Annotated in this window: 46 protein-coding genes and 2 pseudogenes; 24 read left to right on the forward strand and 24 right to left on the reverse strand. The window is 58.5% G+C overall.

The genetic code is table 11. The features are described 5' to 3' along the window. The first annotated feature begins 200 nt into the window (after nucleotides 1–200). Complete coding sequence (locus tag IEX91_RS15375; protein WP_188880132.1) at nucleotides 201–971, forward strand: ParA family protein; 771 nt, start codon at nucleotides 201–203, stop codon at nucleotides 969–971. Then, on the forward strand, nucleotides 964–1,350 hold the full coding sequence (locus IEX91_RS15380; protein ID WP_188880080.1) for a hypothetical protein: 387 nt from the start codon (nucleotides 964–966) through the stop codon (nucleotides 1,348–1,350). Before IEX91_RS15375 ends, IEX91_RS15380 begins: the two co-directional genes overlap by 8 nt. A gap of 417 nt (nucleotides 1,351–1,767) precedes the next feature. Here the strand turns inward: IEX91_RS15380 and IEX91_RS15385 are convergent, their stop codons facing one another. After that, a complete protein-coding gene (locus IEX91_RS15385) occupies nucleotides 1,768–2,964 on the reverse strand; it encodes an outer membrane protein assembly factor BamB family protein (protein WP_326838248.1) in 1,197 nt (398 codons plus the stop codon). A 450-nt stretch (nucleotides 2,965–3,414) separates the two neighbouring features. Between IEX91_RS15385 and IEX91_RS15390 the strand changes: the two genes are divergently transcribed. Further along, on the forward strand, nucleotides 3,415–3,684 hold the full coding sequence (locus tag IEX91_RS15390; protein WP_188880084.1) for a hypothetical protein: 270 nt from the start codon (nucleotides 3,415–3,417) through the stop codon (nucleotides 3,682–3,684). A gap of 69 nt (nucleotides 3,685–3,753) precedes the next feature. Here IEX91_RS15390 and IEX91_RS15395 read toward each other — a convergent pair whose 3' ends face one another. After that, nucleotides 3,754–4,338, reverse strand: coding sequence for a hypothetical protein (locus IEX91_RS15395; RefSeq protein ID WP_188880086.1), 585 nt, complete (start codon nucleotides 4,336–4,338; stop codon nucleotides 3,754–3,756). A 109-nt stretch (nucleotides 4,339–4,447) separates the two neighbouring features. Between IEX91_RS15395 and IEX91_RS15400 the strand changes: the two genes are divergently transcribed. Beyond that, nucleotides 4,448–4,675 carry a hypothetical protein gene (locus tag IEX91_RS15400; RefSeq protein ID WP_188880088.1) on the forward strand — a complete coding sequence of 76 codons (228 nt, stop codon included), beginning with the start codon at nucleotides 4,448–4,450 and terminating at the stop codon, nucleotides 4,673–4,675. A 164-nt stretch (nucleotides 4,676–4,839) separates the two neighbouring features. On the opposite strand, the gene IEX91_RS15405 is transcribed toward IEX91_RS15400, so the two are convergent. Together IEX91_RS15405 and IEX91_RS15410 are read right to left on the reverse strand one after the other, a co-directional pair. After that, nucleotides 4,840–5,445 carry a site-specific integrase gene (locus IEX91_RS15405; RefSeq protein ID WP_188880089.1) on the reverse strand — a complete coding sequence of 202 codons (606 nt, stop codon included), beginning with the start codon at nucleotides 5,443–5,445 and terminating at the stop codon, nucleotides 4,840–4,842. Between the two features lie 134 nt (nucleotides 5,446–5,579). Next, the gene (locus IEX91_RS15410; protein ID WP_188880090.1) at nucleotides 5,580–5,786 is read right to left on the reverse strand and encodes a hypothetical protein; all 207 of its coding nucleotides are present in this window, start codon (nucleotides 5,784–5,786) and stop codon (nucleotides 5,580–5,582) included. Between the two features lie 428 nt (nucleotides 5,787–6,214). On the opposite strand from IEX91_RS15410, the gene IEX91_RS15415 reads away from it, so the two are divergent. Next, the gene (locus IEX91_RS15415; protein ID WP_188880091.1) at nucleotides 6,215–6,952 is read left to right on the forward strand and encodes a hypothetical protein; all 738 of its coding nucleotides are present in this window, start codon (nucleotides 6,215–6,217) and stop codon (nucleotides 6,950–6,952) included. Between the two features lie 730 nt (nucleotides 6,953–7,682). On the opposite strand, the gene IEX91_RS15420 is transcribed toward IEX91_RS15415, so the two are convergent. The 3 genes from IEX91_RS15420 to IEX91_RS15430 form a co-directional block, all read right to left on the reverse strand. Further along, a complete protein-coding gene (locus IEX91_RS15420) occupies nucleotides 7,683–8,039 on the reverse strand; it encodes a Fic family protein (protein WP_229772956.1) in 357 nt (118 codons plus the stop codon). A 35-nt stretch (nucleotides 8,040–8,074) separates the two neighbouring features. Continuing rightward, nucleotides 8,075–8,479 carry a hypothetical protein gene (locus tag IEX91_RS15425; protein ID WP_188880093.1) on the reverse strand — a complete coding sequence of 135 codons (405 nt, stop codon included), beginning with the start codon at nucleotides 8,477–8,479 and terminating at the stop codon, nucleotides 8,075–8,077. A gap of 350 nt (nucleotides 8,480–8,829) precedes the next feature. Next, the gene (locus tag IEX91_RS15430; RefSeq protein WP_188880094.1) at nucleotides 8,830–9,186 is read right to left on the reverse strand and encodes a hypothetical protein; all 357 of its coding nucleotides are present in this window, start codon (nucleotides 9,184–9,186) and stop codon (nucleotides 8,830–8,832) included. Nucleotides 9,187–9,476: 290 nt separating this feature from the next. Between IEX91_RS15430 and IEX91_RS15435 the strand changes: the two genes are divergently transcribed. After that, the gene (locus IEX91_RS15435) at nucleotides 9,477–9,797 is read left to right on the forward strand and encodes a MarR family transcriptional regulator (protein ID WP_188880095.1); all 321 of its coding nucleotides are present in this window, start codon (nucleotides 9,477–9,479) and stop codon (nucleotides 9,795–9,797) included. Next, nucleotides 9,794–10,130: pseudogene (locus IEX91_RS16800) on the forward strand (hypothetical protein). Before IEX91_RS15435 ends, IEX91_RS16800 begins: the two are co-directional and overlap by 4 nt. Before the next feature lie 537 nt (nucleotides 10,131–10,667). On the opposite strand, the gene IEX91_RS15440 reads toward IEX91_RS16800, so the two are convergent. Then, complete coding sequence (locus IEX91_RS15440) at nucleotides 10,668–10,844, reverse strand: hypothetical protein (protein WP_188880096.1); 177 nt, start codon at nucleotides 10,842–10,844, stop codon at nucleotides 10,668–10,670. Between the two features lie 93 nt (nucleotides 10,845–10,937). Here IEX91_RS15440 and IEX91_RS15445 point away from each other — a divergent pair, with 93 nt between their 5' ends. Both IEX91_RS15445 and IEX91_RS15450 read left to right on the forward strand, forming a co-directional pair. Then, nucleotides 10,938–11,132 (forward strand): hypothetical protein, encoded by a 195-nt coding sequence (locus IEX91_RS15445; RefSeq protein WP_188880098.1) that lies wholly within the window; start codon nucleotides 10,938–10,940, stop codon nucleotides 11,130–11,132. Then, nucleotides 11,125–11,418, forward strand: coding sequence for a type II toxin-antitoxin system RelE family toxin (locus tag IEX91_RS15450; protein ID WP_188880099.1), 294 nt, complete (start codon nucleotides 11,125–11,127; stop codon nucleotides 11,416–11,418). Before IEX91_RS15445 ends, IEX91_RS15450 begins: the two co-directional genes overlap by 8 nt. Before the next feature lie 58 nt (nucleotides 11,419–11,476). Here IEX91_RS15450 and IEX91_RS15455 read toward each other — a convergent pair whose 3' ends face one another. Next, nucleotides 11,477–11,809, reverse strand: a complete 333-nt coding sequence (locus tag IEX91_RS15455) for a hypothetical protein (RefSeq protein ID WP_188880100.1) — start codon at nucleotides 11,807–11,809, stop codon at nucleotides 11,477–11,479. A 462-nt stretch (nucleotides 11,810–12,271) separates the two neighbouring features. Here IEX91_RS15455 and IEX91_RS15460 point away from each other — a divergent pair, with 462 nt between their 5' ends. The 5 genes and pseudogenes from IEX91_RS15460 (at nucleotide 12,272) to IEX91_RS15475 (ending at nucleotide 14,750) form a co-directional block, all read left to right on the forward strand. Further along, on the forward strand, nucleotides 12,272–12,661 hold the full coding sequence (locus IEX91_RS15460) for a hypothetical protein (RefSeq protein WP_188880102.1): 390 nt from the start codon (nucleotides 12,272–12,274) through the stop codon (nucleotides 12,659–12,661). Next, the gene (locus IEX91_RS15465; protein WP_188880104.1) at nucleotides 12,661–13,311 is read left to right on the forward strand and encodes a hypothetical protein; all 651 of its coding nucleotides are present in this window, start codon (nucleotides 12,661–12,663) and stop codon (nucleotides 13,309–13,311) included. Before IEX91_RS15460 ends, IEX91_RS15465 begins: the two co-directional genes overlap by 1 nt. Nucleotides 13,312–13,603: 292 nt before the next feature. Further along, nucleotides 13,604–13,825: pseudogene (locus IEX91_RS16805) on the forward strand (hypothetical protein); the annotation flags it as partial. Between the two features lie 210 nt (nucleotides 13,826–14,035). Next, on the forward strand, nucleotides 14,036–14,311 hold the full coding sequence (locus IEX91_RS16420; RefSeq protein ID WP_229772959.1) for a hypothetical protein: 276 nt from the start codon (nucleotides 14,036–14,038) through the stop codon (nucleotides 14,309–14,311). After that, nucleotides 14,304–14,750, forward strand: coding sequence for a GtrA family protein (locus IEX91_RS15475; protein WP_188880107.1), 447 nt, complete (start codon nucleotides 14,304–14,306; stop codon nucleotides 14,748–14,750). Before IEX91_RS16420 ends, IEX91_RS15475 begins: the two co-directional genes overlap by 8 nt. Nucleotides 14,751–14,769: 19 nt before the next feature. Here the strand turns inward: IEX91_RS15475 and IEX91_RS15480 are convergent, their stop codons facing one another. The 3 genes from IEX91_RS15480 to IEX91_RS15490 form a co-directional block, all read right to left on the reverse strand. Beyond that, nucleotides 14,770–17,079, reverse strand: coding sequence for a DUF2298 domain-containing protein (locus IEX91_RS15480; protein ID WP_188880108.1), 2,310 nt, complete (start codon nucleotides 17,077–17,079; stop codon nucleotides 14,770–14,772). A 226-nt stretch (nucleotides 17,080–17,305) separates the two neighbouring features. Continuing rightward, on the reverse strand, nucleotides 17,306–18,604 hold the full coding sequence (locus IEX91_RS15485; protein WP_188880110.1) for an IS4 family transposase: 1,299 nt from the start codon (nucleotides 18,602–18,604) through the stop codon (nucleotides 17,306–17,308). Nucleotides 18,605–19,321: 717 nt separating this feature from the next. After that, nucleotides 19,322–19,933, reverse strand: a complete 612-nt coding sequence (locus IEX91_RS15490) for a hypothetical protein (protein ID WP_188880112.1) — start codon at nucleotides 19,931–19,933, stop codon at nucleotides 19,322–19,324. Nucleotides 19,934–21,196: 1,263 nt separating this feature from the next. Between IEX91_RS15490 and IEX91_RS15495 the strand changes: the two genes are divergently transcribed. After that, nucleotides 21,197–22,267: a transcription initiation factor IIB gene (locus IEX91_RS15495; RefSeq protein ID WP_188880114.1), complete on the forward strand. Its 1,071-nt coding sequence runs from the start codon at nucleotides 21,197–21,199 to the stop codon at nucleotides 22,265–22,267. A gap of 266 nt (nucleotides 22,268–22,533) precedes the next feature. Here IEX91_RS15495 and IEX91_RS15500 read toward each other — a convergent pair whose 3' ends face one another. The 4 genes from IEX91_RS15500 to IEX91_RS15515 form a co-directional block, all read right to left on the reverse strand. After that, nucleotides 22,534–23,370 carry a CPBP family intramembrane glutamic endopeptidase gene (locus tag IEX91_RS15500; protein ID WP_188880115.1) on the reverse strand — a complete coding sequence of 279 codons (837 nt, stop codon included), beginning with the start codon at nucleotides 23,368–23,370 and terminating at the stop codon, nucleotides 22,534–22,536. 132 nt (nucleotides 23,371–23,502) lie between these two features. Beyond that, nucleotides 23,503–24,720 (reverse strand): RNA-guided endonuclease InsQ/TnpB family protein, encoded by a 1,218-nt coding sequence (locus IEX91_RS15505; RefSeq protein WP_188880116.1) that lies wholly within the window; start codon nucleotides 24,718–24,720, stop codon nucleotides 23,503–23,505. Between the two features lie 151 nt (nucleotides 24,721–24,871). Further along, complete coding sequence (locus IEX91_RS15510; RefSeq protein WP_188880117.1) at nucleotides 24,872–26,104, reverse strand: Fic family protein; 1,233 nt, start codon at nucleotides 26,102–26,104, stop codon at nucleotides 24,872–24,874. A gap of 934 nt (nucleotides 26,105–27,038) precedes the next feature. Further along, nucleotides 27,039–28,292 carry an RNA-guided endonuclease InsQ/TnpB family protein gene (locus tag IEX91_RS15515; protein ID WP_188880118.1) on the reverse strand — a complete coding sequence of 418 codons (1,254 nt, stop codon included), beginning with the start codon at nucleotides 28,290–28,292 and terminating at the stop codon, nucleotides 27,039–27,041. Between the two features lie 940 nt (nucleotides 28,293–29,232). On the opposite strand from IEX91_RS15515, the gene IEX91_RS15520 reads away from it, so the two are divergent. Beyond that, the gene (locus tag IEX91_RS15520) at nucleotides 29,233–29,376 is read left to right on the forward strand and encodes a hypothetical protein (RefSeq protein WP_188880119.1); all 144 of its coding nucleotides are present in this window, start codon (nucleotides 29,233–29,235) and stop codon (nucleotides 29,374–29,376) included. 22 nt (nucleotides 29,377–29,398) lie between these two features. Here IEX91_RS15520 and IEX91_RS15525 read toward each other — a convergent pair whose 3' ends face one another. Continuing rightward, nucleotides 29,399–31,123, reverse strand: a complete 1,725-nt coding sequence (locus IEX91_RS15525; RefSeq protein WP_188880120.1) for a type IV secretory system conjugative DNA transfer family protein — start codon at nucleotides 31,121–31,123, stop codon at nucleotides 29,399–29,401. Between the two features lie 102 nt (nucleotides 31,124–31,225). Between IEX91_RS15525 and IEX91_RS15530 the strand changes: the two genes are divergently transcribed. Continuing rightward, on the forward strand, nucleotides 31,226–31,909 hold the full coding sequence (locus IEX91_RS15530; protein ID WP_188880121.1) for a hypothetical protein: 684 nt from the start codon (nucleotides 31,226–31,228) through the stop codon (nucleotides 31,907–31,909). Between the two features lie 620 nt (nucleotides 31,910–32,529). On the opposite strand, the gene IEX91_RS15535 is transcribed toward IEX91_RS15530, so the two are convergent. Continuing rightward, nucleotides 32,530–33,063, reverse strand: a complete 534-nt coding sequence (locus tag IEX91_RS15535; RefSeq protein ID WP_188880122.1) for a hypothetical protein — start codon at nucleotides 33,061–33,063, stop codon at nucleotides 32,530–32,532. A 288-nt stretch (nucleotides 33,064–33,351) separates the two neighbouring features. Between IEX91_RS15535 and IEX91_RS15540 the strand changes: the two genes are divergently transcribed. Then, a complete protein-coding gene (locus IEX91_RS15540) occupies nucleotides 33,352–34,032 on the forward strand; it encodes an IS6 family transposase (RefSeq protein WP_188880133.1) in 681 nt (226 codons plus the stop codon). 623 nt (nucleotides 34,033–34,655) lie between these two features. On the opposite strand, the gene IEX91_RS15545 is transcribed toward IEX91_RS15540, so the two are convergent. Next, a complete protein-coding gene (locus IEX91_RS15545; protein WP_188880123.1) occupies nucleotides 34,656–34,838 on the reverse strand; it encodes a hypothetical protein in 183 nt (60 codons plus the stop codon). Nucleotides 34,839–34,957: 119 nt separating this feature from the next. Here IEX91_RS15545 and IEX91_RS15550 point away from each other — a divergent pair, with 119 nt between their 5' ends. Further along, entirely contained in the window at nucleotides 34,958–35,905 is a 948-nt protein-coding gene (locus tag IEX91_RS15550; protein ID WP_229772963.1) for a site-specific integrase, read from the forward strand. A gap of 168 nt (nucleotides 35,906–36,073) precedes the next feature. Here the strand turns inward: IEX91_RS15550 and IEX91_RS15555 are convergent, their stop codons facing one another. Continuing rightward, nucleotides 36,074–36,583: a hypothetical protein gene (locus tag IEX91_RS15555; RefSeq protein ID WP_229772964.1), complete on the reverse strand. Its 510-nt coding sequence runs from the start codon at nucleotides 36,581–36,583 to the stop codon at nucleotides 36,074–36,076. Between the two features lie 56 nt (nucleotides 36,584–36,639). On the opposite strand from IEX91_RS15555, the gene IEX91_RS15560 reads away from it, so the two are divergent. Both IEX91_RS15560 and IEX91_RS15565 read left to right on the forward strand, forming a co-directional pair. Beyond that, complete coding sequence (locus IEX91_RS15560; RefSeq protein ID WP_188880124.1) at nucleotides 36,640–37,005, forward strand: hypothetical protein; 366 nt, start codon at nucleotides 36,640–36,642, stop codon at nucleotides 37,003–37,005. Between the two features lie 141 nt (nucleotides 37,006–37,146). Next, a complete protein-coding gene (locus IEX91_RS15565) occupies nucleotides 37,147–37,374 on the forward strand; it encodes a hypothetical protein (RefSeq protein WP_188880125.1) in 228 nt (75 codons plus the stop codon). Between the two features lie 310 nt (nucleotides 37,375–37,684). On the opposite strand, the gene IEX91_RS15570 is transcribed toward IEX91_RS15565, so the two are convergent. Then, nucleotides 37,685–38,008, reverse strand: coding sequence for a hypothetical protein (locus IEX91_RS15570; protein ID WP_188880127.1), 324 nt, complete (start codon nucleotides 38,006–38,008; stop codon nucleotides 37,685–37,687). 397 nt (nucleotides 38,009–38,405) lie between these two features. On the opposite strand from IEX91_RS15570, the gene IEX91_RS16560 reads away from it, so the two are divergent. The 3 genes from IEX91_RS16560 to IEX91_RS15580 all read left to right on the forward strand — a co-directional run bounded on the left by IEX91_RS16560 (nucleotide 38,406) and on the right by IEX91_RS15580 (nucleotide 39,531). Then, nucleotides 38,406–38,801 (forward strand): tyrosine-type recombinase/integrase, encoded by a 396-nt coding sequence (locus IEX91_RS16560; protein WP_268238712.1) that lies wholly within the window; start codon nucleotides 38,406–38,408, stop codon nucleotides 38,799–38,801. 7 nt (nucleotides 38,802–38,808) lie between these two features. Continuing rightward, nucleotides 38,809–39,024, forward strand: coding sequence for a tyrosine-type recombinase/integrase (locus tag IEX91_RS16565; RefSeq protein ID WP_268238713.1), 216 nt, complete (start codon nucleotides 38,809–38,811; stop codon nucleotides 39,022–39,024). A 258-nt stretch (nucleotides 39,025–39,282) separates the two neighbouring features. Continuing rightward, on the forward strand, nucleotides 39,283–39,531 hold the full coding sequence (locus tag IEX91_RS15580; protein ID WP_188880128.1) for a hypothetical protein: 249 nt from the start codon (nucleotides 39,283–39,285) through the stop codon (nucleotides 39,529–39,531). Between the two features lie 573 nt (nucleotides 39,532–40,104). Here the strand turns inward: IEX91_RS15580 and IEX91_RS15585 are convergent. The 3 genes from IEX91_RS15585 to IEX91_RS15595 form a co-directional block, all read right to left on the reverse strand. Then, nucleotides 40,105–40,650: a relaxase/mobilization nuclease domain-containing protein gene (locus tag IEX91_RS15585; protein ID WP_188880129.1), complete on the reverse strand. Its 546-nt coding sequence runs from the start codon at nucleotides 40,648–40,650 to the stop codon at nucleotides 40,105–40,107. Next, a complete protein-coding gene (locus IEX91_RS15590; protein WP_188880130.1) occupies nucleotides 40,647–41,138 on the reverse strand; it encodes a hypothetical protein in 492 nt (163 codons plus the stop codon). Before IEX91_RS15590 ends, IEX91_RS15585 begins: the two co-directional genes overlap by 4 nt. Nucleotides 41,139–42,196: 1,058 nt before the next feature. Continuing rightward, on the reverse strand, nucleotides 42,197–43,417 hold the full coding sequence (locus IEX91_RS15595; RefSeq protein WP_188880131.1) for a Cdc6/Cdc18 family protein: 1,221 nt from the start codon (nucleotides 43,415–43,417) through the stop codon (nucleotides 42,197–42,199). Nucleotides 43,418–43,535 lie beyond the last annotated feature (118 nt).

Raw genomic sequence — 43,535 nt, forward strand, 5'->3', positions numbered from 1 at the left:
AAAAAACCTTCGACCACCGTTTCCGCAGGTTCCGTAGGTGGGGGGTGAGTTTCCGTAGGCTACCCGAATATCCACAGCACCGGCGTTTCCGGAGGTTCCGTACCCCACACCATATTTCCGCAGGTTCCGACGATCTTGGAGACGCCGTCTGTCTGACGTAGCTATTTGAAGTCACAGAACGCACAGAACGGATGGAAGCCATGACTCGGAGAATTGGGATCACGAACCAGAAGGGTGGCGTGAGTAAAACCACGAACACAATCAACGTCGCTGGCGCACTCGCTGCTGCTGGCGTAGACGTTCTTGCCGTCGATATGGATCCTCAGGGGTACCTCACGCATCGGCTGGGGTTCGAGGACGAGTACACGTCGGACCCACCGTCACTGTACGATGCGCTTCAGTCGCCCGCTGACCACGACGTCGACGATCTCGTTGTCGCTCACGAGGAGTTTGACCTCCTCCCGGCCAACATCGATATGTTCCATCTTGAGCAGGATCTTATCGCGAGCGGGATGCGCCCCCGGCTGCGGTTGAAGAAGGTTCTGGAGAGTGCGACCGCGTGGGACGTCGTCCTTATCGATGCGCCGCCGTCGCTAGGTCCACTGAATGATAACGTCGTTCTCGCCACCGAGGAACTGCTCGTCCCAGTCGAAGCCGACGAAAGTTCCCAGCTCGCGCTTAACCATCTACTCCGCCAGCTGGACACGCTCGAGGACAACTATGACACGCACATCGATATCCTCGGTCTCATCGTCTCGAACGTGGCCTATCCGCTGGATAATGAACAGCGGGCGGCCATTGACTGGTTCAACGAGCGCTTCAAAGGACGTGTCGCAGTGTGGACCGTGCGCAGTCGGGCCGCAATCAAGCGGGCAGTGAAAGACCAGGGCTCGGTGTTCGCAGAAGACGCTGAAGAGACCGATATGACCGACGTGTATGCGCAGATCGCTGCGGAGATCATCGATGAGTGACGAGATCGATGACCGGCTGAGCCGCCGGTTTGACGACGACCAGGACGACCAAGACGACGCGGCTACTTCCAAGAAGTCACAGAACGACATGACGTCTGGTCAATCCGGGAAACAGAGGAAGTCACAGACTTCACAGAAGGCACAGAACATCAAGAAGGAATGGAACGTGCGGAGTTTCTACCTCGACGACGACCTCGATAGCGATCTCACGACGGCGTTCAAACGACTGGATCTCTCACTATCAGAAGCTGATGCCGAGGTAAACCTCAAGAAAACGCGCCACTTCTACCCGCTAATCGTCGAACTCGGTTTGGAACGCTTGGGGAAAATGGACATCACAGAAGTCACAGAACGGTTGGAAAGCACAGATTCGGAATGATCGTCGAGGGCGGATACCAGCGTTATTCACTCACACCACGACCGTCTACCATGCGTATGTTGTCCTGACTGGGCAACACAACTGCCCCGATGTCGGTGTTGAATAGCGGTATGACGGGAGGATGAGCGAGCTACGAGGAGGAGCTTCACTTATCCCTCGCATCTTTTTCGAAGGTCAGATCCGTTCGCGCCTCGGTGCCGCAGTTACAGCTGCCGTGGCTCTGTTGAAACCCTATTAGTTAGACACTACTTTCGGTGAAGCATCTGCTAGGTAGGTATGCGAATCTAAAATGCTCACCAGAGCACTTGCTGAGCAGGTCTTCGAGCATCTGAACTAATCAACTTAACGACCTGTCCAATCCTCAAACTGGCCTAACTCGACAGTGGCACATAAGTTAGTAGCTAGGTCCCAATACAGTTATTGAATAGCATAAATGTCCCCAGCGTTGGTGCCGGCGTACACGACGCCGTCTCGGACGACAGGAGAACACTCGATGCCAGTCACCATCGTATCTCCGGACTGTCTACTTTGCACGCCGAATGTCCATCGAGTCTCCCCCGTTGCAGCGTCGAGGCAGACAATATTCTGGTCGGTGTAGACGATGGAATTCTTCGTGGCGCTTAGAGCAGACGCAGATTGGGTCGTCTTAACGGACCACTGAACCGTCCCATCCGTCGAGAGAGCATAAATCGTCCCGCCCCCACAAACATAGATGCGACCGTTCTCTCCGGAAATCGGTTCAGTGATGTCCGAGCCAATGTCCTTCTGCCAGCGTTCGCTTCCGTCCGCCGGCTCAAGTGCATAGATCGAGCCCGCCTGTGTACCGACGTATACGGTTCCTTCTATGACAGAGGGCGTGGCCCGAACAGCACCATCCACTTCGTACCGCCACTGTTCGCTTCCATCGGTTGCGTCCAAGGCGTGGACAACATTCGTTTTCCCGCCGACATAGACAGTTCCGTTCGCGACGGTCGGCGTTGAGAGATATTGGCCCTCATCGGAGCGCCAGTCGGACTCTCCACGTGTCGCATTCAGTGCGATGATCTCTGAGTTGCTTAGACTGGTAACGTACACTCGACCGTTCGAGAGCGTCGGTGCAGACGAAATATCAGTACTGGAAAGCGCCCGCCATCGGAGACTTCCGTCGGATAAGTCAATCGCAGAAACACCCGTACTCTCCTCACGACTACCGAGCATAGAGACGTATGCTGTGTCTCGCGTCACAGCTGGTGCCGTGATACTGTTAACATTTGAAGGCGCACTCCAGAGTCTGGACCCGTCGGTCGTACTCAATGCGTATAGCGAGTCGGTAGTAGCGACAAGAACGCGGCCATCTATGACCGCTAGTCCTCCGTCAACCTCCTCGTGCCGTGATCGCCATTTCCTAGTGATATCCGTAGGCACTGACGTATTAACCGAACCCGTATGCGCAGCAGTATATTGATATTGTGTGCGAGCAGCTGTGTATTCTGGATCCTCACCCGTCGGTGTTATCGTGGACTCTCGTGACGGTGATGTAACGCATCCTCCGATAATGGACATAGTGAGGAGGCCTCCATTCCGAAGTACATGACGTCGAGACCAAGGCATGGTAAATTCACATCTACCAGACATTAAGTTCTTTATCCCATACTCTTCGCGGTCGTTCGAGTTGTCGTATTAAATAGTGGTGGCTTCGTTAATGGCCTCTTGTGGCCGGTGAATGGGTGATAACAGCAGACCCAGATTAAGCGTTTTTCGCTTGGAGAGCGCTATTCAACGACGAACCGAACAGTCATTTCAGCTCACGTAAGGCCGCCCCAGTTGTTTTTCCCTCTCGGAGACATGTCCAATACAGATACCTGAGGATTCCGACGACACTGACGGGGAACGGGTTATCTTGGCAATACTGGTTGGGGTGACGTTCGGAGCGGCACTCGGAACGACAGTTCTCCAAGATCTCACACGGGGTATTGTTGTTGGTGTCGTCGTTGGAACCCACCTGCTCTCGTCTTCCCAGAGCGGACAGACCGGCTCTTCGAGACGGTAACAGACAAACTCGGAGAATAGCTCTGCTGTACAAATATGTTGCAAACGGCGCTAGTCTATCTTGGATTCGTCCTGACGCCGCTCCTGGGGCTCCTCGCGCTCCGCCTGTTGTTGCGCTCTGGTCTCGTCACTGACGGTACTGAGGACCGTGACGTGTGGTTCACCGACGAGCCGCAAACGCTTCACTCCTGCCGGTTACGGTGCCACAAGGGACTGACTTGGGCCACGTTCTTCGGCGTCTGGTTCCTGACACTGATACTCTACGTCTTCTTCGTTGATACAGTGTTCACCGACCCACCCGTCTGAGCACCGGTAAATAGTTTGCCTGTATCTAACGAACAAGAGGCGTTACGTATTCTGAAAGTGGCAGTTTATCTAGGCTCTAGACTGGTTTGATGACAAAACGAATAGTCCGAGCAGAGTCACAAGACGGCTGAGTAGATACGCTCCAGCGTACAGCAGACTTGCTGCAGGTTGGTAGACAATCAAGAGGACGTAGGTTCCGAACGTGAACGAGAACCCGACTAGTCTGACAGGAAGTGATTCACTCAACTGCTGGCCGTACTCACCTAACCGGTGCATAAGGTATGGAACCCCACCGCCAAGCAAGACCCCCATTAGGAGACCAATATAGGAGAGTGGCGTGGCTGGAAGGCTACCTGTACGGACTACCTGGCTGACGCTTTCAATCTCGCTAAGCGAGTAGGTGAGAAGAGCGAACACGAAGAGTACCCCGCCTAGCTGAACGAGGCTCATCACGAACACAGGGAATGCCGTCAGGTCCAACCCCGCATCCAACGCTTGTCTGATCACCCAGAAGAACGCTATTCCGAGAAGGGCGGTAGTCAGACCGAGTACGGTCGCGACGAAATCACTCGTGAAGACGCCAAGTACCAGTAGGAGGAGTCCAAGCGGGACCAGTACCGCTGAGAGAAGACGGAGAAGCCGCATTCTATCCATACCTCCACAAATATGACATAATATAAAATAGGTTCGGTGATGGGTGGGATCGGAATACCTGTCTGTTAGGTTCTTTCTCTGTACGCAACACTCGCCGTCGGCATTCCAAGTGAGCGAGATCCGGGAGACACACCGTGCATCGAGTGAACTATCGGCTTTGTTCAGCGGAAACGGTGGTGTGGAAGAGGCATTAAGCAGGTTGTTCTACCTGGCGACGACCGCGAGGGCGACGCTGAGGACGGAGATCGTCCTGGGATTCCTGAAGGCGTTCTTCGCGGTATTGAGACCATCATTGAAGGGAATACCGCAAGCAAAGAGGACCTCGAGTCTCTACTGAAGTACTAACGACTTTTCTTGAGGCAGATGTGTGTCACGTCTCTTCCGAACAACACCGAAGACAAGTCGGAAATCCCAACAGATGGCTCTCTCAGCGTTTAGTCCTGAAACCGAGTCAGGCGACGCCCCCCTTGTAGGAAGCCCCACCTTTAGACGGGGAAAATGTTACGCGAGTCCGGCCTCCTCGAAGGCATCGTTGACGACGTCTGCCGTCGGTGCGTTGAGGTAGGGTTCGATGGCCTGGAAGCTATCCCAGCCACCGACGGCCATCACGACGCGGGGATTCATTTGCCGGTCGACGAGGAGGCGTTGCGCGAAGCGCCGGCGGAGGTCGTGGGAGCTCACGTACTGGTAGTCGTCGTCGCCGGTTTCGGCGGCCGCACGCTCGGCCGTGCGCTTCACGACGTCGCGGACGCCGCGTTCGGTGAGATCAATCAATAAATCGTGTGGCGCTATATCTTCGGCAGTTTGGTAGCGGTGAATGTCGCCCTCGACGTCTGCGGGGAGGTAGGCATCACGTGGCTTTCCGCCGTTCCCCGTTGTGTCTTTTCCCTCTGGAACTCGGAGTCGGTAGTGATCACCATCCGGCGTGCGTTTCACATGCTCCGGGCGGATTTGCGGGATTTCGAAGGCTCGGAGGCCAACGTAGCTACCAAGCTGGATGATGAGATCGTCGCGATGGTTCGCCGCGGCCCGCCGCAACTCCTCGAGCTCGGCGTCGGTCATCCAGACCTTGTATTCGTCCTGCTTTGCGGTCGCTTCCAGTCGCATAGGAACTTCTAGAACAAGCTCACACTAAATATCTATCGAGCATCAGAAACAGCGGTGTGTCATCCCCGATTAGGCCGTTTGAGCGGAGAATAGCAGTGGTCCAGTGACGACTTCTAAAATAAGTCGGCAGAGACCTACCGACCGCCGAATGCCGAGGACACGAACGCCATAAGAGCGGCTACATCTACGATACCGAGCATCGCTCCGATTGCCCACCACGTAGAGAGGAAGGACGAGGCCGTCTGCGTGAACATCGCGGACGGCGAGTGAAGCGATAGGCTGTCGACGACGTTGAGGAGGACGATCGTTCCCACCACCCAGCCGATATTCCCGACGACCATACCCAATACGACTGCCGCTCCATCTGGTTGCCCTCGACTCATTGTGGCTTCTGTCGGGGGCGAACTCCATAAACACCAGATCAACCGCTCGCGAACGCGGACATCCTACCCTCCGAAGCCGAGATGATCGCGGATGCCGTGTCAACGAGGAACGTCTCGGTCGATTTCGAGGTGCGTCCGTCTCAATTACCCCCGACGAGTAGAACACGCCGAATTTCTGGGGTTCACCCCTCGTTGTGCAGTTTGTTCTCCGCTTAAATCTGCGTGCTGGGGGTTCTCCGTGCTTCTGTGGCCGTGAAAGATGGTTGCATATCGCCGAAATCGTCCAAAGGAACAGGCGGTATGCAGTGTACAGATACTGGCCGTTCCAGCCTGCGGAGTCGACTTTCTCCAACTGGGTTATATTTTGCCGTCGCGTTCGAGCGGCTATGTCCTCCACCACGGATCCCGTCGTGTACAATGACGTCGAGCTGACGAAGAAGGCACAACAGACGCTCCGCGCGCTCCAGGATATCGGGGGCGAGGGGACGACCGGCGAGATACAGGCACACACGCCGTTCCCGAATCGACAGTCGGTTCATCACCAGATGGACGCTCGACTCACCGTCGCGGGTCTCGTCGAGCGCGCGGGGAAGCGCGAGAACCCGGGCGCGACCTTCGACGCGAACGTCTGGCGGATCACCAAGGACGGCTGGGCGTTCCTCCGGGAGAATCGCGAGCGGCTCGCGACGAACCTGAACCTCGAGCTCCTCACCGGGCGTTTCGAGCGACTCGCGAAGCGGCTCCAGACAATCTTCGGCCGCGTGCACGACGTTGAGCGCGGCCACCGCGACCTCGAGGCACAGTACGAGGAGCACGCGCGCCGGACGGACACGCAGTATCGCCACCTCCAGCGTACGAAACTCGACGTCGACGACGACAGCTATCGCCGTCTCCAGCAGACGGTTCGACACCTCACCAACCGTGTAGAGGAGCTGGAAGAGGAACTCGCACGCGTCGACGGCGAGATCGAGGACGTCGAGGGTGGGGTGAACGGCGTCCACCTGGAGGTCCTCGAGAAGGCCGACGAGTCACGCACGGCGAGAGCCGACCTCGGTGAGCGAGTGCATCGGGTTGAGGACGCACTCGAGGAACGCGGTGGATGGTTCGCCCGCTTCCGCTCGTAGCCCCCGCCCCTGTCAACCCCCTTCTTCTCGAACCTGCGAGAGACGCTGTGCCGCGCCAATGCGCGGGCCCGCCACGGTGTCGTCCCTAGGTACTAGGATATACCACTCGCGCCCCTCGGTATGGAGGATGGAGAGAGCTTTAGAGAGTCTCTGGACGTGCTCCGCATCGTGTGGAGGCCCACTACGGGTAAATCAGGCCCCGGGTGAGTGAACGAAAGTCGGAGGATGGCCGAGAGCGCATATCGTTCGTGCGGACGCCGCGCGCATTTCTCGCAATAGTTGCCGCGCAAAGCGCGCGCCCTAGCGAGCCCTGTCCAAATCCCGTAGGCTGGGGGCGCGTCCGGCCTCCCGATCGCCGTCGACGACACTCGCGGGGCGTGTGCTCGGTACAGACGCCAGGGAGAACCGCGCACTCTTCCATAGTCGGGTTCGGACGGAACGCGACGTCGAGACTCGGCGAGAGACCGGCTACGCACTGCTCCGGCGTTTCATAATCGGGGGAGACCCCCGGCAGTAGAGTGAGAAAGGTGATTTTGGTTCTGGGGTCGACGCGTGGCGGTGGAGTGTCTGTGAGGAGAGGGGGCTACGCGAGTTCGTCGAGAATCTCGCGGTCCTCATCGATAATCTCTCGCACGCGCTCGCGGTGCTCCTCAAGGTCGTCTTTCTCGGCGTGTTCCTGGCTCATTGTGTGTAGTATAGGGGATCGTTTGATTTGAAGCTTCTCACGGGACTACGGCTCGAGGCGGTCCTCATCGATTTCGCCGGTTTCCAACCACTCAGCGATTTCGTCGACGTCGTACCGGCGAATCTTCCGCAAGACGCGGGGGACGTTCGGGCCGCGGTCAGGTGGTTCCTCGCCGTGGTCTAGGAGGAACTCGCGTGTCGTCACCCAGGCCGTCCGTTTGTTACCGTCCTCGAAGACGTGCGCGGTGACGAGTTTTCGAAGGAGGAAGGCCGCTCGCGGGTAGAGCCCTTCGACGTCCTCGCCTTCCCGGAGTAGACGCCGGATTTCGAGACGTGGCGACGCCACCCGTGCGCCGGTGTACTTCAGGTCGTAGTCAGCTTCAATCTCCTCGTGCGTCGCCACGATTTCCTTTGCTCGGGGATACGGTGGTGACGTCGTCACGGCTCCATCGCGTCGAGTGCGTCTTGAAGCGTCTCGGCGTCGGCACCGTTCGCGCGATCGACGAGTTCGCGACGAAGCTGTGCCTCCTCTTCCTGTTCGTCGAGGCGGTCCGGCCACGGTCGTCCCTGCACCTCGGTCCAGAGACCGTACATCGCGGCCTCCGGGAAGTGAATGCCGACGTGGTCGCCGCCGTCTGTGGTGACGTCGAGTACCCAACCGTCCTCGAGCTTCGAGCTCGGGCCGTAGTTGCACGCGGTCTGGTCGTCCTTGGCGACGTACTCGCGGTGTTCATTCGCGAGGAGGCGGTTGATGACGTCGTTAAACGAGTCTCCCGGGTATTTCTGCCCGCTCAGGTCTTGCCACGTCTGCCGCGTCACCTCTATCGAAGTCTTCTCTGTCATGGTTGCTATAGTGAATCCAGCCACCATAGTTTTTGGTGTTGTACGATAGTCGTGTGAGTAAGCACGTGGCGATGTCGTCGAGAAGACGACCGGCGCTGGAACGCCGGCCGCGTGCGCCCACCAACTTGAGGCTGGGGGAGAGGAAGTAGCGTGGTAGGGGCCGTCTTCTCTGACCGGTATCGGATTCTCTATTTCCGGTTGCCCTAATCGCGGAAGTTTGGTAAAAAGGTTTTTCCCCGTCCCCGAGAAAGAGGAAGGTGAGGACGCGGACCAGGCCCGCTGGGTTGAACCCTCGGGACTGATCCGGTTAGGAACGTGGGGTAATGGCCTACGTTCTGTTGACGTCCGCTCTACGGTCCTAATCCTTTGAGGAGGTACTCCTGTAGCGTCTGCGACTCGAGCATCCGGACCGTGTTCTGCCACTGTGAGGCGACGTCGTGCGACTCATCACCAGTATATCGACCTTTGATCCACGCAGCGACACGAGTCTGCTCGATCCCGCCATACGACCCGGTGAGTCCCTTGATCTGATAGAACGGGAAGGGTGAAGACGTCGCGTCCCGCCAGTCGCGGTTGAACCACACTACAGAGTCGTAGCGCTCGGTGGGATGTTCTCCCGCGTCCATCTGGGATCGAACGTAGCCCGCGATGTAGTCGGCGGCTGCAGCCTCGGGATACGTGAGGTCTGCGGACGGAAATCCTGACACGTACACGCTCCCGAAGGCTGACTGGAATGAGGGGCCGATAATTTGGGCAGCCTGTGTTCGGAGATGCTCCTGCGATCGGCCATACATGCTGGCAGCACCATCTGGAAGCAGCACCGCGTCACCGCGATAGGACTCGGCTTTTGCGAGAGCTGCTTCGCCAGCATGCAGACAGCTGCAGCCTTATCGTGGATAGTCTCTTGCTCGTATCCAACGGCGACTCGCCACGGGACAGGTAGAGTCCGTCACCGCTTGACCACAGAGTTATTACGGTCTATTGTGTTCTATTACACATGCCCATCAGTATCGATCGGTTCGACGACGAACCCGCGGATGTCCTCAACCTCCAGGAAGGGACACACCCGTATCGGCTTCTTCAGTTCCTCGCGGACCACAGCGACCAGGCGTTCACGCAGACGGAACTCCACGAATCGACGGGCATCAAGCGCGGGAGCATTGGCGCTGCGCTCTCCCGCTTGGAGGACCGCGGCCTCGTTCGACACCGCGGGCGGTACTGGGCCATTGCAGAGGACGACCGACTTGCCTCGTACGCGGCGCAGGTGAACGCCAGCTCCGCCTCGACGACGGACGACTACTACGGCGACGGGGAATGACGGACGTCTTCGAGCGCGGCGCGGTTGTGAAAGGCCCGGATCTCCTCGCAGATCACGACCTCTAGGCCGTACGTCTGTCTGAGCGACCGCACTCATCCGTTCCACGACGAGGAAGCGCTCTACGCGGCCGCGACGACGACGCGGCGAGCGGTCGCCATCCCGCTCACCGACGACGACTTCGTTTCGGGCGGCCTGCCGCGGGAGAGCTATGTGAATCCGTGGACAGTCGTCACGATTCGGCATGCGGACATGGCGCGTGAAGAGGGGCGTCTCGTCGAGGCGACGACGGAGAAAATCGCTACCGAGGCTGCTGGCTATCTCGGTATCCGCTGAAAGCGCCGTCTCGCGTCCTTAACCAACAGTCAGCTGCGGGCAGCCGAGTCTGTTGGTTAAACCACTCTGGTGACGTCGAGATGCGTCGAGGGACCGGCTACGCACCGCTCCGGCGTTTCATAATCGGGTTGAATCCCCGGTAGTAGAGGTGAAAAAGTGGTTTTGGTTCTGGGGTCGACGCGTGGCGGCGGAGTGTCTGTGAGGAGAGGGGCTACGCGAGTTCGTCGAGAATCTCGCGGTCCTCGTCGATAATCTCTCGCACGCGCTCGCGGTGCTCCTCAAGGTCGTCTTTCTCGGCGTGTTCCTGGCTCATTGTGTGTAATAGGGGGGCCAGAGAGGGGGCGAGTATATGCGCGGTCGTACTCTCACGGGTCTGCCATCTACATGCATCTCCTCGTGGGAGGGGTTTGGTGGTGTCGAATACCTATGCGAGGAGCGTTGAGTGCTTCGCTGGAGGGTGTGCATCTTCCGGGAGGAACAGGCGTCCGCGCCTCGTAGCTATTGATTGTCACGAGAATCACTTAAACGCCGAATGAGTTAGTGGTGGCTGGCCCACTTGGGAGCGTAGAAGACGACGCACGGCCGGGAGAAGGCGTGATAGTGCGAAACGGGCATCACGGCGAACTCGAGCTCCCATGCCGTGGCGAACTCCACGACGTCGAACCAGCCATTCCGTATCTGCTTACCGTCCTCGCCGACGCCAGTCTTCGACACCGAATAGACGGAGATTCTTCTCTAGATTTAATACACGTAAAGGGAGCTACCAAAAACTGTTAAGGCTGACAGTCCTATATGTCTGTATAGGCCATGTCCGCTGACAAACGCCTTCCGGTAACCGAGGAGACGCGGAAGGAACTCCACGATCTCAAGGAGCCCGGCCAGACCTACGACGATCTTCTCAAGGAACTGGCTCAGCAGCGCCGCCGACAGGAGTTGGAGCAGCGCTTCCAGGAGTTGGAGGAGGCGGACCGCGACGAGTTGACGTCTCTCTCGGATGTCTGAGTACGACGTCCTGCTCGCCGACCAACCGTGTGAGTTCCTCGACGCTGCCGACGAGAAGACCAAACGGATCTGTACGGAGAATCTCGGCTACCTCGCAGACAACCCGTACCCCGGACGCGGCCGTGGAGACAAGGAGAAGCTTCCTATCGACGGCGAGCGAGACCGTTACCGGCTGCATATTTCTCGAACCTACACGGCCATCTACACCGTCTTGGAGGACGAGAAAGAGGCGCGCGTGCTGGAGATCGTCTCTATCGACGAGGCACACAAGCGATACGGTTTCTGAATCCCTGTTTCAAACACCTCGGTCGGCCCTGTAGATCTGCGCCGGGTGCGGAAGTTGGTCAGAGTTCCTCGATGAGATTCTCTAGGAGCTCGTCGTTCGTGATGTCGAAGGTCCAGGAGTGGCTACCGGAAGCCTGCTTGATCACGTCAGCGACGGTCTCTTTCGGGACATCGAAGTGCATCTGGTGGTCCCATCCCCAGCAGGTGAGGACGTACGCGACCCCGTGAGAGGTGCGATAGCGCGCAATCCAGACAGTCACCTCTGGGTTGTCCCCGTGCTGGAGGACGACGTCGGGATTCGCATCCTCTCCGGCCCAGGTGGGCTCGGTCAGGTAGTCTCCGAGAGCTTGGCTGAGCGGTCTCGATTCCTTTAGTTCGAACGGAGCGTACATCCGGATCGTCTATAGTAGGGTTCAGAAGTCTTTGTCGTGGCAGCCGCTGAAGACAGGTGCATTCGCTGGCTCTCGAAGATCCAACGAGAGAAGTAAGTAGTATTTCTGGTGATCACTATCAGTGGTTGATGGCACGGTTTTCTTATTCAGACCTGTCTCCGTAACTTACCGGTGTACGAGTTTCTTTCAGTGTGTTTTCTGAATAAAGTCACTATACTACCGATGACTGCTATAGTTACGAATACTGAGCTCCAATGACGCGATTTTCAGACTCGTCCGACTCACCGACTCTTTCTCTCAGACTGGGTGCAGGAGGCCTACGAGATCTTTGTGGACGTGGCAGATGGCTCGCACAACGACATCTCCTACGAGGACGCGTAGTCTCTCAACGGGGGGTGACCCGTCCTTGATAGTTGAAGCATGAATTAATTTTATAATGGATGAATTTAATTATGAGGTACTATGTGTGATACGGATCACACGAGCAAAAGAACAGTACTCAAAAGCATCGGTTCTGTCATGGCAATCAGTGGAAGCCTATCAGTGATCCCGGAAGAAACGGCGGCAGTCAAGGAGAATAAAGATCCCACTATCCCCGAAAAGCTAATCTCTGACTTTCATACACTAGATAAAAGAGCTAAGCGGTACTTCAATAAATCCGTCTCAAATGGGAGTCATAAGTCACTAGTGAGGGACTGTCCTGTTGGCCTCCGAGAGACACCATTTATTCAGAAGGGAAGTAAATTATACTGTCTCAGGTCTTTCACTCAGGGAGATGGGTATCAAACGGAGGATAAAACACATATAGATGAAAAGAAATCTATTAAAATTCGACCAGAGGTGATCAACTGATGTCTATTGAAATAAACATCTTCGCTTCGCAGGAGCTATATTCTAATTCCCAATTACAAGCGCCTGAAGTTGCCAAGAACTACCTAACGCAGGCTCTGAATGATACCGAATTCGGGTTTGATATTTCAACTCCCAATGTTCAATACGACGCCAATGATAGTGATCCAAACTTAGATGATTTCGCTGCCACGATTCAGACTGAGCATCCAGACCTGTGGGCGAAAGATTCAAACCATCTTCTAGTATCTGGGAAAGCCGACCCAATTGGTGCAGCAGGAAGGCGGGCGTCATATAGTGATGATGGTGGGGTTATCGCGGGTATGTCTAGTACTACTACCCAGACAGAAATGTATAATACTCCAGAAGGAGCCGCAATCCATGGTACACTACATGAGGTCGGCCATGAACTGCTATACGATAGTGATGTAAATGATCATAAACGTGGTGATAACTGGGTGGAATATGATCCGGAATATCCCACAATCGGACAATACTATGTGACTCCCATGCTTGCGGATCATGCAAGTAAATGGTCAGAAAATGGCTGCCAGCATGATCTAGTAAACCCTTCCGACTACTCTTCGTTCTATCGAAGTATGCTCTGGGCTGATTGCATGACAAAAAAGATATCCCCAAAAGATCCTGTCTAGTTCTGCACCCCCAACCGTCGCCTTTATATTGATGAGTTGATACGTTCTCCGGCGGTTATAGTAGTACATGAATTATTCAAGCTATTTGCGTGCGGTCGACGCGCATTTTGAGGGTATGCAACTACTTTTCTATCTGTCCCGAGTTGAACATATTACATCAAAAGGCCCATGCCCCCAATCCACGTAACTTCAAATACACTCGCAGCTCTCAATGCCTACTCCTAGCCCCTCTATTGGTCTCGCTGTGCCAGCGTACGAACCGGATCTCAAGCGCCTCCACCCATATCTCGATATGCTCGCGACGACGGTCGCCGACGAGGTTCTCGTCGCGCTGGATGACCCCGATCCCGGTGTCGTGGACACCCTTCGCGAGCACGCCCAAGTGTCGGTGTCGCCCGCGCGTCGTGGGAAAGGTGCGGCTGTGACGGACGCTTTTGACGCGCTCGCGGATGATGTCGATCGGTTGGTGCTCGCGGACGCCGACGCTAGCACACCCCCTGAGTCGATCGCCGAAATCGTTGCCGCGCTCGACGGCGGCGACGCGGAAGGACACACGGCTCCCACGGTCGCCGTCGGCAGTCGTCGCCACCCCGACGCAGATGTTCGCTCCCATCAGTCCCTCGTCCGACGAGGGCTCGGTGCGGGGTTCGTCTCCCTCGCACGCACACTTTTAGGCGTCCAACTGAGTGACTATCAGTGTGGGGCGAAGGCGGTCACGACCGACGTGTGGCGCGACGTTCGGCCGTATCTCCACGAACCGGGGTTCGCGTGGGACGTGGAGTTCGTCGCCGTCGCCGACGCGCTGGGCGAACGGATCGTCGAGGTTCCCGTCACTTGGGAGGACCAACCGAACAAGACGGTGTCACCGATCAGTGATACACTCTCGATGGCCCGGGGCTTGCTCGCCGCGCGCGAACGCGCGGCGACCGTGCGGGGCGCGTCGTCCCCACTCGCCCGCATCGTCTGTCGACCGACGCCGCTCGTCGAGACCCATGAATAGGCTTCAATCGCTCGCTCGCGGGGGGCTACTCGGACGCTATCTCTCGGTCGGCGTGACCGGCGCGTCGGTCGAGTCGATCGTAGTCCTCGCGTTGACGGCGACCGCGCTTACCGGGTCGCTCGTCGCGAAGGCCGTCGGTGCGGAGATTTCTATCTCGTTGATGTTCGTCCTCAATGACCGCTGGACGTTCGCGGACGCCGGCGCAGCCGGCATCCGCTCGTTCGTCGATCGCTTCCTCCGATCACACGCCGTGCGCGCCGTCGGGCTCGCCGTCGGGTTTGTCGTCCTCATCGCACTCACGGACTTCGTCACCGTCTCCGTTCGCCTCGCGGGTCTCGAGCTGTGGCCCACGCTCGCTAACCTCATTGGCATCGGGACTGGCTTCGCGGTGAACTATATCGGTGAAGGCCTATTCACGTGGAACCCGGCAGAAACGTGAATCGCGAACCGCTCGCCCCTTAAGACGAGGCGTTGTCGGCTCGAACGCTGTAGATCGTCACGGTCCCCTTTTCGAAGACGGGCGTGATACGCTCGTGGGAGCCGAACTCCCGGAGGTCGTAGCGCTCGCGCTCGTTCGGGCCGACGTAGATGTACTCGACGTCGTATTTCTCGGCGATCGCGAGCGTCGTGCTCGCATTGGATTCATAGAGCCGTTCCACGTCTTCCCGCCGGTCCTCGTAGGCTTTTGAGCCCCGATACCCCTTCTCGTGAACCCACCCAAGGACCGTCGGGATCCCGGTCAGGCTGGAAGGGGCGTTCATCCATTGATAGATCGCGATCCCCGGTGCGGACGTGATCGTCGGGGTTCCCTCACGGCTGTCTAACCACGCGATAGCCGCGCCCGCATCGGGGTGCGAGTCGTTGACGTATCCGAGCCCGTCGAGGGTCGCTTCTCCTTCGATAGCGGCGTTCGCCCGTTCGCCGCCCGCAAACGCCGGGAACACGGCCATCGCGGAGATGACAGCAACGACGAGCAGGACGGCGGCGACCGGCCGAACGCGTTCGCCGGTGCTCCGTGCCGACAGCCCACGGAGCGCCTTCGAGAGGATCGCTGCGACAGCGACGCCGCCACCGATCCCCCACAGTATCCACACCGAGTGATAGATCTTGTAGACCGTGTTCCAGCGGAGCGCGTTCGGATTGTACGGCCACACCTTCGCGTACGCCAGTTCGGCGAAGATGAGGAGGCCGACGCCGGCGAGCACTAACAGGACGGTGAAGCCACCGCTGCGCTGCGACACATCGCCGTCGTGCTCCGCGCGTTGGCGTCGAACGACGACCCACGCCGCGAGGCCAAACACGGCGAGGAGCGCGACGGGTGCGAAGCCCGCGACGGCGAGTGCCACGACACCGATCGCGAGACCCAGTAGGAGCGCACGCGTCCCGCCGACGTTACGGAGGGTATGGCGTGTCGGCGTCCAGAGCAGAAGTGCGAACAGGACGAGGAATCCGCCGTGGACGAGCAGGAACGGAACGAGGGGGCTTCCGGGTGGGAGGAAGCCCACGCCATCGCTCGTCGCGGTATGGTAGAGGAAGTACGGCGCGACCCACGCGACTGCGATGGCACCGACGACGAGTGCGGCGACACCGCCACCGAGCAGACGGCCTACATCGCGTCGAATGATCGAGTGGAGACCTTCGAAACGGGGGAACCGAGAGCCGGCAGGGCCGAAGAGGCTCCGTGGATCGGCGTCCGCGAAAGTGACCGCGAGGAACGTGAGACCGACGACGACGGGGAGTTCCCACGTGTTCACGACGCCGAGCAGCCCACCGAGCGCCGGAAGGACGAAGAGGAGGAGGGCGCGCCGACGCCAGACATCCTCCTCGGGCGTTCGATAGTACGCGAACACCAGCGCCGCCGCGAGGACGAGGAACGGCGCGCTCGTCATATGCGGACGTAAATCCCCGTTCACGAACGTCCACGAGGGGAACACGTCCACCGTTCTGGGGATGACGTACCGGCCCAGCCAGTAGGACCACTCTCCGGGGGTCGTCGCTTGGGCGAAGGCCTCCCCGTAGGGTGCCCGAATGCCGCTCACGATGGCGCGCCCGTATTCGCGCGCCAGCTGCTCGGGGAAGAGCCCCAACAGGAGGCGCGCCGGCGTGGCGAGCGTCCCCGACGCCGTCGACAGAAACGCCGCGGCGAGGCCCGCCACGACAGGGGGGGAGCCGCTTCGGTCAGCGATAGCTGCCGCGAGCCCGTACGCACCGGTCGCGAGCGCGGCGTAAAACGTCGGGACGAGGAGATTGTACGCGTAGCGGGCCTCCAACCCGCTGAGCGTCGTGAGGAACCCCGAGATGAGATAGCCGCCGTAGTAGTATCTGACCGTCCGCCCGGCGAACCACGGATCCTCCGGCGGGAAGGTTTCGGCCCGAAGCACGGCCTTGAGCAGGGAGAAGTCGAGGAACTTCTCCCCGCCGGCGGGGACGATCCAAGGATAGCCGAGACGGACGACCAGAAGCGCGCCGAAGGCGACGGCGAACACGGCCAGCGGGATACGGAGCGTTTTCGGGTCGGGCCAGATACCCGTGCGGAGGGTGAGCAAAGAGAGCGTAAGGAGTGTGAGTCCGCCGACGACGAAGCCAGCGGTCGCATCGAGTTTCCCGACCCAGTACGCGGGGAGCGAAACGACGAACAAGGCGACGGGAAGTCCGAAGGCGGCACCCGCAGTCGGGGACCGTGGGAAGAGCCGTTTCGTGAGCGGAAGCGCCGCCGCCCAGAGCACGGCGAGCATGAGAGACCAGCGAAGGAGGGCGAGGAATTCCACATCGGGCCGTGGCGACGAAGCGCCAAGAGTGTACTGTATATCGCTCATCCGTAGGAGATCATTCAGGATGAAGCCCTGCACTGATTTGGAAGACATCCAGGGGACGGGGGTGAGTGAGGGACTCATCAGGGATGCTGTCTGCGAAGCGACCCAGCTCGACTTCCAAGAGTTCACGGCGAATCGAGCAAGTAACGCGAAGTTACGTCCTCGACGCATTGGTGTTCGGTTAAGCACTGGATCGCCTCCTGAAGGCCTCAGCCACTCGTTCGCTGAGTAAGAGCCGCGATTTCTCTGGTTGGCGGGCGTCACGAAACATCAGCTCCGACAGGTTCGGCGGTGGATGGCCGAACGACTGGGCCAGATCTTCGAGAATGAGCTGGGCGAGAGACCGGAAGGTCTTCGCCCAGCGTTCTCGCGGAAACACTGTCTCTGGGAACAGCTCCTGAAACACCCCGAGTAAGGCTCTGCTGACCGTCAGCGTCAGCAGAGCCGCCACCACTAACAGCTCGACGATCGCTGGATCGCTCGTCTGGAACTTCTCCAGCCCATACAGCGACTTCAGTTCCCGGAATACCAACTCCACTTCCCACCGCAATCCGTACAGCGCCCCGACCTGCTTCGGAGTGAACTTATCGGGCAGATTCGTCACATACAGGTGGTAGTCGTCGGTGTCCTCGTTGCGGACACCGACGACACGAAACTCCATCGAATCCGTTGACTGCTTCCCAGCGTATGCCCGCCGTTTGAACTCGATCTCCACGGTTACGTCGATGATCTCCCGACTGAGATCTCCCAGAACGTCCCGCAGACGACGCTCTGGCAAGGAAATGGCGCGCCCGCGCCATTTCCGTCGCTCTCCGACGATCAACGGATTCGCGTTCGACTTCAGCCGAGTCAGGAAGAACCCGCCGTTCTCCTCGATCAACGCGAAGCGACGGAAACTGTAGAAGCCCAGATCGAACAGTAACAGCCGGCTTCGCAGCCAACTCCCGGTACGGAGTTGGCTGCTCTCGTGGGTGCGTTCGTCGGTGAGCTGGAACTGCTCGATCGTCTGCTTGCTCGCGTTCTGTACGACGTGGAGCTTCGCGCCAGATTGACCCGGGTGAGTCGCGGGAAACGCATCGAGAAGCCGATGCAACCTGAACACGGTTGCATCGGCGATCAGCACCTCTCGAAACAGCTCGAACTGTGGCGCGATCGTGTGAGGAACGGCGACCTCCTCGAGAGCGTGCTCGAGGAGGTCGCTCAACAGTGCTGCGAGGGCGGGCGTGAACCGATCGTAGAAGCTGGAGCGGGCAACGGTCTGGTTGGTTACTGCGGAGTACGCCCGCTGAAAGCCGGCGATAGTTCGGGCTTCGCCGTCGACGGCGAAGCCCATGATGAGCGTCCAGACGAGCATCGTGATGTCGATTTTCCGATCACGCTGGAAGACATCGCGCTCGCGCGCGATGTCTTCGATTAGCTCGGTGGGAAACAGGGAAGTCAGCCGCCGTCGTATGAGATCCGGGGAGAGCGTCTTGAACACATTCTCTCCCCACGCGGTCTACAACGATAGCTTCGTCACTAGGGCGCTGTCTGTCGGTTTCTCCGCTTAACCGAACACGGATGGTCCTCGACGCCTACTTCGAACGGCAAGGCTACCTGAACATGGCGAACGCGGGTTCGATCCCTGAGCGCCGACGCTTCGCCCGGGTGAGCGAGCGCGATGAAGTCCCGCATGGCTTCTCGCACATCGCTTCGAGCCGCCGGTGGACCATCTGTCTCGCTGGCGGGTCGTCGAGTTCGTCCATCATGTCCGAGATGGTGATTAACTCCTGCTCGGAGAGGAGTTCAATACCGTGTACCAGAGTTCGTCCCCAGTCGTCGGCCCATTCATATTGTATGACAATAATACAATGAATTATAGCCGGTCAGGCACTCAGAATCGGATAGATATGCCAAGTTACGCTAAAGAGTAAATACAAGAACCGAAATGAATGAGCCGCTTCAATTACAGACTACAAACTGAATAAAGAAACTGTGCTACCCACTACTGGTCTTCTAAATCCGGTCCACAGCTCTCGCTGAGCAGGTCTGTGATCATCTTTGGACAAGAAACTCAACGACCTGCTCACTTCTCAAACTGACTCAACTAGACAGTGCCATTGTTGACTAAGAACCACTCCGCCGGAACGTGGTTGCTCGCCCACACCTTCTGCCAAAATCGGCTAACCTGAACAATGCCCTCTATAGCGGAGTGGCCTTATACTGGGGTTGCAGAGAGCCGATATTTCTCAAAGTCCCCAGTATAGACGATGACTCGGTAGTACTCGTCCTGGTACTCTACGAGGTGATAGTCGTGGAATTCATTCGGGAACGCCTCACGGTCATACCACGCCGACTCGTTCCCGGCGCGAGCCTCGGTAAAGAATCGCTGTGCCCGATCGGAGAGGTTCTCGTACGTAATAACTTCGCTATCGTTTCCAATCTCGGACGCGTTCACGTGAGCAGTATGAGACATCTTGTACTGTGCGACAAGTCCGATGCGTTGCCACGACAGGTTGTAGACTGTCCCCTGATACCGGATCCGCGACCAATCCATATCTGGCGTAAGGTCGCCACTAAGATCCGTGCGGAGTGTGGTCGCCTCCCCATTTTTGATTGCCTTCAAAGCGAGCGCTTGGGATGCGTTTGAGAGGTTCTGGAACTCCCGAGGTCCTACATCCTGGGTCGGCGTGGTCGTCTGTATGTCCGTTGTTGTGTTGGTTAATTTTGAGGTCGTTTGCGTGCCAGATGGCCCTGGAGAACCTACCCCACCGCAGCCAGCGAACAACGCGAGGATAACCACTCCAAATAGTGCGAACCTGGTTGGCATATACAGGTATTTAATCACCAAATACAAATATCTTGGGACAATAGAGAGGCATTATTCAGATTAGCCGATTTTGGCAGAAGGTGTGGGTGAGCAACCGCGTTTTGGTGGTTACTGGGTCGGCGTATCGGGAATAGTTTGCAAGCTAGTTTGTTTATCATTTTATTTCTTTGTAGAGGCATTCGACAGCATTCCGATTCCTGTGTGCGACGTGTTGGAATCGGAGGCCCTGGCGACGGAGTGCTTCTTGAAGCTATGGCGCGCCATCAACGAGTTCTGAAAGGCCAAGGTTTTGCGCTCTACCAATCTTGACCTGAAAAATTCAGTTGTATTGGAGTTGATAGCGACGTACAGCCAGTAGCGCTGGGCATTGATTGGAACAGCGCATCGAGGGGTTGACCGGGTTCAAGCCTGGTACTGAGTTGGATCACAATCATAGCGACGGGCCGAACGGGGATCCAGATAGATATTAACCAACGCTGGCACCTCTTTCCCGCGTTGTTGGTTAAGAACACTCCATCATTTCCAGATAAATACCCCTCGTGCCGACTGAAAATAGAGCCGTTTGCGAGCGAATTTATTTGGCCCGATTAACCAACAGTGTCGGTTCCGACCAATAGTTGTTGGTTAACAGCGGTCGCGTACCCTGTCGAAGATTCGCACTATCGAACATCAACTCGACGGAATACTAGTGAGGAAAACCCTCGACCGCTCGACGTCCCGCGACCACCGCTGCGCGCCTCGTGCCTGCGGTGCTTGCGGGGGCGGGGAACGGCTGAGGCGGCCTCGCCCTTTCTGAGTCCGCCAGGACTGTAGATGGTTCACCGAGCGACGTAGCCGGCTGGACAGGTGTGTATGTATCGGCCCGCCCCGCTCGCCGCTGCCGCCCTCCGCGTCGCTCGCGACCGACCAGTCCGGGCTGGCGCGGCCTCGCGACGCTCGGCCGCGTTCCGGGCTAAAATGGATCTGGTCTCGACGCCAGCGCTTCACCCGTTCGGGTCCAGGGGACCGCGGCTTCGCCGCCCGCGACGGACAGGGTTGCGTCGCGGCGAACGGGGAATGCGCTGGCCGCTCGCTCCGGGCGGGTCGGCGCGCGGTGCTGGATGATTCTCCTTCTCGGGCGCGCTCTCGCGTCGCGCCCAGGAGGGCGCTCGCGAAGGCGCGAGCGAGAGCGCGCAGACGACTCTGTCGGTCGTGACGTCGAGGAAACCCCGTGCTGGAACACGGGGCGTCGGGCGCTGTGGTGAGCGCCTTCAGAGCACTGCAATGTCGAGTAACAACGCGAGCGGAAAGACGGTTTCGGACGTACAGAGTACGACCACCGAAGAACGCGAAGATGAGCCGACGGTCGAGCACGAGCCGGCGGGGCGGTCGGCCTGTCCAGAGTGCGAGGGCCAGGTAATCACCGAAGACGAGCAGTCGTTCTGCACGGATTGCGGGCTGGTCGTTGCCGACGAGTGGGTGGATCTGAGTCCGACGCTGAACGATCTGGGCCTGGTTGGAGACGCTGACCAGAGCATCGAGACGGTGGATCCACTCCGGACGGACAAGGGCCTGCACACGAAGATCGGGCGGAACACCGACGGTCGCGGGAATCCCCTGAGCAACGAGCAATGGGAGAAGGTCCAACGCCTCCGGAAGTGGCACAAGCGGATGCAGTTCGGCGAGAAGCGCAAGCGGACGAAGCGGCTCAACGAGGGGCTGCGCGACGTCGAGATGATCAGCGGTAACCTGGGTCTGCCGGACCACGTCAGCAAGCAGGCGGCGCAATATCTCCGGAGCGCCTCGGAAGCGCGGCTGCCGGGTGGGCGGATGGCCTGGGAGGCACTCGCCGGCGGGGCGGTGCTGCTTGCAGCAACCGAGGCGGGATTCCCTCGGTCGTGTGACGACGTCGTGCAGTATACGAAGTCCTCGTACGAGCGAGTGAGCGCGGCAGCGCGGAAGTTACGGTGCGAGCTCGACCTCGACGTACCCCCAGCGCGAGACGGAGTCGTCGACGATGTACTCATCGCACTCGACGACATCCTCGACGTGCAGACGTGTCTGGAACTGCGGGAGCTCAGTGACCACCTCCTGGCGATCGCCGACGAGAAACCGGTTGGGCCGGGGACGTCGCGCCTGACGATGGGGGCGGCAGCCGTCTACGTGGCGGATCGACTCACTGACGGGAAGGTGGTCACCCAAGCGCAGGTGGCTGACGCAGCAAGCACCGTCGTCGACACGTCGAAAAGCCGAATCAGTCGGTACTCGCAGACGCTCCACGACGCCTACGAGGCGAAGCACGGATGCGACGATCCGGACGCAGTCCTCGAACGCGGCCGCATCCGACTACAGTAACGAGCTCTCAACGCCCTCTTTTTTATTGAGACCACCGCCCGGGAACGCCCCACCGCCCCACCCACCGCTCCCGACGCCGAAGGCGTCGGCAGCCACGACCGAGAGCAGACGGATACCAGCGCTCAGGGCCGTTTCGGCGCCTTCCGGCATTCACTACCCTGATTGTTCCACCGACTGCCACAGGCCGGACGCGCACGACGGACCAGGCGTTCGCCGCCGAGGTGGTCGACCAAGTCCACGTCGCAGCGAATGAGAACCCAGATGGCTCACTCAGATTCGTCGTGTGACTCGGCAACCGGATATGCGTAGCCGTGGAATCCAACCGTCGTCGCTACTCGCACACGAGTGGTCGCGCCCGGTTCGACATTGGCAACATGGAGTGTCTCGTTCGCCGGTGTGTGCGCCTGATACAGTCCGTGAACCTCGGGTTGTGGACCTTGGTCGTCGACGGTGACGGTGTATTCCTCTCCCGGTGTAAATGAATGCCGCCAGCGTCTCCACCACTCTCTACCGATCTCCACCGCCATCGCAACTGCGTTATTAGCCGCATGCACCAGCACTGCGACCCACCAGAGCCCCACGACCCACAGATACAGGGGCAGTAACCCACCGACAAACACCGGCACTGTCGGCCGACGGGAGCCGCGTGGATTCAGCGTATGGAGGTATGCCCAAAGCACCGATCCGCAGACCAACAGCGGGAGTCGATATCCGTCCAGCGTCAGCGCCAGCAGAAATGGGCCACCTCGAAAGGTGAGCTCTTCGACCACTGGCGCGACCACGACTGATCGCCCCCCAGACCGTGCCTTCCGACGCCACCACTCTCGCTCCCAGTCAAGTCGCTCCTTGAGATCCGCGACCGAGTACGTGTCCGTATCCTCCGCGTTCTCTGTATCGGCAGCGGGTTCGCGACTGAGAAGGTTAAACCAACCGAATGGGTCGGTTCCTGTCTCCCTGACGAGCCAGAGTTTGCTTCGGCGGATGATGTATCCAAGCCCGACACTCGCAGCGGTGAGTGCACCCCATACCGCAACAATCCGTGCCGGATATACCACCCGCGCTCCCGCAACAGTCGGAACCGAGATGCCCGGTCCGAATGCCATATACGAACACCGAAAGCATAGCTGAAAAGCCCACCGAGGACATCTCGTCTGTCCCTCCGACATCCAGGCCCTAGTCAACGGCCCGGCGCACGGTGGCGCGGGGCTTGTCAGTGAACTCGGCCTCTGCCGACGTTAGTCGGACGGGACGAATCCCCGATTTGGCGTCACCGTTCCTGACTTCAGGGCGAGTTGACTGTCGCCCGTCCGCCGCGACGACTGGAGGCCGCGACGGACGTACCGCCACCCAACGTTCTTCGCTCCAACATAATCCGCATTCGCTGTCGCACCACACTTCTCACACTCGAACTCCGCCTGCCTGACGCGATTCCCTTCGCTCGTGTGTCCACACTCCGGGCACCGCCGACTCGTGTTCTCCGGATCAACGTACTCTACACAGACTCCTTCCGCGTCAGCCTTGTACTCCACGAGGTCAACGAGCTGGCGGTGCGCCCACTGGTGGAATTCTTTCACCAGTGGCGCACGCTCTCTGATGTGTTTCAGGTTCTCGAACGCGATGTACTCGCAGTCGTGCGTCAACGCTTCTTCGATAATGTCGTTGGCCACGCGATGCAGCACATCCCGAAGGTACCGGGACTCCCTGCCGCTCATCTGCTGAATCGTCCGATGTGCGGACTGTGTACCGGTCTGTTGGAGATTGCCACGTATCCGCTCGAACTCCCGATGGCGGTGGCGAAGCTCCCGACCGGACGCGAAGTACGCCGTACTGGTGGTGGCGATGTTGACGATACCGAGGTCAACGCCGAGAACTGTCCTGTCCTCGTCGTCGCCCTGTTGTTCGACCCGCTTCTCGGGCTTCGGTTTGCGAAAGCCGAGATGCAGGTAGTAGTCGCCATCACGCCGAGAAAGCGTGGATTCGGTGACCTCCCAGTCCTCATCGTTGAGGTACTGGTGTTGGTAGCCATCTTCGTCGTCCGGCAACGCGAGGTCACACCGAATACGGTCCTCAACCGTGGAAAGTGAGACTGTTCCGTCGTCGAATATCGTCATCGTCCGGGTGTCGTATTTCACTGTCTCGGCGGTGAACTCCGGACGTGATGTCTTGTACCCCTCGTCCAGTTCTTTGATTTCTTCGACGCCGGAGAGTGCGGCTGCGGCTTGGTGGGTGGCGAGGATTGCGTGCTGACTCCCGAGACGCGTCTTCTCCAGCACTCCGTCGTAGGCGAGGTCTTGGAGGTACGTTTTCCGCGTCTCACCGTGTTCCCATCCGATCTGGCTGCTGATGTTGCAGGCATCTTGCCACTCGTTGATAGTGGCATCAAGCAGTTGCTTCTGCTCGTGGGTGAGGCTAGGGCGGGTGATTGCGGTGCGTCTCAGGTAGTCGTCCGCCACGTCTTTCAATTGAAATCGTATTGGTTCGTTACTTTCTCCGGTGAAACAACCATTAGGTAGGACTGCGTACTTACCGCGAGCGACGGGAGGCTCGCAGGCTTTTCTTCAAGCTTTTCCCAGCGAGCCACAGGCAAGTACAGGGAAAGGTCGCCTACTGCGTAATGTCGTCGAGTCGATTCTCGTTCTCTGCAATTAACGCCTCTGGCGACGGGATCTTGTCTGCATCTTTATTTAATGCGTCTAAGACCTCATCCGCTTGGAACTCCCGGTACCGCTCCTTCTGCGTGCGTTCCCGAAGAACCCCTTCGTCTTCCAGTATAGATACCGCTTTATTCGCTGCCGGATACGACATATCGATCATCTCCGCGGCACGGTTAACTGTAAATACGGGCTCAGTGAAGATTTCGCCGAGAAGAGCCGTAACCGACGGGCGAGCGTCGGCGTACTTCTCTTGGTATTGCTTATGAAGGTGGAGGAGGAGCTTCGCCCGACTAAACGCCTCGTCCGCCTGCTCTTTGATACCGGTGAGGAAGAATAGTAGCCAGTCGTTCCAGTCCCCTTCTTCGCTAACCGCTAAAAGCCGGTCCGTGTATTCGCCTCGGTTCCGTCGGATGTAGGAACTGAGATAGAATAGCGGGTGGAGCAAGATGTCCGACGCCATCAACAACAGCACGATAAGTAGACGACCGACGCGGCCGTTTCCGTCGATAAATGGGTGGATCGTTTCGATCTGGTAATGCAGTATTCCGATATCAATCAGATCGGGGTACGCCCCCTCAGACTGCATGTATTCCTCGAAGTTCTCCATTCTTGACGCCGCTATTTCGGCTTTTGGCGGAGCGAAACGGACGTGCGTTCCAATACCTTTCGATTCATCAATCCACGCGTAATCCGGCCGAAATTCGCCCGGTAGTGGGTCTCTGTCGTCTGTTCGCCCCTTTTCCATCAGCTTCCGGTGCAGGTCTTTCAGCAACTCATTCGAGAGGTTCTCTCGCGATCGTCCTGTCTCCGACAGCTGTCTCGCTGCCTCCTTCAGAGCAGACGCATAATTCCGTGCCTCGCGAACGTCCTTCGAATCCCCACCTTCCCTATACATATCTGAGACCGTGACGCGAGTTCCCTCAACCTGCGAAGACTGTTCAGCCTCCTTGTATACGAAGAGGCCGAAGACAGTCTCGGGATTCGGGATCTCACTCCAAAACCCATCAAGCCGTCCGAGTGAGTGCATTGCACGGCCGTACGCCTGAATCACATCGTCCGACAGTTCGATATCCGGCGGTAATTCGTTCGGCTTGTAAAACTTCGAGAACGGAACGCCGGAGCTCGAATCAACTGGCCGGTACACACCCGGGGCAGGTGTATCTATGAGGTAGCCGTCTTTCATTAGCTATCTGTTCCACCGCTCTAAGTAAAAGGTTATCCGAAATCGTTTCCCTATCTCGCCGGCGTCGTGCCTGAGTAACCGATGTTCGGGAATCGTTTTTCTGGACGGCTCGGATTGTATTGAGTAAACGCCGGTAACTCTTCTTTTTCTATCGCGCGCTATACGACATCTGAATAAACGTCTCGCGGAAACGGTTCTCTTAGCTGACCGGACCGCGTCTGACCACACAAGTTCAAGGAGTCGCTTTTCTCTCCCTCGCGATCTCGGTTCGGTGACGGCTATGCGCTTTGTATTCAGCACACCTCCGCAAATAGTCTTCAGAAGCGAGATATCTGTGGCGTTCGATTCGCTGGCTATACTTAGCGGTTCGATCAGCATTCCTATTAACGGCTAACGGCTTCAACAGATCCAGCTATTCGGATTAACGTAGGGGAGTCGGCCAGCTATTGAGCGGGGGCATGTCCGGGGTGTCAGCTCCCCCACCGTGTTGACGAGACGCGAAGCGTCTCGTTCACTAACCGGAACGCTTCGCGTTCTAGTGACACCTGATGTCGGGAGTTTCCACCTCGCGATCAGTATGAACGTCGTCCTTCACTGGGATCAACTGAACCAAGGTCCAAATCTTGGCAGGTTTCTGTGTCCCCAATAGCATGGAGGCAGCAAACCAATGGCAACAGATCCCTCGTTCAGACTCGAACTCGACACCGCAACTGCCCTTCGCGACTGGCTCCTCAAGGCAAGCCATCGCGATACGATCGAACCAGCAGTCACTAAATCGCTCGCAGAACTCGCCGCTGGCATCGACGGCCCGCTCCACGGCCAGACCGAGTACCTCGAAATCGGCGTGTCGACGTCGAGATTTTCCCCAGTGAACTCGTCTCCGACCGGCCATACCCGACGCGAGATGAGTCAACTACCCCGCCCTGACGCTCGCTTACGCTCGCGTCTGAGGACCGGGCTTGTCCGTGGACTCCCGGTCTGCCGACCCGGATGGGTCGTCGGGGGTGTAGTCCCCGGTCCCGTTCAGTGTCCCGGACTTCAGGGCGAGTTGACCGTCGCCCAACCCCGAGGGACGTTTGCCCTCGGGTACAGTTATCAGTCGCTTGCCGATGTTCTTCGCCGCGTTGTAGTCGCCGTCGAGTTCGTACCCGCACTCGTTGCACTCGAACCAGCCGTCCGAATCCCGGTTCGTACTCGACTGGTGGCCGCACTTTGAACAGGTTTGCGACGAGAACGCCGGGTTCACGTCTTCGACCCGGATGCCGTACTCGGCGGCCTTGTACGCGACCATCTCCTGCAACTCGCGGAACGCCCAGGTGTGCATCTGGCGCTTGATTCGGTCGTCCCTGTTGTCCATCCGGTCGCGGATGTGCGTCAAGCGTTCGACGGCGATGTACGAGCAGTCGTGGGACCGCGCTTCTTCGACGAGTCGCCGAGAAATGGTGTGCAGACGGTCCAAGACGAAGCGGGTTTCTCGCCCCGACACTTGCCTGAGTGTCTGCTTGGCGGAACGAGTGCCTTTGTCTTGGAGGCTCCGGCGGACTCGGAAGTAGTGGTTCTGGCCCCACAATAGTTCGCCACCATCGAAGAACGCACCCGTGCTGGTCACGGCGACGTTCTTGAGGTTCAAATCGACGCCCATCACGCGGTCGCCGTCGCGTTCTTCGACCTCCTTCATCACGACGATGTGGAGGTAGAAGGCGTCTTCGTCCTCGTGGTAGTGCAACGTCCCCATCCGACGCTCGTACTCGTCGTCGTCCAAGTACGACCGCTGGTAGTCGCCGAGGACGTACTCGACTTCGACCCGCCCGTTGACCGTCGAGAGTGTCGCACTCCGGTCGCGGATGGTCAACGTCCGCTTGTCGTACACCGCCGAGAGTTCGCTGAACCGCGGAAGCGGGCGGCTGTTGCCCTTCTTCCAGTCCGCGACGGTGGACTTCATCGCCTCGACGGCCTTCGAGTAGGCGCGGATGCAGAGATTCGACGGCAGGTCCGTCCGGTCCCGAAGGTCGTAGTACACCTTGTCGTGGATGGTGGACTTGTTCAGAATGAGGTAGCCGTCGCCGTTGCGTCCGTTCTCGACCGTGTAGTTGGCGGCGTCGTTGAACTGTTCAATGGTGGTGTGGAGGTCGTCGCACCGCTCGGCGGGTACGTCGAGTTTGACGGGGACGGTGCGCTTGACCTCCATCTGCGTGTTCACATACGGACGGAGTTCTTATATACGTTCGGGAGTCGACCTACCACTGTCGTGCGGTTTCCGTAGCAGTTATCGGCTCCTCCCCTCCCTACTCGCTTGTGCTTCCGGCGTGGACGCCGGAAGCCCGGCGCTCGTTGAGGAAGGGGCATCCGCCTTGACCGCTTCAGGTGAAACCGCTGATCCATCCGACCACGACACGGACATAGCTGACAGTCCGGCTGAACGTGGCTCAGCTGATACGGATATGACTCCGTCACAGGTCTACGACGCCCTCCCAGATAACGCGTGGCAGCCCCCAGCGGAGGAAGATGCAACTCCCGCAGAGCGGTCAGCGACATCGACGAACGACCACGAACAGGTGCCGACTACGACAGCTAGCCGCAACCACCCCGTTGACATCCTCCTCCGCGTTCACGCGGAGGAATCCCGAGCGGTGGGAGTTTCAGGTTCGCAACCATGACTCCGCCACTTTGTGGGAACCCGTCTAACCCTGTCGTCGCGGTCGGTGGCTGACTGGCGGTGCCAAACCGCCGTTACTCCTATCCTCGGCGTCGTAGACTCCCATCTGTTGTTTTTGCCAGCAGGGAGTCGCCGACACTTCAACGGACTCGGAGTTATCAGCGGGCTTGCTCGACCGACGGGCACGAGACGAACCTTTCGAGGATTCGCGTTCACCGCATCGGTGTTTCGGATACTGTCTCATTGAGTGGCGGGTAGACCGCCTCCAACGGTCGTTCGGAATCCGCTCCGTTCCGACCTGACCTTACCGACATATAGCGGTTCTTGAAATTTGAATATTAGGATTGGAAACTCGGCTATGCTATTGACGGTGGAACGTGACACTGAGTGACGGCGCGTATCCACGGCCTGAACGCCGTGGTATTGCGCCTGTACAGCGTATAACGACGAGGACGCCGCCGCGTTCCAGTTCATGGCCTCGTACGAATGCGGCGTGTGCGGGGCGGTCCAGGAGATGGAGACCTCACTGCAGGTCTGTGCATTCATCGACGACTGCGCGGCCTGTGGCGCCGTCGACGTCCGGTTCAGTGCAGTCGGACTCCCGGAGCCAATGTAGGGACGCGCTCGTCTTGCTGCCGTCACTCTTTGGCGTGTTCAAGCGCTCGCTCGAGCTGCGCCTGGATCGTCGAAAAGCGAGCGATCAGACCGCGCATCCAACCGTCGGGGACGATGACGATCGCCTCGCCATCGTCGAGACGTTCGAGGTCGCTTTCGGCGATCGGATGCGCTTCATCTTGGAGTTCTTGGCGTCCGACGGAGCGGCCGTCACGATCATGCACAGGAACGGAGCGGCGTTGTTCCTCACGGCCAATCTGCGACCGGGCGTACTCAACGCTCGCAGTATCGCCAACCCGCATGATTACGGACTGGACGAGACCGCTCAGTAGCGCGTTCGCGCGATCTTGCCCGTAGGCGTCGTGGAGCTGGGCGACCGACTGGACGCCAAGCAGGAGCTGGGTGTTCCGACTCCGTCCCGCGTTGATCAGGTCACCGATCTTCCGGAGACTAGGAAGGCGTGCGAACTCGTCCAGGACGAAATACGTATCTTGGTCGTCAGCAAGCGCAAAGCGTGCTGCCCAGTCGATGAAGAATCGGAATGCGGGTTGCACTGCATCCCCTTCTGTAATCGGGAAGTCCAACAGTAACGTCCGGCCCTGTGGATCCTGCATGTACTCGCGAATCGAGAACTCACCTGCCTCGGCGAAATCGCCGCGGAAGAGGTCAGCGATGATCTGCTGGAAGTTGGCGTAGACACCGGCCGCTTGCCGTTCCGAATCCGGATCAATTGCCGAGGCCGCCGCAGTGAGGTCCGAATGGTCGGTGAGCTGCTCGTGCATCTCTCGTTTATCAGTCGACTGGACGAATGCCACGAGATCAGCGTTCGTCGGCGTCGTATCATTCGCTTGGGCTTCCCGGTGGAGATACGTCACGACCGCAACGAACAACTGGCGTGCAGCAGGGCTGAAGAACTCCGAGCCCTCCGTTTTAGGGAACAGTGCGCGGCCGATTTCGTCGATGTCGGCCTCGCGTTCGATTTCAGCGAAGATATTCCAGTGGTCGGTTGCGCCCGTCGACGAGAGGTAGATTAGGTCCTCGTGGTTGTGGTCGCGTTCGAGGATGTCCTGATATTCGCCTTTGTAGTCGAAGACGACAAACGGATCGTCGGCTCCGGCCTGCATCTGATGGGAGAGATGTTTGATCGTCTCCGTCTTCCCCGCACCAGTCTCCCCGAGCACGAGGATCGAACGGTCCTTCTGCAGTGGGAAAAACCGCGAGAGATTCAGGTGGTCGCTTGCCGCAGAGAGGCCCCGAAATGGTAGGACGTAGTTCCCGTCGGTGATGATTCGTCGGAGTTCGCGTTCCGTGTCCCAGGTACGCAGTCGCTGGCCAGTATATACTGTAGCGCCGAGTATGACGATGAAGCCGCCGACGCGGAGTAGCGTGAACTGCTCGACGAGCGGGAGGGCTAGCCCGGTCAGATACCCCGCCTGATGGAGGATGAGTTCGGCCAGCTGTACGAGCAGGAGGACATGGAACGCCCAGAACAGTTTGAGGTGTGCGGGAAAGAGCAGGACAGTGCCGACCGCCCCAACCAGATAGAACAGCGGGACGAGCCAGAGTGCGCGGCTACGATGCAGTCCCTCAAACTTGACGTCGTAGAAATTCACGCGCTCGAGAATGGCGTACACCCAGGGAACCAGCAGTGTGGCCGCCATCACCGCCGCGATCTTGAAGAAGATCTCTTCCTCGTCCTCTTGCCGATAGTCCTCTGTTTGAGACTCGGAATCAGTGCGTGCGCTCACGAATTCACTCTCCAATTGTGCCGTTGACTACTGAATGTGGAAGTGTCTTCTTCATCTATCTGGGATACGAATAATATTGAACTGCTCACATCCTGGTTCGATGTGCAGTACACGGGTGCTGGCGTCGAGCCGAACGCCGACGCGCCTAGGAGGTCCGGCGGTATCTACGACCTAATCAAGGAGTTCTACCGTCATTCACCGCTAGCCGCCGTGCGCTTGATAGTACGTGTCGGCGAAGTGTCGCCAATTCTCGCACAGACGTTCCTCAGCATCCGCAGCATCAAAATCCGACGGGAGAGAGGTATCTTTCCCGCCTTCTTCGCTATAGTTCTACCACCGGGAATTATTTCATCGAGAGAACTGTACAGCATCCAGATGACATCCCACATCACGTCTACCTGGTCACTCAGAACGAAACCAAGCTGGTGGGAGATCGCGCTAGCGGTATTGATCGGAGCGGAAGCACTCGTCAACTTCGCAGGTGACAACGAAATCGCGTGGTTTTGGTTCATGATCGGCTCTGCAATGTTTGGGCTGGCGGCTGGCCCCGGCGCAGCCTCAGATGTTGGGCAACAAATCGGAACATGGTTCAAGAGCATCGGGGTAGCAGGCCGTCTACTCGCGATTATAGGATTCGCAGTAATGATGTGGGCAACGACAGCGACATTACCGTTCGTCCGCACGCCGCTCTATAGCCTCTCAACCGGCGGACTCCTCACTATCGCTGTCTTGGTTTTTCTCAAACTCGTCGTGTCATCCCTGACCACCGAAGCTCAGAGTGAGTAATCCGGTACTGTACTCACAAGTAGAAGGAGATGGTATTAACCAACACTGACGCGTCATACTGCGTGTCTGTTGGTTAATCACTGGCTGTGTGGACGTCGTCGAAACGCCGGTCGAGAGCGTGCCTGTTACTGTTGGCCGCTCAGCGAGCCCCACGATGGTGCCGCGCCAGCCAGCTGAAGCAGCGCGAGGGACTCAGGAACCGCGGTGTGTGCGTGTCGCCAAACGCGACGTCCGCTGTCGCCCTACTCGCTCGCGCGGCCGCGGACATTGCGCCTTCCACTGTATCCCGCTCGCACCAAGGCACCGGGTGTGACGACTGAGGAGTAGGTGCCGTCACTGCGAATACCCGGCACTCGTTTGTTGTGAGTCCCGCTTGAGTAACTGGCCCGAGAATGCAAATCCGTGAGTCGTCGACGACAGATAGCGATGCATCGACCCGTCGGTGACTGAAGCGAGAGGTAGCTGGCCTTGTTACACGAGATGATGGACTGGGTAGACGCTTCCGAGAAGAGTGAGGAGGGGTTGGGCTGAGCTATGCGCGACGTAAATTCGGTGGTTCTCACCGCGTGGCAGGTCTAGAGCTCCACTCTTTCCGTCACCGGCGGGAATACCGCCCGCGGTCACTCGTCCGTGAGCGCGACCGCGCGCACGTCGCTCCCCGCGACACTCGACACCGACCCGTCGCGGAGCGCGAGCGTCACACCGTAGCTCCACGATGTCGTCGCACCGTCCGCACTCGTCCCCGGGTGCACCGACACACCGGTCGTCGCGCGGTAGTCGCCATCCGGGAAGCACGACCCGTCACCGTACGTGTAGACGTCGTACGCGACGCGCAGCGACTCACCGGCATCGAGCGTCCGCGCGTATGCGATGGAGTCCGTCGAGTAACTCCCGGTGACGCGCCAACACTCGTCGGCGCGGCTCTCGGGCGGGAGGTCGCTCGCCGTGCCGTTCCCGATGGCGACTCTTTGGACGTGCTGGCGCGCGTCGTCACTCACCGGATAACAGAACAGCGACGCGTCGCCCTCGGTGGCGTCGAGCGTCGTCACCGAGAACGGCGGCGCGAACCCGAATGTGGCCGTGAACGGATCGCGTCCGTCGTTCGTCAGCGTCGCCGTGAATCGGGACGGGTGGTCGGCTGTGACGTTGCGCACGAGATCTGCCTCGAACGACGCTATGTCTGGTGAAAGCGAGGCTTCATCATTCGAGGACGTCTCACCCGTCATGTTTGTCCCGTTCGAGGTGCTTGGCGTTGAATTCCCGGTTTCTCTCAGTCCGTTGCAGCCGGCGAAGCTGCCGAGGGTAATTGCGCTTACGCTCGTAAGGACCGCACGTCGGGAGGGCATATAGTGTGCATCTGCATCTATTATAGTATATGCCTTCTGGGGCACTGTCTAGTTAAGCCAGTTTGAGAAGCGAGCAGTTCGTTGGTTTTGGTGTCTATGCTCAACCAAGAACTGCTCAGAGAGACGTTGGAGACGGCGAATCTTGAATGTTGGGAGCGTGAGCGGACGGCGACGCCCGTCAGGGCGTTCGCCGTCCGCCTCCACGCGACCGGTTGTTCGCTCAGGGAGACAAAGGAGATTCTTCGGCTATTCGGTGTAGAACGCTCGCATCAAGCGATCTTTCAGTGGGTACATCGAGTATCTGATAGCGTTGGCGACCCGCCGACGGCGAAGCCGTCAAGGGTCGCAGTTGACGAAACCGCTATCAAAATCAACGGAGAGTGGTCTTGGTTGTACGCTGCAATTGACCTCGACACGAAGTTAATTCTCGACGTCGAGTTGTTTGGACGGCATGGCACCGATCCGGCGGCTGCGTTCTTGCATGGACTCCGCGAGAAACACGATCTCTCCAACACGGTGTTTCTCGTCGATCAATTCGGCTATCGGACTGCCTTTCATCGATTAGGGTTGAACGGTCGGGTGGACTATACCGACCGGAACCTCATCGAAAAGTGGTTCCACACCCTCAAAATGCGCATCGACCGTTTCCATAACTCGTGGGTCGGCAGTCGGTCGAGTGCACGCGAATGGCTTGAACAATTTGCGCATTACTACAACCATCAGAGACCGCATCAATCGCTCGATGGAAGAACGCCGGTCGAGGAGGTGCTAAACTAGACAGTGCCCTCACCAAACTTATTAATAATATACTAGGCTTTATTCTATCTGATCTGAAAACCACTTAAGCCGACCGCTCGGAGTGATGGTGAATACAATATAATTCGGTTCTCTCTGCTCAGTATGCGTCCAATTAAATTCTATACTTGGGCCAGTTAATAGACCAGCTTGAATTCGATATCGTCCATTATCGGTATAGAACTCACTGATTGTTTCTGTCCCGCGTTCAGGGATTCGGATGCTTGTATTATGCCGGTATTCTTGAGTTCGACCTTCGTTTGGAGATGAGAGTGTCTTAATAAGCAAAGTACGAGACGATTTATGATTATTTTTGATCTTTATTGACCCCGGAGAGATTGGATTTTGACTGCTACACCCTGCGATAGCCGTTGTACTGATTCCTGTCATAGCTGCCAAGAGTTTTCTTCTCTTCATTATATACAGAGGAACTAAATACACCGATTATATTGTACCTTTGGTCTATTGCTGACAGTTCAGCCGTGAGTGTCCGCCGAGTGAGTTCCCGATACGACGGCGGCGACCGAGTGCCCGGAGGTCGAACGTGACCGCTACTCGTCGCTGTGCTTTTCAGCTTCTTCCGGAGATAGAACTTTTGTTGAGTACTAATCTTTCTCGTCTGATTCTTCGAACCTCTCTACTTCGACCGTTTCCAGCATTCTGGCGTATCCTTCCTCAGTAAGCTTGTAGTGCCCTCTTTCGACTTTCTCAACCAGTTCCCCTACTTCTAGTGTATTCAGGCGGTTTGAGATGGAACTCCTTGGTCTGTCGATGTTCTTATCAATCACGGAAGGTGTGAGGATGAGACCCTTAGCCAGCAGTTTGCAGATTTCGCGGTCCAAATCTGTAATCCAGTCTGGCGGACTGAGTTCCTCGCGTTCGAGATCGGCGACGAGGTACTACCCCGGTGAGCGACCTGCAACCGCTGTCCCCGGAAGAGGCGTGGCGCCTCTACAAGGACGGCCGCCGTGACGAGCTGTCGAAGGAGACGCTGGACGGTCAGAAGTACCGCATCCGTGCGTTCATCGCGTGGTGCGAAGAGGAGGGCATCGAGAACCTGAACGACCTCGACGGCCGCGGCCTGTACGCGTACCGCGTCTGGCGCCGCGAAGGCAACTACGGTGCCGACGACGACGAGGAACCCGAGGAACTGCGGACGGTGACGCTGAAGGGGAACCTCGCAACCCTGCGCGCGTTCCTCCGGTTCTGCGGAAACATCAATGCCGTATCTGAAGAACTGTTCGAGCAGGTCCCGCTGTCCGCAGTGAGCCGCGGCGAGGACGTGAGTAAGACGACGCTCGACCCGGAGCGCGCCCACGCCATCCTCGACTACCTCGAAAAGTACCACTACACCACCCGGACCCACGTTGTCGTCCTACTGCTGTGGCACACAGGTTGCCGAACGGCGGCCCTGCGTGCGCTCGACCTCGAAGACCTGGACCTCGACGCGAGCCGCCCGAACGCGGACGGCCTCGCCGTCCACTTCGTCCACCGGCCCGCTGAGGGAACTCCGCTGAAGAACGACGAGAAGGGTGAACGCTGGAACACCATCTCGGAGTTCGTCGCGGCGGTTCTCCAAGGCTACATCGACGGCCACCGCGTCCCGAAGACGGACGAGTACGACCGTGCGCCGCTCGTGACGACGGAACACGGGCGCATCACCCGACCACGGTGCGGAACACACTCTACCGGGTCTCACGGCCCTGCTGGCGAAGGCCGAGGCGAACCGATAGGCGGAGGAGCTCGCTCCGATCCACGCTTTCCGGGTTCGCGTCACGACCGAGTGCCTCCTGGAACGCGACGCCGACGTCGTCAAGCTCGCCAGTCTCCTCGAGCGCACGGACGAGCGCGGTGAGGCGAGCGTCCCGCACGGAGAGCGTCTTCGAGAGCTCGCCATCCTCGATAGCGTCTAGGAGCGTGACCATCGCGTCCTCCAGTTCGTCCCCGTCGTTACTCGACGGCTGGGACTGGGCACGAGTACCGACGTCCGTCTGCCGTCGGAGCTCCTCGAGTTCGTCGTCGGTCATCGGCGGGCCTCCAGGCGTTCGACGAGCGCCTCGGCGTTCGTTTCGTAGGCGTCGATCGCACGCTGCGCGGTCGTCGACGGCTGGGCGAGCGTGAAGAGCGTCCCACCACGCATCTGGGCGTTCTGGACGTCCTGCGAGCTCGGGATCTGCGTCGGCGCCAGAGCCTCAGGGTACTCGTCCTGGAACTCCTCAAGGTACGTCTTCCCGGCGGTGGTGCGTTCGTCGACCTCGTTCAGGAGAACCATCACGAGCTTGATGTCGACGTCCTGCTCGGCGCGGATCGTCTCCAGGTCGCGGCGTAGCTGGGCGGCCTGTCCCGCCTCGAAAGGACCGGTCCGGACTGGCGCGACGTCAATGAATTCGCCGACGCCCTCAATACCGACGGAGAGAGCAGCGGCACCGCCTCGTGGGGCGACGTCGAGATCGCCTTCGCCATCTTCGACGAGGAGCCGGAGGAGATCCGGCTGAAGTACACCACCACCCGCGACGGCGAGACAGTCGAACACGACTACACCATCCGAGTCACCCGAACCGAGTGCAACTTCGGTGGGACGCGGCCCTGGTGGCGGTGCCCGCACTGCTACGACCGTGTCGGGACGCTCTACCTCCCTCCAACGGCGAGGAAGTCTGCTGTCGAGACTGCCACGACGTCGCCTACACGTCCTCGAGAGCGTCGGGTAACACCGACCGAACGCTCCGCATGCGGTACAACCGGATCCGAGAGAAGCTGGGGGCTGGCCCAGCACACCCGAACAGCATCAGCGCCGGAATCCCCGACCGACCGAAGGGAATGCACGAGGAGACGTACGAGGGCCTCGTCGAGGAGCTGGAACAAGCACGAAAGGAATGGGAGCAGAAGGCCTACTTCGGGCCGCTGAATGACCATTACGGCATCGAGCCTGGCGATCCACTTCTGAACCGTGAGTAGGAGAGTAGGCGAGCCAATCGCCCCGCACACCCTGCCAACCTTAACCTCCACTTCCCCCCGGGAATGTTGGTTAAGACCGAGCCCTAGGACGCCGCCGGCGCCTAGGAGAGAATCTAAGGCAGAGCCGTGAGAAGCCCAGACATGGCCGCGTCGAAGGGTGGGGTGACTGACGAGGAGCTTATAGAGGCCGTGAAGGAACACACCCCTGCGGGGACATCGGAGGTCGCCGAACACGTCGCCCTGAGCCGGCAGGCAGCCGACAACCGCCTGCGGCAGATTGAGGGCCGCCACGCGACCCCACCAGTGTGGTCAACGAAAATCGGCCCGACGAAGGTATGGCTGCACGCCGACCACGTCGCCCCTCGCTAACCCCACCGGCTTCGGGTTTTCTCGCCGTGGGACATGCGTTTCACGAAACGTTTTTCACGGAGCAAAGTGCCAGATCCTGGCTCAATACGCCGCCTACCCGGTATTTCGACTTACATACGCTGCTTTCCAACCACCTCCCGCCAGTATGACTCTTCGACCGTAGGAGCATCTGACACTCCTGATTTAGCTTCTTCAGGTGGGCGTTGGGGGCAGGGTCTTCCGGTCGTGCCGAATTCGTTGACTAACACGCAAATATCGGTGGTAGAGGCTCTGGTAGGACGTGGCAAATGGTTTTGCTACGGCGCAAGTGTCATCCTTGCCCACTATTGGGCAGGAAGTTCGGCATTGACCCGAGCGGCTGGTCGTTCACAGTACGGTAGATGTCGCCGTGGATTCGATCGCGGACGTCCTCGGCGCTGGTGTTGCGCTCAGGATCAGGGTCGGACATAACGCGGGGGTGCATCCACACGTTCGTTGGCCCGACCTTCTTCTTCCAGATTTTCTCTCTTCGTTCGAGTGCGTGCAGGTGGTACGCGGTACACTGCCGAGAGAGGCCGATGTTCTCTGCAACCTCCGACGTCCCAGCTGGGGTGAAGCGATAGACCGCTTGCTCGATCTCCTCTTGGGAGGGCATCTTATACCGTCGGCGGGGTTCCATACAGACTGTAGGGTCGCCATCTTCTTAATTTCCAGAACCGAACTGCGGGCGCTGCCTCTGCTATCCTTGATGACTACCTGCCGGTGAAGTACTGGCCATGGAGACACAGGTCGCTCTCTGACGAACAGGCCATGACACCCCCACCTGTCATGGGTCGATCCCTCGCCGGGGATGATCGGTGCCCTTGGTGGTCGGTGTGACTCTGTGCTCGACGCCAGTATCGTGCTGCTGTTCTTGGAGGTGAGTTCGGCTTGTGGTCAGGGATGGCGTCCGCACTCCCCGACTGGTATGTGATACTGTCAGACGAACGTCGGAGTTCCGAGTAAACTGCGACGTTCAGGTTCTTCATGGTGGGGGTGTGAGAGGGAGAGTAGTGCCGCCGAGAGATGAGTCGAGGAATCCCGACGTTCACGGCCGCGCAACCTCGTGGTTGAAGCCCGAGCAGGTCGAGGCGATGCGCGACGTGTGTCTGTCCGAGCGATTCCCCACATATCTACAGGATCGGAACGAGGTCATCATCGCGCTCGCCTACGATACAGGCCTCCGTGCTGTCGAACTCGTCGGGCTCGACGTCGACTATCTCGACCTCGACGTCGGCACGGTCTATCTCCCCAGCGACCTGCAGAAGGGCTCGCCACCACCGGCAACCCTCTCGCTCGAGCGTGAGACCGTCCGCCTGCTCCGCCGATACCTTCGCGACCGCTGGAAGGACGTCGACGCCGTCTTCCCTGCACGAAGCAGCCCACGACTCCACGACACGTTCGCTTGAGCGTGCGGTGAAGGCCATCGCCGTCGAGGCCGGCGTCGAGCCCCAGCTCGCCACCGGTGGAACCGGCGACCCCGAGGACGTCACCCCACATACTCTCCGGCACTCAGTGGCCTACCGAATCGTGCAGGTCGAAGGCGGCCGCCTCGAGGATGTCCAACTCCGCCTCCGACACTCGACGCTCCGCACGACAGATGCGATCTACTCACACCTCGTCCCGCGGTAGTCTGTGGTCTTAACCTACACTCACATCCTGGGGCTCCCTCAGTGTTGGTTAAGCTTCCTCTCCTATATTTCTCGGAGAACGCCTCGGTCGAGTTCGAGCGTCCGTCCGTCTCAATCACCCCCGACGAGTAGAACACGCCGAATCTCTGGGGTTTCACCCCCTCGTCGCGCAGATTCTGTTTCACCCACCGAAACCCGAATCTCGTCGTGCAGTTCGTTCTCCGCTTAAATCTGCGCGACGGGGATTCTCCGTGCTTCTGTGGCCGTGAAAGACGGCTGTATATCGCCGAAATCATCCACAGGAACGGGCAATATGCAGGCTGCAGCCGCCGGGGAGAACCACGGATTCTCCATAGTTGGATTCGGACGGAACGCGACGTCGAGACGCGTCGACGGCACGGTGCAACGTGGCTACAAGGCGCTCGGGTTCACCGACGACGTCCCCGCACTTGACGACACTCCCGAGCGTGACGATCCCGACGATTCACACCAAGGCAGTCTGTTCTGACGGGGACATCGCCGGGTAGAGGCGATACCCGACGGGAGAACCGGTGTGTCGCACCGCGTGGCCGGGTAGAGGCGATACCCGACGGGAGAACCGGTGTGTCGCACCGCGTGGCAGGCTAAAACCCTGCTAGCACTTTCTAAGAAAACGCCAGACAGCGTAGGGTTATAGGTGCGCTGGTATGGATATACGGTACGGTGGTTTGGGAATTGATGTTTAAGGCCCCCTCTCGTGTCGCAGGACCCATCTGGAGAAACGACCCCCGCTCATCCGTAGGAGATTGGTGATGCTGCGGAGTCGAAGATGGCAAGGGCACCACGTCAGCGATACCCGACACGAATGATTTCGCAGGACATGTTTACTACAGAGTTGCTCCGACGAGAGCGTTAGTTGTGGTGGGTCATCAATATCGATAGAAGAAGAACGGACTCGAAGAAATGCCAGCCTCCAGATCGAGAGAGGGACGACTGGGAGCCCCGGAGTCCGTAGTGTGGAAGAGCCAGACGAGGAGCAACAGAACCTACCTAACAACGAACCACGACGGACGAACGTAGTACTGGAAACGTCTCTGCGGACTCATCGGCTGGGTCCCTGATCGCGGCCCTGGTCCAGCTCTTGGCTAATCTGCTCCTGTGCCTGCTCTTGGTTCAGTGACTCGTCAAGGGCCTGGTCGAGGGCATACTCAACGCCCTGCTCCTGTTCGATGGAATGCTCGTGCGCTCGGTCACGGATCTGGTCGAGATCATCCCGGTCAATCCAGAGTGGGTCGCCAGGCTGGTCAGCGCGCCCCGTCGCGACCACGTGCGCGTGCGGACGGTCACCACCATCACGATGGACTGCATACGCCCAGTCAACGCCCTCGTGACTACCGATGGTTTCACGGATGGTTTTCCGGGTCGCACGCCCGATTTCCTCGTTATCGAGCTGTTCCGCATTCTCGGGCGAGATGATGAGATGACGACTCATTCCGTGCTCCTCGGAACGGTCGAGCAGATGTTGCTGCTCGCTCGCGTCCATTTCCTGGCCCGTTCGGTCGCGCAGATTCTCTTCCTCGTGCTCGATATAGCGCATCAGCGCCCCTGTATCTCGGCGCTCAAAATCAGAGTCAATGACCGTTGTCATTGGTTGCCCTCACGCAGTGCTTCGAAATCGAGGCCACCGCTGTCCTGGTCGGCGTCATCTTCAGCAGTTGCGCCCTGGTCGGCTGTTTCGCCCTGACCATCACTCTCGCCGCTAGCGAGATCGTCGACGTCCTCCTCACGGAGTCGTCGCGCACCGGTTTGCAGAGCCTCTCGGATAGCGGCCTCTCCGTGTTGCTGTTTTATGAGTTCAAACGCAGCAACAGCATAGACCCCAGTCTTCGCGTTCAGATCCTGCATCTGTCGTGCAGTGTCTTCCATATCGGTGAGGCCGTCATCGAGGAGGTCTTGTAGCCGTTCAGCTGCCCGCGTTTCAGCAGAGACCGCGCCCTCACGTTCTCGACGAAGTCCCTCGCGAACGAGTTCAAACACAAGAGTTGAGCGGGTCGTGTCCTGCTCATCCGCCAGCTCGTCCAGTTCGCGCAAGGTCTGCTCGTCGCTATAGAACGTTATTTCTTGATCACGCGCCATGTGACTCTCCCTCGGTTTCACAGGTATCTGTTTTGGGAGACAGAATACTGTCTTTCCAGTCCCGTCCCGTGCTTGAAGTTACTATCATCGGAGGGCGGTTACACCGTTATTGTCAGCCGTTTTCAGACCCGCAAGCCGTTCTCAATGGTTCGTGAATGGCTAGTATATTATAAGCTACGAGTTGCGGAGTCTGCATACTATCGTCGCAACGAATCACATTGGTTCAGAGGCTTAACAACCACCACAAGCGAGGCGACCGAAGGATGGGGCCCTCATACGGGTCCCGACTGACGGAGCCGAGCGCACGCCCCCAAGCGGAGCGACGGGGGCACTCGTGATGCGATAGCGGTTCGATGCGCACTCGTAGATCTCCTTGTCTTGCTAGCCATGATCGACCCGAGACGATTATCTTAACCAACGCTTTGCGGTGAATGGGAAATTATGTTGGTTAAGATCACCAGATGTGCTCATCTAAGAGATTATAGAGAGGTGGCGGACCGGCGTTTCCGGAGGTTCCGCAGGCCACCCCATCATTTCCATAGGTTCCGGAACCCACACCACCATTTCCGCAGGTTCCAGAGGTCGGGGCACTGTTTCCGGAGGCTAGTAGAGATTAGCCGGAGAATCGCAGTACAGTAGCCGATTTAGCGGAACGACCACACACACCCTCCACTGTTTCCGCAGGTTCGAGCAAAAGGACTAGGAGGTCGCATTTTACAACCCAAACTCCCACCACTAGAATAATTAGTAGACTGCAGTACGGGTTTGGTTAATCTCAATATAACATAAACCTTTCCCCTAGTAAATAGTGATCTTGGCCTCCCCGGCCACTCTTCCCGTGAACCTGCGGAAACGATGGAGGGTGTGTGTCGGATCAACTGCAATCTCTACTCCGTCTTGCGATTTCACCGTGTTTTGCAGAACACCTGCGGAAACGATGGTCCCCCGTACGGAACCTGCGGAAATAGTGGTGTGTCCTACGGAGCCTCCGGAAACGGTGGTGTGTCCAGTCAGGTTCTTCCCCGCTTCTCGAAACAGTCGTATTGACCGTGCCGATCTTACTCCTCAACCAAGTGCTGAACGTTCTTATGAACTCCAATTGTATCGATGGTATCGGCGAGTGCTGTGAGGACTTCAGAGGTGGGATGGTTCAGCGAGTGAGACTTGTACTGACCTCCTGAGGAATCGTGTTTCACTTGGGATTCGATGATGTTTAACTCATCAAGCCGGCCATAGTAGTCCCGTGCTCGGCGTTCCGAGACAGGATCATGCCCAACCATCTGTGCAAAATCACTATAGAGATCATAGAGAATTGATGATGTGACTTCTTCATCCTCTCGCTCTTCGAGAACCGCGAGTGCATATGCGACGATCTTGATATTTTCCGGCAGATCAGCCAACACTGACATCGACCGTTCTATCTCATATTCGTCCATTGCTTCCTCAACGAGATCGTCTGTGACGTGGTCCTTTCCTCGCTCGCGAGCGTAGTCACCAGCGATCCGAATTAAGTCGAGGACCATCCGTGCGTCGCCACTGTTCTTTGACCCCAGAGCTGCTGCATAGGTGATTGCTGCGTTGGTCACCACATCTTCGTAGAAGGCGGTATCGACGCGTTGGCGGAGCACCTGCTCAAGCTGGCTGGCATCGTACGGCGGGAACTCAATGACGCGCTCGCGAAGGGAAGACCGGACATCTGATGATAGATTTTCACCGAAGGCAGTATCGGTGCTAATTCCGATGAGACCGAGCTTTGTCTCCGTAAGATCACCATAGCTCGCGGCGCGCGTCGCTTTGTACAGGAACGTGTCGATGTTCGCCACGTGGTCGATTTCGTCGAGGACGATGAGAGCGGTTCCCCCAATCTTGTCGAGCTGGTTGAAGAAAACGGAATAGACCTTACTCTCGGGATGGCCCGTTGAGGGGAGATAGTTCTCCGAATTTGGGATCAATTGATTTGCGAGTTCTATCGTCAACTGATACGACGTATTCACCCCTTCACAGTTGATTGGAAGGACTGCAAGCTCAGTCTGTAGGTTCTCCGACGCCTCAAGCTGGTTGAGTACCCAGTGTGTGACAGCGGTCTTCCCGACGCCGTTCTGCCCGTAGAGGAAGATGTTATCTGGACTTTCTCCTTTGTAGACGGGTAGGAGGGCATTCATATACTCCTCTTTCTTTTCGTCGCGCCCGACAATTTCTGAGGGTATGTATTCGTCAGCGAGCGCGTCTCGATTCTCGAAAATCGCGCTCTCTGACAAATCATCAAAGGCTGATGTCATAGCGGGGGTTGGCGTGGTTACCTCAACCAGCGAACACCACAAAAAACCTTCGACCACCGTTTCCGCAGGTTCCGTAGGTGGGGGGTGAGTTTCCGTAGGCTACCCGAATATCCACAGC

It is taken from the genome of Halarchaeum nitratireducens (assembly GCF_014647155.1).
In the GTDB taxonomy this organism is placed as follows: domain Archaea; phylum Halobacteriota; class Halobacteria; order Halobacteriales; family Halobacteriaceae; genus Halarchaeum; species Halarchaeum nitratireducens.

Coding starts and splice junctions, on each gene's coding strand:
- IEX91_RS15595 (WP_188880131.1), bottom strand. CDS start 43,417: ATGACATCAGCCTTTGATGATTTGTCAGAGAGCGCGATTTTCGAGAAT.
- IEX91_RS15590 (WP_188880130.1), bottom strand. CDS start 41,138: ATGGCGCGTGATCAAGAAATAACGTTCTATAGCGACGAGCAGACCTTG.
- IEX91_RS15435 (WP_188880095.1), top strand. CDS start 9,477: ATGCCCATCAGTATCGATCGGTTCGACGACGAACCCGCGGATGTCCTC.
- IEX91_RS15460 (WP_188880102.1), top strand. CDS start 12,272: ATGTGTGATACGGATCACACGAGCAAAAGAACAGTACTCAAAAGCATC.
- IEX91_RS15520 (WP_188880119.1), top strand. CDS start 29,233: ATGGCCTCGTACGAATGCGGCGTGTGCGGGGCGGTCCAGGAGATGGAG.
- IEX91_RS15415 (WP_188880091.1), top strand. CDS start 6,215: ATGTCCTCCACCACGGATCCCGTCGTGTACAATGACGTCGAGCTGACG.
- IEX91_RS15540 (WP_188880133.1), top strand. CDS start 33,352: ATGCTCAACCAAGAACTGCTCAGAGAGACGTTGGAGACGGCGAATCTT.
- IEX91_RS15515 (WP_188880118.1), bottom strand. CDS start 28,292: ATGGAGGTCAAGCGCACCGTCCCCGTCAAACTCGACGTACCCGCCGAG.
- IEX91_RS15585 (WP_188880129.1), bottom strand. CDS start 40,650: ATGACAACGGTCATTGACTCTGATTTTGAGCGCCGAGATACAGGGGCG.
- IEX91_RS15405 (WP_188880089.1), bottom strand. CDS start 5,445: ATGCGACTGGAAGCGACCGCAAAGCAGGACGAATACAAGGTCTGGATG.
- IEX91_RS15450 (WP_188880099.1), top strand. CDS start 11,125: ATGTCTGAGTACGACGTCCTGCTCGCCGACCAACCGTGTGAGTTCCTC.
- IEX91_RS15395 (WP_188880086.1), bottom strand. CDS start 4,338: ATGGATAGAATGCGGCTTCTCCGTCTTCTCTCAGCGGTACTGGTCCCG.
- IEX91_RS15475 (WP_188880107.1), top strand. CDS start 14,304: ATGAATAGGCTTCAATCGCTCGCTCGCGGGGGGCTACTCGGACGCTAT.
- IEX91_RS15565 (WP_188880125.1), top strand. CDS start 37,147: ATGGCCGCGTCGAAGGGTGGGGTGACTGACGAGGAGCTTATAGAGGCC.
- IEX91_RS15410 (WP_188880090.1), bottom strand. CDS start 5,786: ATGGTCGTCGGGAATATCGGCTGGGTGGTGGGAACGATCGTCCTCCTC.
- IEX91_RS15570 (WP_188880127.1), bottom strand. CDS start 38,008: ATGCCCTCCCAAGAGGAGATCGAGCAAGCGGTCTATCGCTTCACCCCA.
- IEX91_RS15385 (WP_326838248.1), bottom strand. CDS start 2,964: ATGTCTGGTAGATGTGAATTTACCATGCCTTGGTCTCGACGTCATGTA.
- IEX91_RS15425 (WP_188880093.1), bottom strand. CDS start 8,479: ATGACAGAGAAGACTTCGATAGAGGTGACGCGGCAGACGTGGCAAGAC.
- IEX91_RS15500 (WP_188880115.1), bottom strand. CDS start 23,370: ATGGCATTCGGACCGGGCATCTCGGTTCCGACTGTTGCGGGAGCGCGG.
- IEX91_RS15490 (WP_188880112.1), bottom strand. CDS start 19,933: ATGCCAACCAGGTTCGCACTATTTGGAGTGGTTATCCTCGCGTTGTTC.
- IEX91_RS15390 (WP_188880084.1), top strand. CDS start 3,415: ATGTTGCAAACGGCGCTAGTCTATCTTGGATTCGTCCTGACGCCGCTC.
- IEX91_RS15455 (WP_188880100.1), bottom strand. CDS start 11,809: ATGTACGCTCCGTTCGAACTAAAGGAATCGAGACCGCTCAGCCAAGCT.
- IEX91_RS15445 (WP_188880098.1), top strand. CDS start 10,938: ATGTCCGCTGACAAACGCCTTCCGGTAACCGAGGAGACGCGGAAGGAA.
- IEX91_RS15495 (WP_188880114.1), top strand. CDS start 21,197: ATGTCGAGTAACAACGCGAGCGGAAAGACGGTTTCGGACGTACAGAGT.
- IEX91_RS15465 (WP_188880104.1), top strand. CDS start 12,661: ATGTCTATTGAAATAAACATCTTCGCTTCGCAGGAGCTATATTCTAAT.
- IEX91_RS15380 (WP_188880080.1), top strand. CDS start 964: ATGAGTGACGAGATCGATGACCGGCTGAGCCGCCGGTTTGACGACGAC.
- IEX91_RS15375 (WP_188880132.1), top strand. CDS start 201: ATGACTCGGAGAATTGGGATCACGAACCAGAAGGGTGGCGTGAGTAAA.
- IEX91_RS15510 (WP_188880117.1), bottom strand. CDS start 26,104: ATGAAAGACGGCTACCTCATAGATACACCTGCCCCGGGTGTGTACCGG.